This is a genomic window from Marinobacter sp. V032 (genome assembly GCF_052645435.1).
In genome coordinates this window covers 569,231-626,901 of sequence record NZ_JBQXYE010000001.1, presented here as the reverse complement: position 1 = coordinate 626,901, position 57,671 = coordinate 569,231, and the positions used below count along the sequence as shown (strand labels likewise).

The 57,671-nt window shown below is 55.9% G+C and carries 50 protein-coding genes and 1 tRNA gene (2 of these 51 running past the window's edge); 15 read left to right on the top strand and 36 right to left on the bottom strand.

From position 1 onward, the window contains the following. The 20 genes from ACUN9X_RS02905 to ACUN9X_RS02810 all read right to left on the bottom strand — a co-directional run. On the bottom strand, positions 1-450 hold the 5' portion of the coding sequence (locus tag ACUN9X_RS02905; protein ID WP_260039130.1) for a hypothetical protein. The gene continues 189 nt to the left of window position 1, outside the view; only the first 450 of its 639 coding nucleotides appear in the window; its start codon is at positions 448-450; its stop codon lies beyond the left edge, outside the window. Between the two features lie 42 nt (positions 451-492). After that, positions 493-2,325, bottom strand: coding sequence for a glutamine--fructose-6-phosphate transaminase (isomerizing) (gene glmS, locus ACUN9X_RS02900; protein ID WP_445472132.1), 1,833 nt, complete (start codon positions 2,323-2,325; stop codon positions 493-495). Positions 2,326-2,367: 42 nt separating this feature from the next. Beyond that, the gene (gene glmU / locus ACUN9X_RS02895; protein WP_445472131.1) at positions 2,368-3,735 is read right to left on the bottom strand and encodes a bifunctional UDP-N-acetylglucosamine diphosphorylase/glucosamine-1-phosphate N-acetyltransferase GlmU; all 1,368 of its coding nucleotides are present in this window, start codon (positions 3,733-3,735) and stop codon (positions 2,368-2,370) included. Positions 3,736-3,894: 159 nt separating this feature from the next. Further along, the gene (locus ACUN9X_RS02890) at positions 3,895-4,314 is read right to left on the bottom strand and encodes a F0F1 ATP synthase subunit epsilon (protein ID WP_260039133.1); all 420 of its coding nucleotides are present in this window, start codon (positions 4,312-4,314) and stop codon (positions 3,895-3,897) included. Positions 4,315-4,350: 36 nt separating this feature from the next. After that, complete coding sequence (gene atpD, locus ACUN9X_RS02885) at positions 4,351-5,742, bottom strand: F0F1 ATP synthase subunit beta (protein ID WP_260039134.1); 1,392 nt, start codon at positions 5,740-5,742, stop codon at positions 4,351-4,353. Between the two features lie 54 nt (positions 5,743-5,796). Continuing rightward, positions 5,797-6,660 (bottom strand): F0F1 ATP synthase subunit gamma, encoded by an 864-nt coding sequence (gene atpG / locus ACUN9X_RS02880; protein WP_445472130.1) that lies wholly within the window; start codon positions 6,658-6,660, stop codon positions 5,797-5,799. Between the two features lie 74 nt (positions 6,661-6,734). Further along, entirely contained in the window at positions 6,735-8,279 is a 1,545-nt protein-coding gene (gene atpA, locus ACUN9X_RS02875) for a F0F1 ATP synthase subunit alpha (RefSeq protein ID WP_260039136.1), read from the bottom strand. 28 nt (positions 8,280-8,307) lie between these two features. After that, positions 8,308-8,844, bottom strand: a complete 537-nt coding sequence (locus ACUN9X_RS02870; protein ID WP_260039137.1) for a F0F1 ATP synthase subunit delta — start codon at positions 8,842-8,844, stop codon at positions 8,308-8,310. A gap of 12 nt (positions 8,845-8,856) precedes the next feature. Further along, positions 8,857-9,327 (bottom strand): F0F1 ATP synthase subunit B, encoded by a 471-nt coding sequence (locus ACUN9X_RS02865; RefSeq protein WP_260039139.1) that lies wholly within the window; start codon positions 9,325-9,327, stop codon positions 8,857-8,859. Between the two features lie 68 nt (positions 9,328-9,395). Beyond that, positions 9,396-9,650 carry a F0F1 ATP synthase subunit C gene (gene atpE, locus ACUN9X_RS02860; protein ID WP_260039141.1) on the bottom strand — a complete coding sequence of 85 codons (255 nt, stop codon included), beginning with the start codon at positions 9,648-9,650 and terminating at the stop codon, positions 9,396-9,398. Between the two features lie 61 nt (positions 9,651-9,711). Further along, positions 9,712-10,584 (bottom strand): F0F1 ATP synthase subunit A, encoded by an 873-nt coding sequence (gene atpB, locus ACUN9X_RS02855; RefSeq protein ID WP_260039143.1) that lies wholly within the window; start codon positions 10,582-10,584, stop codon positions 9,712-9,714. A gap of 19 nt (positions 10,585-10,603) precedes the next feature. Next, positions 10,604-11,002, bottom strand: coding sequence for a F0F1 ATP synthase subunit I (locus ACUN9X_RS02850; RefSeq protein ID WP_260039145.1), 399 nt, complete (start codon positions 11,000-11,002; stop codon positions 10,604-10,606). A gap of 266 nt (positions 11,003-11,268) precedes the next feature. After that, complete coding sequence (locus ACUN9X_RS02845; protein WP_260039147.1) at positions 11,269-12,144, bottom strand: ParB/RepB/Spo0J family partition protein; 876 nt, start codon at positions 12,142-12,144, stop codon at positions 11,269-11,271. Positions 12,145-12,211: 67 nt separating this feature from the next. Then, positions 12,212-13,006 (bottom strand): ParA family protein, encoded by a 795-nt coding sequence (locus ACUN9X_RS02840; protein WP_260039148.1) that lies wholly within the window; start codon positions 13,004-13,006, stop codon positions 12,212-12,214. Between the two features lie 17 nt (positions 13,007-13,023). Next, positions 13,024-13,656 (bottom strand): 16S rRNA (guanine(527)-N(7))-methyltransferase RsmG, encoded by a 633-nt coding sequence (gene rsmG / locus ACUN9X_RS02835; RefSeq protein WP_260039150.1) that lies wholly within the window; start codon positions 13,654-13,656, stop codon positions 13,024-13,026. A gap of 5 nt (positions 13,657-13,661) precedes the next feature. Continuing rightward, positions 13,662-15,545: a tRNA uridine-5-carboxymethylaminomethyl(34) synthesis enzyme MnmG gene (mnmG, locus tag ACUN9X_RS02830; protein ID WP_260039152.1), complete on the bottom strand. Its 1,884-nt coding sequence runs from the start codon at positions 15,543-15,545 to the stop codon at positions 13,662-13,664. 315 nt (positions 15,546-15,860) lie between these two features. Next, positions 15,861-17,741, bottom strand: a complete 1,881-nt coding sequence (locus ACUN9X_RS02825) for an MFS transporter (RefSeq protein ID WP_445472129.1) — start codon at positions 17,739-17,741, stop codon at positions 15,861-15,863. A 122-nt stretch (positions 17,742-17,863) separates the two neighbouring features. Continuing rightward, positions 17,864-21,013 carry an efflux RND transporter permease subunit gene (locus ACUN9X_RS02820; RefSeq protein ID WP_260039156.1) on the bottom strand — a complete coding sequence of 1,050 codons (3,150 nt, stop codon included), beginning with the start codon at positions 21,011-21,013 and terminating at the stop codon, positions 17,864-17,866. A 3-nt stretch (positions 21,014-21,016) separates the two neighbouring features. Continuing rightward, positions 21,017-22,114 (bottom strand): efflux RND transporter periplasmic adaptor subunit, encoded by a 1,098-nt coding sequence (locus ACUN9X_RS02815; protein WP_445472128.1) that lies wholly within the window; start codon positions 22,112-22,114, stop codon positions 21,017-21,019. Positions 22,115-22,174: 60 nt separating this feature from the next. Beyond that, complete coding sequence (locus ACUN9X_RS02810) at positions 22,175-22,747, bottom strand: DUF3833 domain-containing protein (RefSeq protein WP_445472127.1); 573 nt, start codon at positions 22,745-22,747, stop codon at positions 22,175-22,177. Positions 22,748-23,109: 362 nt separating this feature from the next. Between ACUN9X_RS02810 and ACUN9X_RS02805 the strand changes: the two genes are divergently transcribed. The 3 genes from ACUN9X_RS02805 to ACUN9X_RS02795 all read left to right on the top strand — a co-directional run bounded on the left by ACUN9X_RS02805 (position 23,110) and on the right by ACUN9X_RS02795 (position 26,331). Further along, a complete protein-coding gene (locus ACUN9X_RS02805) occupies positions 23,110-24,930 on the top strand; it encodes an acyl-CoA dehydrogenase C-terminal domain-containing protein (protein ID WP_445472126.1) in 1,821 nt (606 codons plus the stop codon). 216 nt (positions 24,931-25,146) lie between these two features. Beyond that, positions 25,147-25,788 carry a hypothetical protein gene (locus ACUN9X_RS02800; protein ID WP_445472125.1) on the top strand — a complete coding sequence of 214 codons (642 nt, stop codon included), beginning with the start codon at positions 25,147-25,149 and terminating at the stop codon, positions 25,786-25,788. A 3-nt stretch (positions 25,789-25,791) separates the two neighbouring features. Then, a complete protein-coding gene (locus ACUN9X_RS02795) occupies positions 25,792-26,331 on the top strand; it encodes a hypothetical protein (RefSeq protein WP_445472124.1) in 540 nt (179 codons plus the stop codon). Between the two features lie 101 nt (positions 26,332-26,432). Here the strand turns inward: ACUN9X_RS02795 and ACUN9X_RS02790 are convergent, their stop codons facing one another. From ACUN9X_RS02790 to rpmH, 6 genes are all read right to left on the bottom strand, one after another. Beyond that, positions 26,433-27,179 carry a substrate-binding periplasmic protein gene (locus ACUN9X_RS02790; protein ID WP_445472123.1) on the bottom strand — a complete coding sequence of 249 codons (747 nt, stop codon included), beginning with the start codon at positions 27,177-27,179 and terminating at the stop codon, positions 26,433-26,435. A 319-nt stretch (positions 27,180-27,498) separates the two neighbouring features. Beyond that, positions 27,499-28,860: a tRNA uridine-5-carboxymethylaminomethyl(34) synthesis GTPase MnmE gene (mnmE, locus tag ACUN9X_RS02785; RefSeq protein ID WP_445472122.1), complete on the bottom strand. Its 1,362-nt coding sequence runs from the start codon at positions 28,858-28,860 to the stop codon at positions 27,499-27,501. Between the two features lie 132 nt (positions 28,861-28,992). Then, positions 28,993-30,720 (bottom strand): membrane protein insertase YidC, encoded by a 1,728-nt coding sequence (yidC, locus tag ACUN9X_RS02780; RefSeq protein ID WP_445472121.1) that lies wholly within the window; start codon positions 30,718-30,720, stop codon positions 28,993-28,995. 4 nt (positions 30,721-30,724) lie between these two features. Continuing rightward, entirely contained in the window at positions 30,725-31,021 is a 297-nt protein-coding gene (yidD, locus tag ACUN9X_RS02775; protein WP_445473170.1) for a membrane protein insertion efficiency factor YidD, read from the bottom strand. A gap of 21 nt (positions 31,022-31,042) precedes the next feature. Further along, on the bottom strand, positions 31,043-31,417 hold the full coding sequence (gene rnpA / locus ACUN9X_RS02770; RefSeq protein ID WP_260039174.1) for a ribonuclease P protein component: 375 nt from the start codon (positions 31,415-31,417) through the stop codon (positions 31,043-31,045). Between the two features lie 19 nt (positions 31,418-31,436). Next, positions 31,437-31,571, bottom strand: coding sequence for a 50S ribosomal protein L34 (rpmH, locus tag ACUN9X_RS02765; RefSeq protein WP_260039175.1), 135 nt, complete (start codon positions 31,569-31,571; stop codon positions 31,437-31,439). An 845-nt stretch (positions 31,572-32,416) separates the two neighbouring features. Here rpmH and dnaA point away from each other — a divergent pair. The 5 genes from dnaA (at position 32,417) to gyrB (ending at position 40,436) form a co-directional block, all read left to right on the top strand. Beyond that, complete coding sequence (gene dnaA, locus ACUN9X_RS02760; protein WP_260039177.1) at positions 32,417-33,877, top strand: chromosomal replication initiator protein DnaA; 1,461 nt, start codon at positions 32,417-32,419, stop codon at positions 33,875-33,877. A 164-nt stretch (positions 33,878-34,041) separates the two neighbouring features. Continuing rightward, positions 34,042-35,145 (top strand): DNA polymerase III subunit beta, encoded by a 1,104-nt coding sequence (gene dnaN, locus ACUN9X_RS02755; RefSeq protein ID WP_260039178.1) that lies wholly within the window; start codon positions 34,042-34,044, stop codon positions 35,143-35,145. A 257-nt stretch (positions 35,146-35,402) separates the two neighbouring features. After that, complete coding sequence (locus ACUN9X_RS02750; RefSeq protein ID WP_260039180.1) at positions 35,403-36,671, top strand: ABC1 kinase family protein; 1,269 nt, start codon at positions 35,403-35,405, stop codon at positions 36,669-36,671. 196 nt (positions 36,672-36,867) lie between these two features. Further along, positions 36,868-37,995, top strand: a complete 1,128-nt coding sequence (gene recF / locus ACUN9X_RS02745) for a DNA replication/repair protein RecF (protein ID WP_445472120.1) — start codon at positions 36,868-36,870, stop codon at positions 37,993-37,995. Positions 37,996-38,021: 26 nt separating this feature from the next. Continuing rightward, a complete protein-coding gene (gene gyrB, locus ACUN9X_RS02740; RefSeq protein ID WP_260039184.1) occupies positions 38,022-40,436 on the top strand; it encodes a DNA topoisomerase (ATP-hydrolyzing) subunit B in 2,415 nt (804 codons plus the stop codon). A gap of 192 nt (positions 40,437-40,628) precedes the next feature. On the opposite strand, the gene ACUN9X_RS02735 is transcribed toward gyrB, so the two are convergent. The 10 genes from ACUN9X_RS02735 to def form a co-directional block, all read right to left on the bottom strand. Continuing rightward, on the bottom strand, positions 40,629-41,405 hold the full coding sequence (locus tag ACUN9X_RS02735) for a VC0807 family protein (RefSeq protein WP_445472119.1): 777 nt from the start codon (positions 41,403-41,405) through the stop codon (positions 40,629-40,631). 154 nt (positions 41,406-41,559) lie between these two features. Beyond that, positions 41,560-41,636 (bottom strand) — tRNA-Pro (locus tag ACUN9X_RS02730). A 68-nt stretch (positions 41,637-41,704) separates the two neighbouring features. Further along, the gene (gene gmhB / locus ACUN9X_RS02725; RefSeq protein WP_445472118.1) at positions 41,705-42,283 is read right to left on the bottom strand and encodes a D-glycero-beta-D-manno-heptose 1,7-bisphosphate 7-phosphatase; all 579 of its coding nucleotides are present in this window, start codon (positions 42,281-42,283) and stop codon (positions 41,705-41,707) included. Between the two features lie 5 nt (positions 42,284-42,288). Continuing rightward, a complete protein-coding gene (gene glyS / locus ACUN9X_RS02720; protein ID WP_445472117.1) occupies positions 42,289-44,367 on the bottom strand; it encodes a glycine--tRNA ligase subunit beta in 2,079 nt (692 codons plus the stop codon). Between the two features lie 2 nt (positions 44,368-44,369). Next, entirely contained in the window at positions 44,370-45,374 is a 1,005-nt protein-coding gene (gene glyQ / locus ACUN9X_RS02715; protein WP_445473169.1) for a glycine--tRNA ligase subunit alpha, read from the bottom strand. Positions 45,375-45,578: 204 nt separating this feature from the next. After that, on the bottom strand, positions 45,579-47,027 hold the full coding sequence (locus tag ACUN9X_RS02710; RefSeq protein ID WP_445472116.1) for a TrkH family potassium uptake protein: 1,449 nt from the start codon (positions 47,025-47,027) through the stop codon (positions 45,579-45,581). Positions 47,028-47,049: 22 nt separating this feature from the next. Beyond that, positions 47,050-48,423, bottom strand: coding sequence for a Trk system potassium transporter TrkA (gene trkA / locus ACUN9X_RS02705; RefSeq protein WP_260039196.1), 1,374 nt, complete (start codon positions 48,421-48,423; stop codon positions 47,050-47,052). Beyond that, positions 48,420-49,748: a 16S rRNA (cytosine(967)-C(5))-methyltransferase RsmB gene (gene rsmB / locus ACUN9X_RS02700; RefSeq protein WP_445472115.1), complete on the bottom strand. Its 1,329-nt coding sequence runs from the start codon at positions 49,746-49,748 to the stop codon at positions 48,420-48,422. The genes trkA and rsmB overlap by 4 nt, the downstream gene beginning before the upstream one ends. Beyond that, on the bottom strand, positions 49,749-50,684 hold the full coding sequence (gene fmt / locus ACUN9X_RS02695; protein WP_445472114.1) for a methionyl-tRNA formyltransferase: 936 nt from the start codon (positions 50,682-50,684) through the stop codon (positions 49,749-49,751). 183 nt (positions 50,685-50,867) lie between these two features. Then, a complete protein-coding gene (gene def / locus ACUN9X_RS02690) occupies positions 50,868-51,371 on the bottom strand; it encodes a peptide deformylase (RefSeq protein ID WP_445472113.1) in 504 nt (167 codons plus the stop codon). Positions 51,372-51,697: 326 nt separating this feature from the next. Here def and ACUN9X_RS02685 point away from each other — a divergent pair, with 326 nt between their 5' ends. The 7 genes from ACUN9X_RS02685 to ACUN9X_RS02655 form a co-directional block, all read left to right on the top strand. Next, a complete protein-coding gene (locus tag ACUN9X_RS02685; RefSeq protein ID WP_445472112.1) occupies positions 51,698-52,720 on the top strand; it encodes a LysM peptidoglycan-binding domain-containing protein in 1,023 nt (340 codons plus the stop codon). Between the two features lie 117 nt (positions 52,721-52,837). Next, the gene (gene dprA, locus ACUN9X_RS02680) at positions 52,838-54,016 is read left to right on the top strand and encodes a DNA-processing protein DprA (RefSeq protein ID WP_260039206.1); all 1,179 of its coding nucleotides are present in this window, start codon (positions 52,838-52,840) and stop codon (positions 54,014-54,016) included. A 99-nt stretch (positions 54,017-54,115) separates the two neighbouring features. Next, positions 54,116-54,706: an L-threonylcarbamoyladenylate synthase gene (locus ACUN9X_RS02675; protein ID WP_260039208.1), complete on the top strand. Its 591-nt coding sequence runs from the start codon at positions 54,116-54,118 to the stop codon at positions 54,704-54,706. A 79-nt stretch (positions 54,707-54,785) separates the two neighbouring features. Next, positions 54,786-55,712, top strand: a complete 927-nt coding sequence (gene hemF, locus ACUN9X_RS02670; protein ID WP_445472111.1) for an oxygen-dependent coproporphyrinogen oxidase — start codon at positions 54,786-54,788, stop codon at positions 55,710-55,712. Continuing rightward, positions 55,709-56,539 carry a shikimate dehydrogenase gene (aroE, locus tag ACUN9X_RS02665; RefSeq protein WP_445472110.1) on the top strand — a complete coding sequence of 277 codons (831 nt, stop codon included), beginning with the start codon at positions 55,709-55,711 and terminating at the stop codon, positions 56,537-56,539. Before hemF ends, aroE begins: the two co-directional genes overlap by 4 nt. 95 nt (positions 56,540-56,634) lie before the next feature. Beyond that, positions 56,635-57,408 (top strand): motility protein A, encoded by a 774-nt coding sequence (locus ACUN9X_RS02660; RefSeq protein ID WP_260039214.1) that lies wholly within the window; start codon positions 56,635-56,637, stop codon positions 57,406-57,408. Positions 57,409-57,412: 4 nt separating this feature from the next. Further along, positions 57,413-57,671: the 5' portion of a flagellar motor protein MotB gene (locus ACUN9X_RS02655; protein WP_260039215.1), read on the top strand. The gene runs 590 nt beyond the window's last position; the window shows 259 of its 849 coding nt (coding positions 1-259); its start codon is at positions 57,413-57,415; its stop codon lies off the right edge, out of view.

Below are 57,671 nucleotides of genomic sequence, written 5' to 3'. Positions count from 1 at the left end.
CCAGGCCGCCGTTGCGGCTCCGATGGGCAGCACAACCACAACGATTTCCGCCGCTTCTACTACTGAACTCTTTGCCATGACCAGAAACACAAACGGGGAAAATGCCTGAACGGCAGCTTCCGCGGTGGGCGACACCTTCAGCTTGCCTAAAGGATCTTCTGCCCAACGTGGACGCTTATTGGCAATCAGCCGGCGTATAGATTTCTGGGTCCAGTGCAGGCCCATGGCCGTCAGCAGAAAGGCAGCCAATACCCTTAGCCAGAAAACGGGTAGCATCTGGTTCAACGGAAGAAGGGTGATGGCCAGAACAGCCACCAGTACATGACCGATCACAACCGCGGTCAGTGCTTCCCGGGGGTACCCGGCCCGCACAATGGCGTAGGCGATCACTGCGGTCTCAAAAAACTCAACCGCAGTGCCGGTAAATGCAGCAATAAATGGCGAGATCATGCACTTTCCCTGTGCGATATCAGACTTGCGCGTCAGTGCCCGTTATTCAACGGTGACACTCTTGGCGAGGTTCCTTGGCTGATCAACGTCCGTACCTTTGAGCACGGCCACGTGGTACGACAGCAACTGGAGCGGAATCGTATACACGATCGGCGCGGTAATCGGGTGCACCTCAGGAATCGCCATGACGTGAGTACCGTCTTCATTCGCCAGGCCTGCGGCACCGTCAGCAAATACAAACAGCTCACCGCCCCGGGCCCGGACTTCCTCGAGGTTTGATTTCAGCTTTTCGAGCAGGGTGTTGTTCGGCGCAATGGTGACTACCGGCATTTCGCTATCGACCAGCGCCAGTGGGCCATGCTTTAGCTCACCCGCCGGATAGGCCTCGGCGTGGATGTAGGAGATTTCCTTGAGCTTGAGCGCTCCTTCGAGCGCGACAGGGAACAAGGTACCGCGCCCCAGGAACAGGCTGTGGTTCTTGTCCATAAAGGCACGGCTCATGTCTGCAATCTTGCTATCGAGTGCCAGCACCTGCTCAACCTGGCCCGGGAGCTTGCGAAGCTCGCGTACGATTTCCGCCTCTTTTTCCTGATCAAGACCATTGTGGCGCGCCAGCGCGAGGGTGAAGATCAACAGTGCGGTCAGCTGGGTAGTAAAGGCCTTGGTGGACGCAACACCAATTTCGGGACCAGCCTGCGTCATGATCACCAGATCCGATTCCCGAACCAGAGAGCTGCCCGGCACATTGCAGATAGCCAGGGCGGCACGGAACCCGGCTTCTTTTGCCTGACGCAGTGCCGCCAGAGTATCGGCGGTTTCACCCGACTGGGAGATACTCAGGAACAGGGTGTCCTTCTGGATCACGTGTTTGCGATAGCGATATTCCGATGCCACCTCAACCGAGCAGGGCACGCCTGCCAGTTCCTCGATCCAGTATCGGGCGACCATACCGGCATGATAGCTGGTACCACAGGCGATGATCTGAACGTGACGGATGTCGGCCAGAAGATTCTCTGCGGCCGTTCCCAGTGCCTGTTCCAGCACCCGGCTGTCAGTCAGGCGGCCTTCCATTGTGGCCTGGATGACTTTGGGCTGCTCGTAGATTTCCTTGAGCATGTAATGACGGTACTCGCCCTTGTCTGCGGCATCCAGGCCGTACTCAAAGCGATTGACTGCGCGCTCCGCTTTGGCTCCGGTCTTGTCCCAGATCTGCACAGCATCCTTGCGGATTTCTGCAATGTCGCCTTCTTCAAGGAACATGAAACGGTCGGTTACCGGCAAAAGCGCGAGCTGGTCGGAAGCAATAAAGTGCTCACCAATGCCTACACCTACGACCAGTGGGCTGCCTTCCCGGCAAACGATCAGGCGGTCCGGCTCATCTGCACGCAGAACCGCCAGGGCGAATGCACCCCGTAGCTCGGTGATCGCGCTGCGAACAGCCGAAAGTATGTCGCCCTGGGTGCGATAATAGGATTCAACCAGATGTGCCACGACTTCGGTGTCAGTCTGGGAGGTAAAGACAAAGCCCTCACCCTTGAGGCGTTCCCGCAACTGCTGATAGTTTTCAATGATACCGTTGTGAACAATCGCCAGCCGATCGCCCGACATGTGGGGGTGTGCATTGATTTTCGATGGTTCACCGTGGGTCGCCCAACGCGTGTGCGCAATACCGGTGACGCCCTTATGCCCGGATTTGGCCAGGACATCGCCAAGGGCGCTGACCTTGCCCACTTCCCGTTCCCGCATAATATTGCCGTCATTACCGAAAATCGCCATACCGGCGGAGTCGTAACCCCGGTACTCGAGACGGCGAAGGCCTTCCAGCAGAATTTCCTGGACGTCCCTCTCAGATACTGCACCTACAATTCCACACATCGTGTTGTTCCTGTTAATCCGTAAGGCGTTGTCGACGCTGATTTACTGCTTGCGGGGTCGTTGCCAGTTTTGAATATTACGCTGCTTACCGCGGGCGACAGCCAGCTCTTCCGGTTCAACATCCCGGGTAATGGTAGAGCCGGCCCCTATGGTTGCGCCTTCAGCGATCGTCACCGGTGCGACCAGTGACGAATTGGATCCGACGAATACACCGTTGCCAATGCGCGTCTGGAACTTATTGACTCCATCATAGTTGCAGGTGATGGTCCCTGCACCCACATTCACATCGCGTCCCAGCTCAGCATCACCGACGTAGCTCAGGTGGTTAATTTTACTGCCTTCCCCGACAATTGCCTTTTTGGTTTCGACAAAATTACCAACCTTGGTATTACGCGCCAACTCGGTGCCTGGACGCAACCGCGCGAAAGGACCTATGTGGGCGCCTTCACCGACCTGCGCGCCATCGATTACCGAGTTGGCTTCGATAACGGCGTCATTGGCGATTGAGGCATTGCGTATCAGGCAGTTAGGGCCAATGGATACCCGATTTCCAAGCGTGACTTCACCCTCAAACACCACATTGATATCGATCGTGATGTCCTGCCCAATTGTCAGCGGCCCGCGCACATCGACCCGGGCAGGATCCGCCAAAGTCGCCCCTTCCGTCATTAGTCTGCGAGCTTCATTCAACTGATACCAGCGTTCAAGCTCCGCAAGTTGCTGGCGATTGTTGACGCCCTGCACTTCATATTCGGTTTCGGGATGGGCGACCTTCACTTCGATGCCACGCTCAACTGCCATCGAGATAACATCGGTCAGATAATACTCGCCCTGGGCATTACTGTTGGAAAGCTGGGGCAGCCAGTCTTTCAGATGCCGGGCAGAAACCGCAAGAATGCCGGTATTGACCTCGTTAACCGCCAACTGCTCCGCTGACGCGTCCTTCTGCTCGACGATCGCGAGCACCTTGTTTTCGGCATCCCGCAAGATACGGCCGTAGCCATCCGGATTATCCAGCCGCACCGTTAGCAGACCAATCGACTGATCACTGACCTGATCCGCAAGATGCGCCAATGTGTCCTGTCGGGTCAGCGGTACATCACCGTAAAGAATCAGCACCCGGGCATCATCCGGGAGCTGAGGCAATGCCTGGGCGACGGCGTGACCGGTACCCAGTTGCTCCGTTTGCAACGCCCACTGAATATAGTCCGCCGGCGTTACCTCACGCACCTGGTCCGCGCCATGACCGATAACGCCGTGAATGCCGGTGGCACCCAGCGAGCGAGCCGTACCAATCACATGATGGAGCATCGGCCGGCCGGCCACTTTGTGGAGCACTTTGGGGAGTGCGGATTTCATCCGCGAGCCTTGTCCGGCGGCGAGAATAACAACGTGCAGTGGTTGCGTCATAACAATCGGTTTTCCTTCGACGGTCCGTTGGTTGCAACAGTGCGGACACAATACCTTGTCCAATAGCCAAAAAAAAAGCCGCCCCCTGTCATAACGTTACCTAAACCGGTCGTTACTTCAGGATGCGGCCTTTTCAGAGCCTGATATACAGCAGTGGTCTTAGCGGTGGTTGCGAAGCTGCTGGATCGTTCTCAGCATCGCAGTCGCTTCAGCCAGTTCTACGGCAGCACGGCTGTACTCAAATTCACTGGTCTGATTCGCCAGTGCTTTCTCTGCTTCGCGCTGCGCTTCAAGCGCCGCTGCCTCGTCCACATCCTTGGCACGAACAGCAGTGTCCGCAAGCAGTGTCACCACTGTAGGCTGAACTTCCAGGTAACCACCGGAAACGTAGAGGATCTCCTCTTCGCCACCTTGCTTGATCACACGTACCGGACCCGGCTTGAGCTGAGTCAGCAGTGGTGTGTGACCAGGCGCAATACCCAGATCACCTTCCGAACCGGCCGCGATAAGCATCTCGACCCGCCCGGAAAAGATCTTTTGTTCAGCACTGACGACATCACAATGTAAAGTCATAGCCATCTTCTTAGCCTCTTTGATCGGTCAGGAAACAGGGCCTTACTTCTTCTTGGCCTTCATTTCCTTCGCTTTCTCGACGGCTTCCTCGATTGTGCCGACCATGTAGAACGCCTGCTCAGGCATATCATCATAGTCACCAGCCAGAATCCCTTTGAAGCTGCTGATAGTCTCTTTCAGAGAGACATACTTACCGGGTGCACCGGTGAAGACTTCAGCAACGTGGAACGGCTGCGACAGGAAACGCTCAATCTTACGGGCGCGGGCAACGGTCAGTTTGTCTTCTTCTGACAGTTCGTCCATACCCAGGATCGCGATGATGTCCTTGAGTTCCTTGAAGCGCTGCAGGTTGGTCTGAACGCCACGAGCTACTTCATAGTGCTCCTGGCCGATGACCAGTGGATCCAGCTGACGAGAGGTGGAATCCAGTGGATCGATCGCAGGGTAGATACCCTTGGACGCAATATCACGGCTCAGTACCACTGTCGCATCAAGGTGCGAGAAGGTGGTCGCAGGTGACGGGTCAGTCAAGTCATCCGCAGGAACGTAAACGGCCTGCACCGACGTGATCGAACCATCTTTGGTTGAGGTGATACGTTCCTGCAGCTGGCCCATCTCTTCTGCCAGAGTCGGCTGATAACCTACCGCAGAAGGCATACGACCCAGCAGTGCCGATACTTCGGTACCTGCCAGCGTATAACGGTAAATGTTATCAACGAACAGCAGAACGTCACGGCCTTCGTCACGGAACTTCTCGGCCATGGTCAGGCCGGTCAGTGCCACACGCAGACGGTTCCCCGGGGGCTCGTTCATCTGGCCGTAAACCATCGCGACCTTATCGAGAACGTTAGACTCCTTCATTTCGTAGTAGAAGTCGTTACCTTCACGGGTCCGCTCACCGACACCGGCGAATACCGAAAGACCGGAGTGCTCTTTGGCGATGTTGTTGATCAGCTCCATCATGTTGACGGTCTTACCAACACCCGCACCACCGAACAGACCGACCTTACCGCCCTTCGCAAACGGGCAGATCAGGTCGATAACCTTGATGCCTGTTTCCAGCAGATCAGCAGAAGCTGCCTGGTCAGCATAACCCGGTGCTTTACGGTGGATCGCCCAACGCTCTTCTTCACCGATTTCACCGGCTTCGTCGATAGGACGACCCAGAACATCCATGATCCGACCCAGGGTTTTGGTGCCAACCGGGACGGAAATAGGTGCGTTGGTGTTTTCTGCCTTCAGGCCACGCTTGAGGCCTTCGGTGCTACCCATGGCGATGGTACGAACGATACCGTCACCCAGCTGCTGCTGGACTTCCAGAGTCGTCTCGCCACCTTCAAGCAGCAGCGCGTCATATATTTTTGGCACTGAATCCCGTGGAAATTCCACGTCGATTACCGCGCCAATGATCTGAACGATGTGTCCGCTACTCATGCTCAGTTCCTCGTTATCTTAAAAGTCATAAAAACCAGTTGGATCGTGGGGTCATCAGACCGATGCTGCACCGCTCACGATTTCCGAGATCTCTTGGGTAATGGCGGCCTGACGGGCTTTGTTATACGCCAGCTGCAAATCACCAATGATGTCACCTGCGTTATCAGTCGCGCTCTTCATCGCAATCATTCGCGCGGCCTGTTCACAAGCCAGGTTCTCCATCACACCCTGATAAACCTGAGATTCGATAAAACGTGTCAAAAGACCATCGAGAATCGGGCGAGCGTCTGGCTCGTAAACGTAGTCCCACTGGTTCTTACTCACGTCTTCGTCTTCATCTGCGGGCAATGGCAGAAGCTGCTCAACCGTCGGGCTCTGAGTCATGGTGTTAACAAAAGAGTTACTCACCAGATACAGGCGATCGATCGTGCCTTCTTCGAACGCATCCAGCATCACTTTGACGTTGCCGATCAGTTGCTCGGCACTGGGTGAATCACCCAGATGCGTCAGCGCTGCAATCACGTTTCCGCCATAGTTACGGAAAAAGGATGCGCCTTTCTGTCCAATAGCGCAGAGATCGGTTTCGACCCCTTTTTCCTTCCATTGCCGCATATCCCTGATAAGCGCCTTGAACAGGTTAATGTTCAGGCCGCCACACAGGCCGCGATCCGTTGACACCACAATGTAGCCCACGCGCTTAACTTCACGCTCAACCATAAAGGGGTGCTGATACTGGGCATTTGCCTTGGCAATGTGCCCGATTACCTGACGCATCTTTTCAGCATACGGGCGTGTCGCCTGCATGCGTTCCTGAGCTTTGCGCATTTTGCTCGCCGCAACCATTTCCATGGCGCTGGTGATCTTCTGCGTGCTCTTGATGCTGGAAATCTGGTTACGTATTTCTTTTCCGACGGCCATAACTCACTGCCTTTTCAAGTTAGACACCCGAGCCTGAAACTAACGCGGCCCGCTGTTAAAAGCGGGCCCGTGCTTTACCAGGACTGAGTGGTCTTGAATTTCTCGATTGCAGCTTTCAGGCCCGCAGCGATGTCATCATTGAAATCGCCTTTCTCGTTGATCTTGGCCAGGAGCTCAGTTTGTTCGCTGCGCATCCAGCTCATCAGGGCTGCTTCAAAAGCAACAACCTTCTCAACATCAACGTCATCCAGGAAGCCTTCGTTGGCTGCGTACAGAACGGTGCCCATTTCAGCCACCGACATCGGGCTGTACTGGTTCTGCTTCATCAGTTCGGTAACACGCTGACCATGCTCAAGCTGCTTACGGGTTGCTTCATCCAGGTCAGATGCGAACTGGGCAAATGCCGCCAGTTCCCGGTACTGAGCCAGAGCCAGACGAATACCGCCACCCAGCTTCTTCATGATCTTGGTCTGCGCTGAACCGCCAACCCGCGAAACCGATACACCTGCGTTCATCGCCGGACGGATGCCGGAGTTGAACAGGTTGGTTTCCAGGAAGATCTGACCATCGGTAATGGAGATTACGTTGGTCGGAACGAAGGCGGACACGTCACCAGCCTGAGTTTCGATGATCGGCAGCGCGGTCAGAGAGCCTGTTTTGCCCTTCACTTCGCCGTTGGTCATCTGCTCTACGTACTCGGCGTTTACGCGGGATGCGCGCTCCAGCAGACGTGAGTGCAGGTAGAAAACGTCACCAGGATAAGCTTCACGTCCTGGCGGACGACGCAGCAGCAACGAGATCTGACGGTAAGCAACGGCCTGTTTACTCAGGTCGTCAAATACGATCAGGGCGTCTTCGCCACGGTCACGGAAGTATTCACCCATGGAAGTACCGGCATAAGGTGCCAGGAACTGCATGGCCGCAGGGTCAGCTGCGCCGGCTGCAACGACGATGGTGTGATCCATCGCGCCGTGCTCTTCAAGCTTGCGCACAACCGCTGCAATAGAAGACTGCTTCTGGCCAACAGCGACATAGATACACTTGATGCCGCTGTCTTTCTGGTTGATGATCGCATCGATCGCAACCGCCGTTTTACCGATCTGACGGTCACCGATAATCAGCTCACGCTGTCCACGGCCGATTGGCACCATGGTATCGATAGCCTTGAGACCTGTCTGAACAGGTTCATCGACCGACTGACGTGCGATAACGCCCGGTGCGACTTTCTCGATCGGTGCGGTCAGCTCATTGCCCAGCTCACCTTTGGCATCGATCGGGTTACCCAGCGCATCAACAACGCGGCCCAGTAGCTGCTCGCCAACGGGGACTTCCAGGATGCGACCGGTGCAACGCACCTTCTGGCCTTCGGCCAGGTCTTCGTAATCACCCAGAACAACCGCACCGACAGAATCACGCTCAAGGTTGAGCGCCATGCCGAAGATACCGTTGTCAAATTCAATCATCTCACCGTACATAACGTCGGCAAGACCGTGGACCAGCACGATACCGTCCGATACGGACAGGATGGTGCCTTCATTGCGTGCTTCAGAAGAGATATCGAGCTGTTCGATTCTCTTCTTGATGATGTCACTGATCTCGGATGGATTCAGTTGCTGCATGCCTTTATCCTCAAACCTTGTGCTGAAATCAGGAGCCCAGTGCTTCGGTCAGCTTGGCGATCTTTCCGCGTACAGAGGCGTCGATAACCGTATCGCCAGCGCGAATAACCACACCACCAATCAATGACTGGTCGACCTTCGTTGCAAGACTCACTTTGCGATCCAGTTTCCTAGACAGTGCCTCAGCCAGCGTCTTCTGCTGTGCTTCAGACAGCTCATACGGCGCACTCACCTCAACATCCACACTGCGCTCGATGTTCGCACGGTAGGTGTCGTAGAGGCTGGAAATCTCCGGCAACAGCGGCAAGCGCTGGTTTTCGGACAGGATAGAAATAAAATTCCTGAACGGCTCGGAAACTGAGTTGTCGTAAAGGTTGACCAGAAACTCTGCCTTGCGCTCTTCGGTCAGGCTGGGGTTCCCCAGCAGACCGCGCATGTCACTGTCAGCCGTTGCCTGTGCTGCAAAGGTTAGCGTGTCAGCCCACTCAGCCAGTTGATTCTGGTCCTGAGCGGTCTGAAAAGCCGCTTTGGCATAGGGTCGGGCCAGCGTTGTCAGTTCTGCCATGATGAACCTCTTTTAGAGTTCTGCTGCCAGCTTATCCAGCATCTCGCTGTGCTTGTTGGCATCGACAGAGCTTTCCAGGATCTTCTCGGCGCCCGCAATTGCGATAGCAGCAATTTCTGCACGCAACGCTTCCCGGGCCTGATTACGCTCCTGCTCAATTTCGGCTTTGGCCTGCTCAATCAGCTTCTGGCCTTCCTTGCGGGCGTCATCTTTCGATGCTTCCACAATCTGGGCCGCCCGCTTGTTAGCCTGCTCAATCAAAGCAGCGCCTTCCTGCTTGGCTTCACGCAGCTCCTGAGCCGCTTTGTCTTGCGCGAGCTCCAGGTCACGTGCTGCCCGATCAGAGGCCGCAAGACCGTCAGCGATCTTCTTTTGTCTCTCCTGCAGGGCCGCCGTAATAGGAGGCCAAACATACTTCATGCAGAAGACGACAAAGATAAAGAACGCGATGGCTTGACCGATTAGCGTCAAATTAATGTTCACGTCTTCACCTCGCCTGTCGTTAAAAAACGTTCAAATCCGGTTCGCCCCGTAAAAACGAGGCGAGCCAATTAACCGACTTGAGCGAGGAACGGGTTAGCGAAGGTGAAGAACAGTGCGATACCAACACCGATCATGGTGACGGCGTCCAACAGGCCTGCAACGATGAACATTTTGACCTGCAGCATCGGTGTCATTTCTGGCTGACGAGCAGCACCTTCAAGGAACTTGCCACCCAGGATACCGAAGCCAATGGCGGTACCCAGGGCACCCAGACCAATCAGCAGCGCAACGGCAATCGCGGTCATTCCAACTACAGTTTCCATGATAACTCCCAGTTTTCAGTTAGTAGGTTTTCAAGTTTTGGGTTTTCGGTTTAGTTAAAGCTTAATGGTTATCTTCGTGCGCCATACTCAGGTACACGATGGTCAGCATCATAAAGATGAAGGCCTGCAGCGTGATAACCAGAATGTGGAAAATCGCCCAGGGCACAGACAGCGTCCATTGTGCCCACAGGGGAAGCAGTGCAATCAGGATAAACAACAATTCACCGGCGTAAAGGTTACCGAACAGACGTAGCGCAAGTGAAACAGGTTTGGCCAGCAGACTCACACCTTCCAGCAGGAAGTTGACTGGCACCAACAGGATCTTGAGGAAAATATTATCCGAAGAGAAAGGATGCATGGTCAGCTCACTCATGAAGCCGCCAACACCTTTTATCTTGATGCTGTAGAAGATAATCAAAAGGAAGACAGACAGTGACATACCCAGCGTCACGTTCACATCGGTGGTCGGTACCACTTTCATGTACTCAACACCGGCAGCGTGGAACAGCCACGGCAGGAAGTCGACAGGAACCAGATCCATCAGGTTCATCAGGAAAATCCAGCAGAAGATGGTCAATGCCAGCGGCGCGATGACCTTGTTGCGACCGTGGAAAGTCTCTTTAACACTGGTGTCCACGAACTCAACCATGACCTCTACGAAGTTCTGCAGGCCGCCCGGGGTGCCGCTGGTCGCTTTCTTGGCGGCCATCCGGAACAGCCCCAGGAAAATAACGCCCAACAACACAGACCAGCCCAGCGAGTCCACGTGAACAGCCCAGAAGCCCATATCGGACGCTTCTGCCGCATTTTTCGCGATTGTCCAGGTGCTGTCGTTCAGCACAGAGCCGTCAGCGCGCTCGTACCCCGCCGGCAAGTTGCCATAGGTCAAGTTCTGAAGGTGGTGCCGGATGTATTCTGATGCAGTGCCTGCCATAGTGCTCTCTCAGGTCCTGTTAGCGTCGCTGCGGTCGGCCACTTGCAAGAAGTGGCGTCAGCCAGTTGATCACTAGCATGATCGCAAATGTTAGAAAAAGTGCTGCCACATCAAGTGGCTGAATCCATTTAAAGGCCATCGTAAAAAAGACGGCACTCAGGATGAGCTTTCCGGCCTCACCCTGATAAAAAGAGCTGACAATCTGTTTCGCGGAGCGCGCGCCAGCGTGGCGAAAGGCTTTTCTCGCGAAATACGCGTTGGGAAGCACAAAAATAAAGCCCCCCACCAGTGCTGAGTATGCGGCAACATTTCCTCTGACCCAAAAGGCCAGAGCAATCAGGACGACCATGAAGGTCTGAAAAACAAGCCACCTCAGGACGGGCGGACGATGGATACCCTGTGTCTTAACATTCGCCATCTTTGTCCCAGCATCAACGGTGGCAGGAACCCGACCTGATTGACGGTCCGCCTGCACATAAGCGCCGCAGATTATATGTTTTCGAGTGTAATGAATCAACCAAACAGGGCAGAGAGCACGCCGGATTGCCCCGATTTGGCGCGCGCAGTGCACAGGCTAGTTATCCCATGAGAAACATGACACTAGATGTAGTGTCTTTAACCAGAAAGCGTCGCCTTTAGTGACATAAGCTAGCGTTGCAATTGGGCGTGATGACAGCGGCCAAATTACTTTATATGGCCCAAAATCCCATCGAGCTCATCAAGCGAGCTGTATTCTATAACCAGTTTTCCCTTACCCCGGTTGCCATGGTCGATCTTGACACTGGCGCCCAGTCGGTCCGCAAGATCATCCTGAAGGCGGCGAATATTCGGATCCACCTCGCTCTTGCGCGATTTCTGCTCGGGGTTTTCCTGTTGAATACGGCGCACCAGGGCTTCGGTCTGACGCACGCTCAGTGATTTGGCGACGACCTGCCGGGCGATCTGCATTTGCTGCTCAGGCGGCAAGGTCAGCATGGCGCGACCATGCCCCATCTCCAGGTCGCCATGTTCGAGCATCACCCGCACATCCTCAACCAGTCCGATCAGTCTCAACAGGTTGGTAATGGTAGTGCGTGATTTGCCCACAGCTTCGGCAACCTGTGCCTGAGTCAGTCCGAATTCATCCTGCAGGCGCTGGAGAGCAAATGCTTCTTCGATGGGATTAAGGTTTTCGCGCTGAATATTCTCGATCAGCGCCATGGCAATCGCGGCTTCGTCAGGCACATCCCGGATAATGGCCGGAATCCGGTCGAGTTCCGCGAGCTGCGTGGCGCGCCAGCGACGTTCGCCGGCAATCAGTTCATAGCTGCCTTCTGCCAGAGGACGGACCACAACTGGCTGCATCACACCCTGTTGACGAATCGAATCGGCAAGCTCCTGCAGGGCGGTCTGATCCATGTCACGCCGGGGCTGGTAACGACTCCGCTGGATCAGGTCGACAGGGATTTCCCGCAGCTGGCCGTCGTGCTCGTTAACTTCGCCACGATCCATGTTGACCTTGGAGCCCGCCAGTAACGCGCCCAGACCACGCTCACCTAATCCTCGTTTTTTCGCCGCCATGGTGTCTGTCATTCTTTTATAAGTGTTTTCGAAGAAATGTTATGGCCGTAGCCCGGGAAATAAACCGTCAGACCGCAACCGGTCGAGCCGGACGCTGCTGACCGTTGCGCCGGACCATTTCACCGGCCAGCGCCAGATAGGCAATGGCACCTTTTGACGCACGGTCATACTTGAGCGCCGGCAATCCGTAGCTGGGCGCTTCCGCCAGCCTGACATTGCGGGGGATCACCGCCTTGTAGACCTTATCACCAAAATACTCGTTGAGCTGCGAGGACACGTCGAGGGTCAGACTGTTGCGCGGATCGTACATGGTGCGCAGGATGCCTTCGAGCACAAGCTCGGGGTTCACCGTCTCCTGGATCTGTTCGACCGTGTTCATCAGGGCTGCCAGTCCTTCCAGAGCGTAGTATTCGCACTGCATCGGAATCAGCACGCTATCGGAAGCTGACAGGGCGTTGACGGTCAACAGGTTCAACGACGGAGGGCAATCCACCAGAATATAGTCGTAGCGGTCACGCACACTGTTAAGCGACAGTCGCAGACGGTGTTCGCGACCGATCTCGTTCATCAGCTCGACTTCCGCAGCTGTCAGATCACCATTGGCAGGCAAAATATCGAAACCGGAGGCTTCAGCCGGAATAATGACATCCGCTGCTGTCTGGCGCTTGGTCAACACATCATAGCCGGACAAGGTGAGCGCATTCTTGTCGATGCCACTGCCCATGGTCGCGTTGCCCTGGGGGTCCATATCCACCAGTAGCACCCGGCGCTTTGTCGCACTCAGGGAGGCAGCCAGATTCACGCAGGTGGTGGTTTTACCCACTCCGCCTTTCTGGTTGGTCACCGCGATGACTCGCGCCATGGTTTACCTCCTGTGTGTTAAACGCGATCAATGATAAGCAAGTGACGGGCACCTTCACAACCGGGCACCGACAACCGGATATCGTCCTTTACCTGCCATTGAGCGGGTAACCGGGCAACCTCCTCTTCCGGAAACTGGCCTTTCATCGCCAGAAAATGGCCCGTTGGAGCGAGTAGATCGCCGCACCAGTTGACCAGATTTTCCAGTGCCGTGAAAGCACGACTGGTAATCTGATCAAACGGCTGTGCCGGCACGAAATCCTCCGCCCGGGCATGGATAACCTCAACGTTGAACAGCTTCAATTCCAGCACGCACTGCTTGAGGAAACGGGTTTTTTTGCTGTTGCCATCCAGTAGTGTGAACTGACGATCAGGACAGACGATGGCCAGCGGGATACCGGGAAGACCACCCCCCGCGCCTACATCAAGTATGCGGTCCGCCTGAATATGCGGGAGTACAGACAGGCTGTCCAGCAATTGCCGCGATACCATTTCGGCAGGGTCGCGCACAGCCGTCAGATTGTAGGCCTTGTTCCATTTTTGCAGAAGTGCGAGGAACGCCAGCAACCGGGACCGAGTTGCCGCGTCAAACGACAATCCCAGTTCAGTCAGTCCGGACGCCAACTGGTCCGGCCATTTTGGGTCTGTCATAAGTCTTACGCCGACTGCTTGCGCAACAGGTCCCGTTTCTTGAGATGCACCAGCAACTGAGAAATCGCAGCGGGTGTAACACCCTGAATCCGTGATGCCTGGGCCACGGTTTCGGGCCGCACCTCGCCAAGCTTCTGCTTGATCTCGTTCGACAGGCCACCGATGGACTGGTAGTCGATATCAATCGGCAGGGGCAGGTTTTCGTTGCGACGCAAGCGATCAATTTCCGCTTCCTGGCGTGAAATATAACCCTCGTATTTCACCTCGATTTCCACCTGTCCGGCAACGACTTCTTCCGCATGCTCACCGCTAATCTCAGCGACGTGCGCATAATTGATTTCCGGACGGCGTAGCAGATCGGCCAGCGTGTGCTCGCGGTGAAGCGGCTTCTGGAGATACTGATCAGCGATTTCAGCCTGGGGCGTTTTCGGGTGCACATGGGTATTGTCGAGACGGCTGCGCTCAGCCTGAATCGCATCCCGCTTGGCATTGAAGTGCTGCCAACGTGCCTCGTCAACCAGTCCCAGTTTCTGGCCCACATCGGTCAGACGCAGATCGGCGTTATCTTCACGCAGGATCAGGCGGTACTCCGCCCGGCTGGTAAACATGCGATAGGGCTCGGACGTGCCCATGGTGATCAGGTCATCTACCAGCACGCCCAGGTAGGCTTCATCACGACGCGGATACCAGGCGTCTCTTTCCTGCGCCCGCAGTGCGGCATTGACACCCGCCAGCAGCCCCTGGGCACCTGCTTCCTCGTAACCCGTGGTGCCATTGATCTGGCCGGCAAAATACAGACCACCAATAAACTTGGTTTCCAGCGTATGCCGCAGATCCTGAGGATTCAGGTAGTCGTATTCGATGGCATAGCCCGGACGGGTAATGTGGGCATTTTCAAAACCGGGAATCGAGCGCACGGCTTTGAGCTGAATATCAAACGGCAGACTGGTCGAAATGCCGTTGGGGTATAGCTCGTTGGTGGTGAGCCCTTCCGGCTCGACGAAAATCTGGTGCGAATCCTTGTCGGCAAAGCGATTGACCTTGTCTTCAATCGACGGGCAATAGCGCGGGCCAACGCCTTCGATTTCACCGGCAAACATCGGCGAACGATCGAAACCGCTACGGATGATGTCGTGGGTTTCTTCAGTGGTACGCGTGATATAACAGCACACTTGCTCGGGATGCTGCTCACGGGAGCCCATGAATGACATCACGGGCGTCGGGCTATCACCCCACTGCTCCTGCATCACCGAGAAATCCACGGTACGACGGTCGATGCGCGGCGGCGTGCCGGTTTTCAGACGACCGACGTTGAACGGCAGCTCGCGTAATCGCTGCGCCAGCTTGATCGCCGGGGGATCACCGGCGCGACCACCGGAATGATTCTGCAAACCGATGTGGATAACGCCACCCAGAAAAGTCCCGGTGGTGAGCACTACGGTTTCGGCATTGAACTGAATGCCGGTCTGAGTGACAACACCCCGCACCTGATCGTTCTCGACAATCAGATCATCAGCGGCTTGCTGGAAGATGGTGAGGTTTGGCTGATTTTCCAGAATCTCGCGGATTGCAGCTTTGTACAGCACCCGGTCAGCCTGCGCGCGCGTCGCACGAACCGCAGGCCCCTTGCGTGAATTCAGGGTGCGGAACTGGATACCCGCCAGATCAGTGGCCAACGCCATAGCGCCACCCAGCGCGTCAATTTCCTTGACCAGATGGCTCTTGCCAATGCCACCAATGGCAGGGTTGCAGGACATCTGGCCCAGGGTTTCAATATTGTGCGTCAGCAGCAGCGTGCGGGAACCCATGCGCGCCGCCGCCAGGGCAGCCTCGGTACCGGCATGGCCGCCGCCGATTACGATTACGTCGAAACGATCAGGGAATTCCACTCTACACCTCTGGGACACAAAGAAAACGGGCGCAAAGTATACCGTTTATATCAGTGAAATGCAGTGGCGATGGATATTTTTTAACCAGCGACAGGCAGCGATCTGAATTCGATGAGCCGGATATAGAAAAAAGCTGCAATGTCAGTTGCTTGTAGCGGTATCCTGAGAAAAGTTTTCAATAAAGTTATCCACATCACTGATCACTTCAAAATGGACTTTTTATTTACGTAACCTTTTGATTTTTAATAAAACATAAAAACATATTCAAGGGATACCCCAAGGTTATCCCTGAACTTATCCACATTTTAAACCGTTTCAGAATCGCAGCGCGCTCAACCGCCGAACTTCACCTTCCAGACCCTTTGCTGTGACCCGTTCAGGTGGCCAGGGCGCGCTGGCCGCCAATGTGATCCGGGACCAGAACCGATGCGGAAGATGGGTGCCCGCAGGCCCGCCCTTGTGACTAAAGACGCTGCCCCAGAGCCCGCGAAGTGCCATCGGCACGACCGGCACCGGTGTCTGGGCCACCAGCGTCTCGATACCAGAGCGGAATTCATCGATCTCGCCGTCTGTCGTGAGTTTGCCTTCCGGAAAAATACACACCAGATGCCCCGCTGCCAGCTCGTCGGCAATACTGGCCATCGCTGCTGCGTACACTTCCGGTTTTTTGCTGCGGGGCGCAATGGGAATGGTCTGCGCCAACCGAAACAGCCATCCCAGCTGCTTTGAATTGAATATACGATCGTCCATTACAAACCGCACCGGACGCCGGATAGCGCCGCCAATCACCGGCGCATCCATATAGGACACGTGATTGCACACCAGCAGAGCCGGTCCCTCTTCCGGTATCAGCTCCAGCCCTTCATGGTGGACGCGGTAAAGGGTGTGAGACAGACACCAGATGATGAACCGCAGCGCGAACTCCGGCACCTGATGATAGATAAACGCAACCACCACCAGATTGGCAATCGACAGCACCAGAATGAATTCCGGAATCGATAAACCAAAAGGCCCCAGCAACAACATGCCGACCAGTGCGCTTGCCACCATAAACAAAGCATTGATCACATTCAGGCCTGCAATCACCCGGGCCCGCTTGCGTGGCACGGTTTCCTGTTGCACGAAGGCATAAAGCGGCACGATGAACAGCCCACCAAACAGGCCAACGCCGAACAGATCGATAAGAATGCGCAGTCCCGCCGGATCTGACAGCATGAACCACCAGTCGGAAGCAGCTGGCGATGATGGCACGCTGAAGTACAGATCAATACCGAACAGACTCAGGCCCAGCGACCCCAGCGGTACGATACCCAGTTCCACCCGATGGCCCGACAGCCGCTCACATAACATTGAGCCCAGCGCGATACCGACAATGAACGTGGCCAGCAGGACGGTCACAACGGACTCGTCGCCCAGCAGATCCATTCGGGCGAAGTTGGGAAACTGGGTGAGATAAGCGGCGCCGAGAAACCAGAACCAGGAGATCGCCATGATCGCCAAAAACACAGCATGGTTTTCCCGGGTCAGGATGATCAGGTTCCGGGTTTCCCGGATAGGCGACAGGCGCACCACCAGATCTGGTGCTTCGGCTTGCACATGGGGAATGGCACGGGCCGACAGATAGCCCAACACCGCCATGACCACCACCCCTGCAGCGGCGACCTGTGCTGCGTTTTCCAGCCCCATTGCCAACCCGGCCGCCAGTGTACCCAGCAAAATGGCGACGAAGGTTCCCGTTTCAACCAGTGCGTTACCGCCAATCAACTCATCCTGCACCAGCACCTGAGGCAGGATTGCGTATTTCACCGGGCCGAAAAATGTCGACTGAACGCCCATCAGGAAGAGCAGCACAAACAACGCCTCGTACCAGCCATACCAAAGTGCCGGAGCCGCCATCAGCATTATCACCACTTCCGCCAGCTTGATACGGCGGATGATCATCGACTTCTCACACTTGTCGGCAAGCTGCCCGGCAACACCGGAAAACAACACGAAGGGAAGAATAAACAGGCCGGCGGCCAGGTTGACCGCCATATTGACCGGCAAGCCCATAACCCCTGCCGTTGCGGAATAGGCCATCAGCAACAGCAGCACATTCTTGTACAGATTATCGTTGAATGCGCCTAAAAACTGGGTCAGAAAAAACGGAAGAAAACGACGCTTCTGAAGCAGTCGGAACTGACTGTCCTGAGACATGGAATAGTGTCCTTACCCGCAAGATTCTAGATTCCTTGAAGTGGCGGGATTTTCCGTTAACCCGGTGCGACAGGCAAGTGTGTCGCACCGGGAGACCAGCGCACTGCTCCTGACCGCGCTGATTATTCTTTCCGAAATGGGCTTCCTGTTTCGGTGGTTGCGTCCATGCCAACACCACGCTGCTGATCCAATTGCTGGCCTAATTCCCGTTCTACGGCGTTGGCCGATTTGGCGAATCGCGCGATCAGGTTGTAGAGCACGGGGATAATAAACAGCGTCAGGGTGGAGGCGAAAATCAGACCGCCCAGCACTACCACGCCGATAGCCGCACGGCTCTCGGCGCCAGCGCCGGTTGCGATCACCAGCGGAACGGCACCAAAAATGGTGGAGATTGTGGTCATCAGTACTGGCCGGAAACGCAGGATGGCGCCTTCAACAATGGCGTCATGCACGCTGTAGCCTTCATCCCGCAGCTGGTTAGCAAACTCGACGATCAGGATCCCGTTCTTTGCCATCAGGCCAAGCAGCATGATCATCCCGATCTGGCTGTAGATGTTGATGCTGATCCCTGTCATCGCCAGTGCCAACAAGGCCCCGGTGATCGCCAACGGCACTGATAGCATGATAATCAGCGGGTGAATCCAGCTTTCAAACTGCGCCGCCAGCACCAGGAACACGATAACGAACGCCAGCGCAAAGGTGACGTAGATGGCGTTGGAGGATTCCTGGAACTCCCGACTCAGGCCCTTGTAGCTGATCCGCGCTTCCGGCGGCAAGTTATCCACAGCCAGAGTATTGAGGTAATCCAGTGCTGATCCCAGATCATAACCCGGCGCCAGCGAGCCACTGATAATCACGGCCGGCAGCCGGTCTATCCGGCGTAAATCCGGGTTGGCGCCGATTTCTTTGGTGTCCACCAAAGCGCCGAGCGGAATCAGATCACCGCCGTCCCGCGGCCGCAGGAAAATATTGCTGAGATCACTGGGAGTCGCCCGATCTGCATCGGCAGCTTGCAGAATGACATCGTATTCGCGGCCACGGTCGATGTAGGTTGTCACCTGACGGGAGGCGAGCATGGTCTGCAGGGTCAGCCCGATGTCTTCGACCGTCACGTCCAGGTCTGCGGCGCGTTCACGATCCAGCGTAACCTGCAACTCCGGACGGGTCAGCTCGAAGTCGGTGTCCAGATTCTGCAGGTTCGGGTTGTCTTTGGCGCGCTCCAGGATTTCCTCGCTCCACGCCTGTACGGTTTCATAGTCAGGACCGCCGATCACAAATTCGATAGGCTGATTAAAGCCTCGCTGCCCCAGCCCTGGCGGGTTCACTGCAACAGCCCGGACACCCGGCACGTCGGCAAGCAAAGGGAAGAGTTTTGCAGTGAGATCCTGCTGCTTCATCTCCCGCTCATCCCAGTTTTTCAGCCCCAGAATCAGGAACCCCCGGTCAGCTTCGTCACGGAAGCCCACAATCGACAGCTGCCGGTCCACTACGCCAGAGTCCAGATAAGGCTTGAGCTGCTGTTCGATCTGCCGCACATGATGGTCGGTGTATTCCACCGTGGCACCGCGGGGTGCCGTGGCCGGCATGATGATAATGCCCCGGTCTTCGGTGGGCGCAAGCTCCTGCGGCAGGCTGGGGAAAATGACCGCTGCAAGCAGAATACCGGCCAAACCGATCCCGAGTAGCAGGCCTGGCTGACGCAACGAGAACCGCAGCATGCGCTCGTAGCCCCGGTTAAGGCTATTGAACCCGCGCTCGGTAGCCGCCCATAACCGATGGCCTTCGGCCGATACCGGGCTGTGGTGCAGCCATTTGGAACACAGCATGGGGGCCAGCGTGAGCGCCACAATACTGGATACAATCACCGCGCTGGCAAGGGTAAATCCGAATTCGCTGAAAAGGCGGCCTATGTTGCCCCCCATAAATGAAATGGGTACAAAGACCGCCACCAGCGTCAGGGTGGTGGCAATCACAGCAAACGCGACCTGACGGGCCCCATGATAGGCCGCCAGCAGCGGCGGCTCACCGTTGTCGATCCGACGCTGGATGTTCTCCAGCATCACGATCGCATCATCCACTACCAGACCGATGGCCAGGATAATCGCCAGCAGCGTCAGTACGTTGATGGAGAACCCCATAATGCCCAGCCCGACGAACGAGCCTATCACCGATACCGGGATGGTCACCGCCGGAATCAGGGTAGCCCGCCAGGAGCGCAGGAATACGAAAATCACCAGAATCACCAACGAGATGGCAATTGCCAGGGTGATCATCACTTCCTTGATGGACGCCCGAATGAAGATAGACTCGTCGTAGTTCTGGCGAATCGACACTTCCGGCGGCAAGGTCTCGCGGATCTGCTCCATCTCCGCCTGCACCCGGTCAGAGACCGCAACCGTGTTGGCCTTGGACTGACGGATAATGCCCATTCCGATTGCCGTGCGGCCATTCGCCCGCAACCGGCTGGTATCGGACTCGACCCCCATCACTACGTTGGCCACTTCCCCCAGCCGCAGCAGGTTGTTGCCGTCCCGACGCACCACCAGGTTGCGGAATTCCTCCACATTGGACAGCCGACCTTCGGCCCGCACCGTAAAGTCCCTTGATGTGGACTCAATTGACCCTGCCGGTAGTTCCACGTTGTTGGACCGCAGGGCACTTTCCACCTCTGCAACAGTAATGTCCCGGGCTGCCAGCTTTTCGCGGTCCAGCCAGACCCTTATCGCATAGCGGCGCTCGCCGCCTATCTGCACGTCAGCCACCCCATCCAGGACAGACAGCCGATCAGCCAGCACCCTTTCGGCGAAGTCACTGAGTTGGGCGCTGTCCCAGGTGTCGCTCTGCAGCGTCACCCACATCATCGGGCGGGCATCGGAATTGGCTTTGCTGACAACCGGGGGATCCGCTTCTTCGGGAAGCTGGTTCAATATGCGGGAAACCGCGTCCCGCACATCATTCGCGGCCACATCAATATCCCGGGAAGTATCGAATTCGATTGAGGTGCGTGATTCGCCCTGTTCGGTACTGGATTCGATTGACCGAATCCCCTCAACGCCACTGATAGCGCCTTCAATCACCTGGGTAATCTGGGTATCCACCACTTCCGCAGCGGCACCGGTATAGTCAGTCGAGATCGACACTTCGGGAGGGTCGATATCCGGATACTCCCTTACCGGCAGGCCCCGCAGAGCGGCGATGCCGAATACCAGAATCAGCAAACTGATAACCGTGGCAAAAACGGGGCGCTTGATTGAAATATCGGAAAGAATCACCCGTTAGCCCTCCTGGCTTTGTTGCCAGTCGTCGCCAAGCAGGGAATCGTCGCTGTCCAGAACGGTCACCGGGTCCCCGCTACTGAGCCGGTCCTGACCGGTCACAATAACCGCATCATCCCGGGTCAGGCCTTCAATCACCTCAACCTGACCAGGCTCTCGGGTGCCCAGTTTCAGCAGTTGCCGGCGCGCCTGTCCGTCCACCGCCACAAACACATACTGGCTATCTCCGCGGGTTAACACGGCCTGCTCCGGAATGACCAGGGCATCCCGGGTATCAAGCGTCAGCGACACGGCCATGAACAGGCCCGGACGCAAACGGCCATCTTCGTTTTTGATGACTGCTTTGACCGGCAAGGTGCGGCTCAGGGAATTCAGGCGCGCTCCCATCTCCGATAGCTGGCCTTCAAAGCGCTGATTCGGAAAGGCTGACGTCAGGCCGCTGAGTGGTTGACCCAGCTTGACCTGCCCCAGATAGCGTTCGGGGATCGAGAAAGTCAGCTCCATCGGGTTCACGCTGTCCAGGGTGGCAACACTGTCACCCACGTTGAGATAGGCCCCGGTACTGACCTGGCGAAGACCGACCACTCCGGCGAAGGGTGCTTCGATGCGATGATTGGCAAGGCGGATTTCTGCTGCAGACTTGAGGGCTTCCGCTACCTGCATAGTGGTGCGCAGTTCATCGACCTGGGATTCGGAGATACTGTTTCGGGAAACCAGCCGGGAAGCGCGGTCATACTGGGTTTTGGCATCCTTCAACTGAGCCTCGGCAACCCGAAGATCTGCCCGGGCCTGGCGATCATCCAGCTGCACCAGTAACTGACCTTTCTTGACGGGCTGGCCTTCGGTGAAGTTCAACTTGACGATACGCCCATTTACCTCGGCCGTGATCATCACTTCCTCACGCCCCTGCAAGGTGCCAACAGATTCGACCACATCGTGCACACTGGTCATCCGTGGATGCACCACATTGACCTTCCCGGCGGGCCGCACCCTCTGCTGCTGCGCTGTTGCCTCGGCCTGTTGCTGCCACCACAGCGCAGCCGCCCCGCCGCCTGCCACGACCAGCACCAAAAAGCCTATCAGGAGCTGCTTGCCCATTACCCTTTCCACCCTGAAGCGACCGGATATGTCTGCAATCCGGTTGTATGTCAGCGCCCGCTACCGGGCCGTTGTGTCACGCTGGATAACCAGTACCAGCTCACCTACCGTGACACCCCATTTACTCATCTCGGTCTGGTTGATCACCGTGTCTGCAGTCGTTGCGAACATCCAGTCATCCATCCGCACATCCAGAGTGTCGTCACCATAAGGGATGCGCAGTACATAATTCATATGAATCGCGTTACCACGCCATTCCATGAAGCCGGGTTCCACCACGTCACCGGCAGTAGCCTTCAGGCCGTTGCCTTCAGGTGTCAGGGTCCAGGTGCGGGTCTGAACTTCACCGTCGTCAAAGCGGAACTCTTCATCCAGAGTGCCCACACCATCGGCATCCCAGCGGCCGGTAAGATCCGCCTCGAAGGTGCGAATCACCTCACCGCTGTAATCCCTGACGATCCCCTGTGCGGTCAGTTTGCCGTCAAAAAAGGCTTGTGGCGTCAGCTGCGGGCCTTTGTCCTGATAGTCTGAAAGCGTCGGCCCGGCGCAGCCTACTAATAATACGCCTATCGAAATTACCCCGATAAGGGTCTGTAAACCAGTCTGAAATCGCTGAAACAAACGTCTTTGCATGATTTTTACACTCGTGGTTCGAAGGGTTAAACATCAGGAAACAGCCAAAGGCCGGAAAAGTAACCGGGCCCACTGTGAACTACGCCCCTTCACAGCAGGCGGACCAGCGCCGGCGTTTCATTCCAGCCAGTAGCAATTAAGCCTGTCTTTACAAACCCGCCAACCGAAATGGCATAACAGGCTGCCAACGCCTGCCCGGCAGCGCACCGTCATTTGAGCCAATTGGCTTCTTCGACAGACCCCCAGGCGGTTTTCGTCAATGGCAGCTCCCTCGCTTTGCCGTAAAACATAACCCAACGCCAATGCCTGAATAGCGACATGCTGATCAGGCCGGGCCAAACAGAATGAATCGAGGTTCCCGTATGCCAACGTACAAGGCGCCCCTGCGCGACATGACATTTCTGCTTAATGAGGTGTTCGACTATCCCAGCCACTATGCATCGCTGGCATCCGGTGAGAACGCAACACCAGACATTGTGGATGCCATCCTGACTGAGTGCGGCAAGTTCTGCGAAGAAGTCCTGAGCCCGCTCTATCAAACCGGTGACGAAGAAGGCTGCAAACTGGAAGACGGAAAGGTCACCACACCGAAGGGCTTCAAGGCAGCCTACGATCAATATGTGATGGGCGGCTGGCAAGGCCTTTCTGCGCCGGAAGAAGTCGGGGGTCAGGGACTGCCCGCGTCCATGGGGCTGCTGAAACAGGAAATGATGGGCACCGCCAACTGGTCGTTCAGTATGTATCCAGGCCTGTCATTGGGTGCCATGAATACCATTCAGTTGCATGGCGACGACCAGCAGAAACAAACCTATCTGGTACCGCTGACTGAAGGCCGCTGGGCCGGCACCATGTGCCTGACCGAGCCCCAGTGCGGTACCGATCTGGGCCAGGTTAAAACCAAAGCAGAGCCTCAGGGCGATGGCAGCTACAAGATCAGCGGCACCAAGATTTTTATCTCGTCCGGTGATCATGACCTGACTGAAAATATTGTGCACATTGTACTGGCACGTCTGCCGGATGCACCCAAAGGCACCCGCGGCATTTCACTGTTCATTGTGCCCAAGATCAAGGTCAATGACGACGGCAGTCTGGGTGAGGCCAATGGCGTCAGCTGTGGCAGCCTGGAAAAGAAAATGGGCATCAAGGCATCTGCTACCTGCGTGATGAACTTTGATGATGCCACCGGCTATCTGATCGGACCTGAAAATGAAGGCCTGAACTGCATGTTTACCTTCATGAACACCGCCCGTATCGGGACCGCCATCCAGGGCGTCGGTCCGGCTGAATTGTCGTACCAGTGGGCACTTGAATATGCCAAGGACCGCCGCTCCATGCGGGCCCTGTCCGGCAAAAAGGACGCCGATCACGTCGCAGACAGCCTGATCCATCACGCCGATGTACGCCGCATGCTGCTGACCCAGAAAGCCATTGCAGAAGGTGGCCGGGCGATGCTCTATGACGCCGCTCGACTGGCGGATCACATGGTCGAAGGGCATCTATCCGGCGACGAGAAGAAAGCCAATGCTTACGACGACAAACTGGGCTTCCTGACGCCGATCCTCAAGGGGTTCCTGACCGAGCTGGGCTTTGAAGCCGCCAACCACGGCATGCAGGTTTTTGGTGGTCATGGCTACATCCGCGAACACGGTATGGAACAAATCGTACGGGACACCAAAATCGCAACGCTTTATGAAGGCACCACCGGTATTCAGGCACTCGACCTGCTGGGCCGAAAAGTGATGCTGGCAACTCAGGGCGGGGCGGTACGGGACTTCACCCTGCGTATTTCCAATTTTGCCCGCAAACACCTGGCCAACAAACAGGTACGCCCCCTGGTATGGGAGCTGCTGAAGCTGGCTGCGCAATGGAATGTGCTGACCCTGCGCCTGATGCTGGCCGCTCGCAAAGATCGCGACGTCATCAGCGCGGCGGCTCATGACTTCCTGATGTTCAGTGGCTACGTGACCATGGCGTACATGTGGGCACGCATGGCGGTTGTCGCCTCAGACAAACTGGAAAATGGCGGTCAGGAATCAGAGGCTTTCTACAAGGCCAAGCTGGCAACCGCGGAATTCTATTACGAGCGCCTGTTGCCCCGGGCCCAGTCCCACGCCACCAGCATGCTGTCACCCACGCGCAATCTGATGCAGCTGGATGCAGACGACATGGCCTTCACCGGCTAGCGCTTTCCCTATTGACCGTTCTCCAGGGTTCCCGGCTTCGGCCGGGTTTTTTATGGATAGGGCCTGCACCGCCAACCGTTAGTGCTGCTATTTCAGGAATGTGACTTGCCCCTGCACCGTACACCCGCTAAATAATGCCATAATCAAAGCATTCAGCGGCGCGGGTGCATTACCTGTTCCGGGGTTATCCACAACACCTGACTGTAAGGACACTTCATGAAAAGCGCTTACCGGTACCTGATATCACTCGTCATCGTGGCCACCGCATTGATAGCCACCGGTTGTATGACATCCAGTTCCACAGAAGTCACCGATCGCCAATCGTCAGTTTCCGGCGATAAACAATATGAATCCTTGCTGGTTCTGGCCGTAACGGCCAACCGGGCCTACCGTGATGCGACTGAAAAGGCGCTGGCCGACAGCCTGATCGACCGGGGTTTCCGGGTGTTTCGACTGCCCGGCGATTCGGCCGAACTGCCATGGGATGACAAAGCCGCGATGAAAGCGCTGGTAAGCAAGCAGGCCAAAGCCGGCAAGACCGACGGAGTGCTGGTTGTCACGCTGGTGCGGCGGGAAGATGAGAAAAACTATGTGCCCACTCAGGTGGTCCAGCGCCCTGTCAGTGTTGGCATCGGGACCCAGGTCAACAACTACATGCAAACCACCGTTGAGCCTGGCTACTACAATGAGAAAAAAGTCTTCGTTCTGAAAACCACACTTTATGATGTCGAGACAGAACAGGCGGTCTGGGAACTCTATTCCAATACGGTTAACCCGGCATCACTCAGCGCCGGAGCCCATGACTTTGCTGCTGCGGTCGCCGAAGTACTTTCTGATGACGTCAAACACGGCGAATAATCCATGAAATCTATGCATCTCCCCATTGCCAACTGCGTCCTCGGTCTGACACTAAGCGGTTGCAGCGCCCTGCAAACCGCTGAACCCGGGACTGACGACAGCTGCGGAGCCCTTCAGCAAACAATCGAGAGTTACGATACCGGCTTTGAGAATCTGCGAGGCAAAGCCAGTAACTTCAATGCACTGACGCTCTACCGCGCAAAGCAGGAAATCGTGAAAGGACGCTGCGAAATATGGGCCTGGGCGAACACGGACTCAGCTTATGTGTGCTCGCTCAAAGCGCCCGATGACGAAGTGGCGAGGAAGCGCTTTGATACGGTATCGGCGCAGGTAAGCGAATGTCTGGGACCAGACTGGCAATCGGAGACCTTCGAACGTGACCGGAGCGGTGATGATGCCGGATACGGTATCCGCTTCACTCAGCCCGGGCGGGATGTGGTGGTGTCGGTGCACACGGTGGTGATTACCAAAGGGCCAAGCACCAAACGTTCCAACGACCTCTATATTGGCAGTCCCGGCCGGCTGGCGAACAGCGCACAGTGAGTAATTAAAGCGGTCGGTTTTCTGTCTTGCCTCTGTGCCGGATCCGCGCGCTGCTGATCCGGCACAGAGGAACACCGTTAAAATACCACCGGTGACAGACTTTACAGGCCGTACTTGTCTTCAATTGCCTCGTACATGCCAGACGCCTTTACCTTCTCCAGTGCCTTGTTGAGTTCATCAATCACTGGCTGAGGTGTTTCCGGGTTCATCGCCAGATAAAGTTCTGTCTGGTTAAACGAGTAAACCGGAACAAGGCCTTCCACATCCTGCTGGGAGGCAAAATAGGGGCCTGCCAGACGATCGGCGATCCACAATTCAATCTGTCCCAGCTCCAGACGCTTGGGATTCAGATCATCACTGTCGATCTGGGATACCGTATAGCCACGCTTGACCAGATACTCGGTCATCACGTCACCCCGATAGCCCCCAATCTTCTTATTTTTGGCGTCCTCCAGCTCATCCATCTTGAAGGTGGTGTCTTTGGGCCCGAAAATTGTCCACAGGTTGGTCGTCAAAGGACCGACCCACTTGAACTGGGGCGCGCGGTCTTCAGTGTAGGTGGTGCAGAAAATCCCGTGATTGGGTTTGTCCAGTACCCGCTTGTAGCCGTAATCCCAGTTCCGCAGCTTGATCGCATAGTCGAGCTTGGTGTGGGACATGATGGCTTTCACCATCTCGGTACACAGGCCATCAATCTGATCACCATTGTGCTCGAACGCCCGGCCGGACGCACTCATGTTATAGGGAGGGAAGTTCTCGGTGTAAAAATAGAGCTTGTCTGCCGCCTGGCTGCCAACGGGCATTGCCAGAGAAAGGGCCAGCAAGCAAAGAGCTGTCACTTTGCGCATTGTTAGATCATCTCCATGCGGTCTTTGTTTGTCGCGGATCACACCGATCCGGATTTATAAGCCGTCAGAAAGTCTACCCTAATGCAAAGCCTTGATACGCCTGATTCGCTGTTCCTTTTTGTAAAGCTGGCTTCTGTAAGCTTTTGAATAAAAAGTGAATTCGCGTTCACTTTTACATTCTGTCATCTCGAATGTCGGGTTCGGGCCCGGGTTCGATCTATTTCGGAGTACCGGACCCAACAAAGAGCCCTGCATCCGGGATCCCGCCATACACAGTACCAGCCCGGAAGATAACTCGCAGGCCCATGAATTAACCCTGTTATTTCCCGATGCAGAAACTGCTGAAAATCCTGCCCAACAGGTCATCCGGCGTCATGGCACCGGTTATCTCGCCCAGTGAATCCTGCGCCATGCGCAGATCCTCGGCCAGCAGTTCGCCAGCACCGAAGCCTTCGAGCTGAGCTTTGCCCTGGATCAATGATTCCCGCGCCTTTTCCAGGGCATCCAGATGCCGTCTTCGGGCCAGAAATCCCCCTTCCGTGGTACTTGCGAAGCCAATGCATTGCTTGAGGTGATCACGCAATATATCCAGCCCGCTGGCAGACTTGGCGGCCAGTCGGATAACCGGCGCAATCGCGTTATCCACAAGCCCGACGGCTTCGCCGGACAAATCCACCTTGTTGCGGATAACCGTCACCGGTGCCGATTCAGGTAGCCGGTCGATAAAGTCAGGCCAGATGGCGTGAGGCTCGGTTTCCCGGGTCGTACTGGCGTCGACCATTAACAAAATTCGGTCGGCCTGCTCAATCTCGTTCCAGGCCCGGGCAATACCAATTTGCTCGACTTCATCGGGACTGTCTCGCAGACCGGCAGTATCAATCACATGCAATGGCATACCATCAATGTGGATCTGCTCCCGCAGAACATCGCGGGTTGTTCCTTCAATTGCCGTGACAATAGCCGCCTCGCGACCCGCCAGGGCGTTAAGCAAACTCGACTTTCCAGCGTTGGGTCGCCCGGCGATGACGACTCGCATGCCATCACGCAGAATCGAGCCCTGCTGGGCTTCAGCCAGAATGATATCGAGATCGGACATGATGATGTCGAGATCGCCTGCGACTTTGCCATCAGCCAGGAAGTCGATTTCCTCTTCAGGAAAATCTATCGCCGCTTCGACATAGATACGCAGATGAGTCAGCGCGCCAACGAGTGCATCGATGCGGGTGGAAAAAGCCCCCTGCAGGGAGCGAAGGGCACACCGTGCAGCCTGTTCCGAACTACTCTCGATCAGGTCAGCAATGGCTTCGGCCTGGGTGAGGTCCATTTTATCGTTCAGGAATGCGCGTTCTGAAAACTCGCCTGGACGCGCCAGCCGTGCGCCCTGATTGCAGACTTCCCGTAACAGCAAATCAAGAATGACCGTGCCGCCGTGGCCTTGTAGCTCAAACACATCTTCGCCGGTAAATGAATGCGGGTTGGGAAAGTAAAGCCCCAAGCCTTCATCAATGATATCGCCGTTTCCGGCCGTAAAGGGACCATAGTGCGCATAGCGTGGGCGCGGCTCAAATCCGAGTAGCTGTTTGGCAATCGGAAAGGCAAGGGGGCCGGAAATACGGATGATACCCACACCGGCACGTCCGGGCGCGGTCGCAATGGCGGCGATTGTATCGTTGGTCTTCATGGCGCAATCATTCCCGTGTGTTCGATAGTCATAACAGGTCGTGTCTGGTTTTCTTGCAGACCAGCAGAATGGATATAATCCCGGCCCACAACGAAACAGGGCTCCCTGAGGAGCCCTTGAATCATTTACCGGTCAGGATTTCTTGGCGTCAACATCCGCCTGAATCTTGCGGGTAATGTACCACTGCTGGGAGATCGACAGGATGTTGTTGACCAGCCAGTACAGTACCAGACCTGCCGGGAACCAGAGGAAGAAGACCGTGAAGATCAGCGGCATCATCTTCATCACCTTGGCCTGCATCGGATCCGGAGGTGTCGGGTTAAGACTCATCTGGATGAACATACTCGCGCCCATCAGAATCGGCAGAATGAAGTAGGGATCCATAACCGACAAATCGTGAATCCACAGGAAGAAGGGGGCATGCCGCAACTGCACGCTCTCGAACAGAACCCAGTAAAGGGCAATGAACACCGGCATCTGCACAAGAATTGGCAGGCAGCCACCCAGCGGATTGATCTTCTCCCGCTTGTAGAGCGCCATCATTTCCTGCGACATACGCTGACGATCGTCACCGTACGACTCTTTTAGTCGGGCAAGCTGAGGTGCAACCGCACGCATGCGGGCCATCGAACGGTAACTGGTGGCCGAAAGTTTGAAGAACAGCGCCTTGACCGTCATGGTCAACAGGATAATCGCGACACCCCAGTTACCCACAAGGCTGTGGAACCAGTTGAGCACGATAAACAGCGGTGTGGCGATAAAGAACAGGAAACCAAAGTCGACAGTACGATCCAGGTTAGGGGCCACCGCTTCGAGGCGATCAATAATCTTGGGACCCACATAAGCCCGCGCGCCTACTTCCGCCTGCTGGCCGGGCTCAACGGTTGTTGCGCCTTCGACAAATCCCATCACATTCAGGTTGTTGCGCTGAGTGCTCTGATAAACATGGGATGAACCATCATCGGGAATCCAGGCACTCAGGAAATAGTGCTGCAGAAATGCAATCCAGCCGCCTTCGGCTTTGGTACTGATCGGATTTTCCTTCAGATCATCAAAGCTGAATTTTTCGTAGGTATCGTCTTTGGTGCTCAGCACCATACCGAGGAATGCCTTTATCCCCAGGCTTTGCTGGGCTGTGGGGTCGCCGCTGTTATCACGCACGATCTTGCCGGCAAAATTGCCTTTCCAGACGGCATCCGACTGGTTATCAATCAAGTAACGGACGTCAATTTCGTAGCTGTCACGCTCAAGGGTATAGCGTTTGGTGACCTTGATACCCTTGTCACTGGTAAAGACCAGATCTGCTGTCAACTTATCCGCGCCTTCGGCGAGCTCGAAGCTGGTGGCCTGTGCCTGATAGGTGGGCGCAGGTCCATTACCGGATGCGTCAAAACCATCGCGGCCAATTAATCCGCTTTCAAGAACATAGGTGCGGATATTGTTGTTCTGAAGCAGCTTGAGAGGGGCAGGATTATCCAGGTTTTCCTTGTAATCCAGCAGCGAGGCTTCAGTGATATTACCGCCGGCAAGACTGATCTTCAGCTTCAACACGTCGGTTGTCAGCGTGACTTGCTGACCACCGTTTTTCCCGGTATCAGTCGTCACAGTACCGCTCTCTACCGCGGTATCGCCGTGATCTTCCGGTGTAGAGAACTCAGAACCAGCCGCTGAACCGGATGTTGTCGGGTCAGTCTTTCCACCCTGGGTCAGTGAGGGGGTGTCACTGCCAGCTTCATTCTGTTGTGCCGTTTGGGCAACGGGTTGGGAAGGTGTCTGATGGTAGTCTTCGTTCCAGGCGAGCACCATCATGTAACTGACGATGGCCAGGCCTATCCAGAGGATTGTTCTTTGAATATCCATAGGTTCAACGTGTCGGCTGATTAGAATGTTTGGAACAGTGTGGGTGAATCCCGCCTTTTGCTGACGCTTCGGACGGCTGCTGATCGCAGTGTCCGGGTACGGGGTCGTAACCACCGACACACCAGGGGTGACAGCGTAACAGGCGTTTTATAGCGAGATAACCGCCGCGAAGGATACCATGCCCCTGAATTGCTTCCAGTGCATAAGAAGAACAAGTGGGGTGGTAACGGCAATGGCTGGCCATCAAAGGACTGATAGCGTACCGGTAGAACCGGATGGGGAGAAGCACGAGCTGTCGCATCATGTGATCCGGTACCCCTGGTTAGCCGGACGCCGCATCCGCTTTCCGTGCTTTGCGTCGCAAGCGCTGCCACAAATCCTCGAGAATACCGTTGACGCTGGCGTTCTCCAGGTCAGCTAGACCCTGTCTGCCCATCACAATGATATCCATTGGAGGCAGATCGGACTGTAGGCGAAAGGTTTCCCGTACAGCACGCTTGATCCGGTTGCGTTGTACAGCAAGCCTGAGATTTTTCTTTGAAAATATTAATCCGACTCTGGCATGGCCCCGGTCATTAGGTGCCGCAAGAATCAGAAAATGCCGGTGTGGAACCCGCACAGAAACATGATCGAAAACCCCGCTGTAATCGCGGGGTTTTAATAATCGTGCCTGCTTTGGAAACGTCAGCACCGGCATTCAGACCTATCAGGCTTGATCAAGCTGACAGGCGTACACGACCTTTGGCACGACGGCGGGAAATGATCTTGCGGCCGTTAGCAGTTGCCATGCGGGCACGGAAGCCGTGAACGCGCTTACGCTTCAGTACGCTGGGTTGAAACGTTCTTTTCATGATATCGATCTCACACTCGGGTGTATTGAAAACAAATTCTGTCAGTTGTTCACCGTTGCGAGCTGTACTTGCCGGTCGAATACGAACGGCCCGGCGGGCTCTCAACTAGTCAAAAAATGAACAGTCAAAATAGGAGCCGGATTCTAGACAAATCCTGACCCGAATTCAATCGTTACCTGCACGAGTACGCGGATTTACTCAGCAAGTGGTTTTTCAGCGGCTGGGCTGCCGACCGGGGAAAGATCTGACCATGGCAAAAAGTGAGCTGAATCCCTAACAGCAATAATACTCTTTTAAGTTTTTAAAGAATGTATAAATGCTTACTACTGTTACTGTTAGAGAGCCTGTTTTCTGTGTGTAAGGTTAAATTTATCATCTAAACCAGTTGGTTATGGAAATGACAACTGCGGTGACAAACCCCGTTGAGCTCTGGGGATAACTGATCGACGGATTGGGGATAAACCAGCACTCCTTGAATGAGATGAGTTATGCATCGATTCGCACTCAGCTTGTTCACAGGCAGACAGGGGGTGTTTACACAAGGAGCTGTGGAAAACTTTCTTTATCTGAATTTCTGTACACAAGGCTGTAGTTAAGTCAGTAATTGAATGATTTTTATATATAAAGTTATACACACCCTGTTTATGGAATGGTTCCGAGGGCTTTTTTTGAGTTCTGTGAGGGCGTAGAATAACCGGCTATTCGGTCGTTGGGTTCGATCCGGAGAGGGTGTCATTGCTCTATCCGGGTTTAAAAGCGCGTGTGCTTGGAATTGACAACAATAACCGCAAATTCCCATTTCCTATCCTCGTCAAGGATTGCTTACGCATTGGAGGCAGGCTGTCGTGCCGCAAACAATCTGGCATCAGTGTCTAGAAGTACTCCGGGACGAATTTCCGGCTCAGCAGTTCAATACCTGGTTGCGCCCTCTGCAATCCGAACATCAGGACGATCAGCTGATGCTGTTTGCACCCAACCGTTTTGTTATGGATTGGGTAAACGAAAAGTATCTGCGACGTATAGAGGAAGTGCTGAAGGATCTTCAGGGCGGACAGGCTCCCCGCATTAATATGCGCGTCGGTTCAGCAACTGCGGCCCGGGATATGGTGCAGCGTTCTCAGACAGCAAACGTCGAGTCAGGCCGTCAGGACGATACCGGGCCTGTCAGTGAGGAAGAGAAGGGCGTTGCCGCAACGGTTGTCGATCGTCAGCCCCGACGTGAGGTGTTATCGTCTGCTGCGGCCTCCAGGCGTCGTAATGTCCAAGTTGAAGGTGACATCAAACATCAGAGCTTTCTCAATGAGAGCTTCACCTTTGACACCTTTGTTGAAGGCAAATCGAACCAACTGGCTCGAGCGGCGTCCATGCAGGTAGCTGAGAACCCGGGTGGAGCCTATAACCCCTTGTTCCTTTATGGCGGTGTGGGTCTGGGTAAAACTCACCTGATGCATGCTGTGGGCAACGAGATCGTTCGCCGCAACCCTCGCGCCAAGGTGGCCTATCTTCGTTCAGAGCGTTTCGTTGCGGATATGGTCAAAGCGCTGCAGTTGAACGCCATCAACGAATTCAAACGTTATTACCGCTCTGTTGATGCACTGTTAATAGATGATATCCAGTTCTTTGCCCGCAAAGAGCGTTCCCAGGAAGAGTTTTTCCATACCTTCAATGCATTGCTTGAGGGCGGCCAGCAGGTCATTGTCACGTGTGACCGGTTTCCGAAAGAGATTTCGGATATGGAAGAGAGACTGAAATCCCGTTTTGGTTGGGGCCTTACAGTCATGGTAGAGCCGCCTGAACTCGAGACCAGGGTAGCCATCCTGATGAAGAAGGCCGAGCAGACCAATGTGAGGCTCAGTAGCGAAGCGGCTTTCTTTATTGCTCAAAAAATACGTTCGAATGTGAGAGAGCTAGAAGGCGCGCTACGTTTGGTGATAGCGAATGCTCACTTCACGGGACAGGAAATCACCCCTCCGTTTATACGTGAAAGCCTGAAGGATCTGTTGGCGTTGCATGAAAAGCAGGTCAGCATCGACAACATTCAACGCACCGTGGCAGAGTATTACAAGATCAAGGTGGCGGATCTTCACTCCAAGCGCAGAACCCGGTCAGTGACCCGGCCCCGGCAAATGGCCATGTCGCTGGCGAAGGAATTGACCAACCACAGCCTGCCTGAAATTGGCGATGCGTTTGGTGGTAGGGATCATACGACGGTGTTGCACGCCTGCAAGAAAATAGTTGAATTGCAGGGTACGGATACGAATATCCGAGAAGATTATCAGAACTTCATGCGACTACTGACAACCTGATCGGAGCGCATAAAAGCAGGTATACGATAGCGGTGATACCGGTTATCCGCCTCCTGTGAATAAAAATCAGAGATCGGTCGTTCGCTCATCATTTTAAACGATGGCCTACGGCAGCAGGTTTGCGTAACAAAACACTTAACATTCACTAGCAGATTCCGAGTGCCATGAAACTGACCATCAGCCGAGAATCCCTACTGACACCCCTCCAGGCTATTGCGGGCGTTGTCGAACGCAAACAGACCATGCCTGTGCTGTCCAACGTGCTATTGGTGGCCGAGGACAACACGCTCACCCTGACCGGCACCAATATGGAAGTGGAACTGGTGGGACGGATCGTGCCGGTGCATGTTGATCAACCGGGGCGTATCACCGTACCGGCCCGCAAACTGTCTGATATTTGTCGGGCTTTGGGTGACGAAGCGCCAATCGAGCTCAACCTCGAAGGCGACCGGTTGCACCTGCGTTGCGGCGCCAGTCACTTTACCCTGTCGACTCTGCCAGCTGAGCACTTTCCGAATGTTGAGGATGATGGCGAGAGTTTCAGGCTTGAGGTGACGCAAGCTGATCTTCGCAACATGCTGGATGCAACTGCGTTTGCTATGGCGCAGCAGGACGTCCGCTATTACCTGAATGGTTTGCTGCTGGAAGTAGATGCAGAGCATCTGCGTGTGGTGGCAACGGATGGTCACCGGTTGGCCATGTCCAACACAAAGTTGGCCACCGGTATCAGTGATCCGCGCCAGGTGATTGTGCCTCGCAAGGGTGTTCTCGAACTTGCACGCTTGCTGGATGATGTTCAGACACCCGTCACACTGGTATTTGGTGATAACCACCTGCGGGCGACTGTTGGTGCCTACACGTTTACTTCCAAGCTGATCGAAGGCAAGTTCCCGGACTACAACCGGGTCATCCCACGCGGGGGTGACAAGGTGATGCTGGCTGATCGGTCGACGTTGAAAAATACGCTTCAGCGCGCGGGTATTCTGTCGCACGAGAATATTCGGGGTGTCAGGCTGAACCTGGCGTCGGGAGAACTGCAGATCTTCGCCAACAACCCGGATCAGGAACAGGCGGAAGACGCACTGGCTGTGGATTACCAGGGCGAAGCATTGCAGATCGGGTTTAACGTGGGTTACCTGGTCGATGTGCTCAATGCGCTCGACGAAGAGCAGGTCAAAATCACACTCTCCAACCCCAACAGCAGTGCATTGATTGAGGCCCAAAATGACGACAGCGTGTTGTACGTCGTCATGCCGATGAGACTGTAAGCTATCAATAGCGTTCACAGCGAGCCCTGGCTCAGTCTATCCGCTGTGGATAAGTGATCAGAGAGTGATTCGATGCCTGGTGATATTGCCGGGCATTTGTTTACTGTAATGTATCAATTGATGCGGCGATGTGTGGTTGTGCTGCCGTGTATTTATCGAAACCGTGTTTGTCAGGGCCGGCCCGTACTGCGGATTTAAGGGCTCGTGATAGTTGCCGATCCTGCTTGCGCCCGAATGGATATCGAGAGGTTAGGACAATGGCAATGGTGGTAAATGGCGTCAAAGGCGCGCTGAGAATCGGACAGACACTTTCAGTACTGGGCCGTACCGGCGTTAACTGGTTGAGGGGTGATCGACCACCCGCTCCCCGGTTACTGCGTCAAACGTTTGAAAACCTTGGTGCAACCTACATCAAGCTGGGTCAGTTCATTGCCAGCTCCCCCACTTTTTTTCCTGCCAGCTATGTTGAGGAATTTCAGCATTGCCTCGATCGCACGCCAGCCTTGCCTTTTGGCGTAATGAAACGGATTCTTCGCGAAGAACTCACATTACCGCTCGAGAGTATCTACGCGGAAATCGATCCGGTACCGCTTGCTTCGGCCTCTATTGCGCAGGTACATGCAGCGCGTCTGGTGACCGGCGAAGATGTGGTCATCAAGATTCAGAAGCCCGGGGTTGAGAATATTCTGCTGACGGATCTCAATTTCCTTTATGCATCGTCACGGATTCTGGAAACGCTCGCGCCCAAACTGTCATGGACTTCCCTGTCGGGCATCGTTGAGGAAATCCAGCGTACGATGATGGAGGAATGTGATTTTATTCAGGAAGCCAACAACCTGAAGGTGTTCCGGCAGTTCCTGCTTGATACCCATAACGAGGATGCAGCGGTGCCTCAGGTTTACGAGGCTTGCAGCACGCGGCGAGTGCTCACGATGGAGCGCTTCCACGGCGTGCCGCTAACAGATCTTGAAAGCATTCGGGCTGTTTCCAACGATCCCGAGCGCACCTTAATAACCGCGATGAATACCTGGTTTTCCAGTCTTACGCAGTGCGAGTTCTTTCATGCAGATGTGCATGCGGGCAACCTGATGGTGTTGCGTGATGGTCGGGTCGGGTTTATCGATTTTGGCATTGTGGGTCGTATTGCGCCGGATACCTGGCAAGCTGTGTCTGATTTTATTTCGACGGTGATGGTCGGTAATTTTGAAGGTATGGCGGATGCCATGGTGCGGATTGGCGTTACGGACGCGGCAATTGATACTGGTCAGTTGGCAAATGACCTTCGTCGTCTGTATCAGCAAATGGATAGAATGACGCCGGACACACCTTACATCGGTGAAGAGACAGAGGACGAAGTGAACAGTATCCTGATGGATATGGTGAAAATCGGTGAGCAACATGGCCTGCACTTCCCTCGCGAATTTGCGCTCCTGATCAAGCAGTTCCTCTACTTTGATCGCTACGTTCATATCCTTGCGCCAGAAATGGATGTCTTTATGGATGAGCGCCTTAACATGCTGCATTAAAAATGAGGGCGTGTTTGAGATAACAGCGTATGAAAATGGGAGCCTATCGGGCTCCTTTTTTCTTGATGACAGAATGCTGATGACGCCCTGTCGCAAGCGCGCCCCTCGAGCTATATCGAATACAGCCCTGCCCTCAGCACCGGCTTACCTGTAGACTATCCATTCTTACTCATTCCATTCCGGATTTTATTCCTGCATGGCGCTCGTCCGACTCCAAACCCAGAACTTTCGAAACCTTGCCCCCACTGAACTGGTTTTTTCTCCATCAGTGAACCTCGTCTATGGTCAGAATGGCAGCGGCAAGAGCAGCGTACTCGAGGCCATTGGCTATCTCGGGCTCGGGCGATCTTTTCGAGTGAATCGTCATGAAGCAGTAGTCCGCCATGGTGCGGATGAGCTGACAGTTTTTGGTGAGATTTCAGAAAATGCCCCGCCGAATAATGACTCAAAACCGGCGCAGGATGAACGACACCGGATTGGCATAGCACGACACCTGGTCAACAAGGAGACCCGCCTGAGGGTAGACGGTGAGAAAGTGCGCAGCTTGTCGTCAGTGGCTCGCCATCTCGCGGTATCGGTGATTGATCCGGGAACTTTCGACATCATTTCCGGTGGGCCCGGCAAACGTCGTCAGTTTCTCGATTGGTCAGTGTTCCACGTGGAACATGGTTTTTCCGTCCTTTGGCAGCAGTTTCAGCGGTGCGTTTCCCAGCGGAATAAAATTCTCAGAAATGGTAGAATAGACGAGGCGTTACTAAGCATCTGGGATCGCCAATATGTTGCACTGGCAGAACAGATTAACGACGCGAGAAAAGGTGTTTTTGATCGCTTTCACCCGTTACTCGAGTCGTTATTAGCTGAAGTTGATGTGCCATGGACTGAGGGGTTGCGGTTTGAATTGTTCCCCGGCTGGGATCGAAAGCTGTCGCTGAGCGATGTGCTGTTGGCCCACAGGGAACAAGAATCAAAAATGGGGCATACCCTTTATGGGCCCAATCGCTGCGATATCCGTGTCAAATTTCAAGGCCGGCCTGTTGCTGAGACCTTTTCTCGTGGTCAGCAGAAAACTCTGGTGATCTTGATGAAGATTGCCCAGGGCCAATTGCTGGCGGACAGTGGCAAGCAGTGCACATTTTTACTGGATGACATTAATGCCGAACTTGATGATCAGCATCGTCGCATGCTGGCAGGCAAGTTACGTGATTTAGGCAGTCAGGTGTTTATCACCTCGATTGAGCCGCCCCGCCCCGACTTGTTGTGGCGGGATCCCATGCCCGATTTCAAAATGTTCCACGTGGAACATGGCGAGTTTACGGAAGAATAAGATCTCTGCGCTTTAGGAGCGTCCGAATGACAACGTCGACCTATAATTCCTCCAGCATCAAGGTTCTCAAGGGGCTGGATGCAGTTCGCAAGCGTCCCGGTATGTATATCGGTGACACCGACGATGGCACCGGCCTACACCACATGGTCTTCGAAGTAGTGGATAACTCCATTGACGAAGCCTTGGCTGGATTCTGTTCTGAGATAAAAATTATTATCCACCCTGATGAGTCCATCAGCGTTAAGGATAACGGGCGTGGGATCCCGGTTGATATCCACGAGGAAGAAGGGGTTTCGGCAGCACAGGTCATTATGACGGTACTGCACGCCGGCGGTAAGTTTGACGACAACACCTACAAGGTTTCCGGTGGTTTGCACGGTGTCGGTGTTTCTGTTGTTAACGCATTGTCTTCTCAGCTGCGTCTGACGATCCGTCGGGACAACGTGGTTTGGGAGCAGACTTACCACGAAGGTGTGCCTGATGAGCCTCTTGCCGCCAAGGGTGAGACTGATAGCAGTGGTACTGAAGTCCATTTCATCCCCTCTCCTGATACCTTTACCAATATCGTTTTCCACTACGATATTCTGGCGAAGCGTTTGCGAGAGTTGGCGTTCCTGAACAGCGGTGTCCGCATTCGCCTGCTTGACGAGCGCACCGGTCGGGAAGAAATTTTCGAGTATGAAGGTGGCCTTCGCGCATTCGTCGAGTACCTCAATACCAACAAGACGCCGATTAACCGGGTGTTCCATTTTTCCAAAGAGCGGGACGACGGGACGACAGTTGAAGTTGCGATGCAGTGGAACGATGCCTTCCAGGAGAATCTCTACTGCTTCACCAATAACATCCCCCAGCGGGATGGCGGAACGCACCTGGCGGGCTTCAGAGCGGCGCTGACGCGGTCGCTCAACAACTACATCGAGTCAGAAGGTCTGGGTAAAAAATCCAAGGTGACAACCTCTGGTGACGATGCTCGCGAAGGTCTGACTGCGATTGTCAGCGTGAAGGTGCCGGATCCCAAGTTCTCCTCGCAAACCAAGGACAAACTGGTCTCCTCCGAAGTTAAAACGGCGGTAGAACAGGAGATGTATCAGGTCTTCTCCGACTTCCTCAATGAGCAGCCGAATGAAGCGAAGATGATCGTCAACAAGATGCTGGAAGCGGCGCGGGCGCGGGAGGCAGCTCGCAAAGCACGGGAAATGACACGGCGCAAAGGTGCGCTGGATATCGCCGGCCTGCCCGGTAAGTTGGCGGATTGCCAGGAAAAAGACCCGGCCCTTTCTGAACTCTATATTGTGGAGGGTGATTCTGCCGGTGGCAGCGCCAAGCAAGGACGTGATCGTAAGACCCAGGCCATCCTGCCGCTTAAAGGCAAGATCCTGAACGTCGAGAAGGCGCGCTTCGACAAGATGTTGTCGTCCGCCGAGGTAGGCACGCTGATTACGGCACTGGGTTGTGGTATCGGTCGGCAGGAATTTGATCCCGATAAACTGCGTTATCATTCGATCATCATCATGACGGATGCGGACGTCGACGGCTCACACATTCGCACCCTGCTGCTCACCTTCCTGTTCCGTCAGATGCAGGAAATCATCGAGCGCGGCCATGTCTTCATTGCGATGCCGCCGTTGTACAAGGTCAAGCGTGGCAAGCAGGAGCAGTATCTGAAGGATGAGAAGGCAAAAGAAGCCTACCTCACCCAAACCGCTCTGGAAGGCGCCCAGTTCTATGTCAATCCATCAGCGCCGCCTATTGCCGATTCCGCTCTGGAATCCCTGGTGAAGGAGTATCAGGGCGTGCTGGCGATGATTGAGCGTCTTTCACGGGCCTATCCCGCGAAAGTACTGGAACAGATGCTGGATAACGCCACACTGACTGCCGCTGACCTGACCGATAAAGAGGCTGTGAGCAAGTGGGCAACGCGGTTGGGTGAAGGTCTTGATCTGGATGTCCGCACAGGCACCAAATATGTGTTCTCGGTGCATCAGGATCAGGAACGGTCACTGTATTTGCCGAAGGTGGATATCTACGTTCACGGCATTCCTACCACGCATATCTTCAACCGTGATTTCTTTGAATCCGGCGCATATCTGTCCATCGCCCGCTTGGGTGAAAAACTGGACGGGTTGATCGAAGAAGGCGCCTACGTGCAGCGCGGCGAGCGCAAGCAGGCGGCGTTGAGCTTTGAAGGTGGACTGGCGTGGCTAATGAAAGAGGCCCAGCGTGGCCTTACCATTCAGCGTTATAAGGGGCTGGGTGAAATGAACCCGGATCAGCTGTGGGAAACCACCATGGATCCGGAAACACGCCGGATGATGAAGGTGACGATCGAAGATGGCATTGCAGCCGACCAGATCTTCACTACGCTGATGGGAGACGATGTGGAACCGCGTCGTAACTTTATCCAGACCAATGCCCTGCAGGTCACCAACCTGGATATCTGATTGTCGGCTCATTGGTAAACGGGCTGCGAAGCCGAGTGACTAAGTGACACTTGCCAACTTTGCAGCCTGTGGGATAAATCAGAAAGCCCACAAACAAAAAAGCCCGATCCGGAAAGAAACGGATCGGGCTTTTTTATGCTGGACTGGAGGTAACCGTCTGCAATGAGCCGGGTTTTAGCCCCGGTTATTACTTTACTCAGACGAGCGCTGCTGATCGTTGTTAGAGGAATTGGATTCCTTTTTATCTTCCCCGTCATCATCCGCAGCAAGTGCGGGTGATAGCACTTCTTCGAGCTTGAAGCCTGTCAGACTACGAATTGCGCGCCATAGGTAATAGAAGATAGCGATCATCATCACCATTGAAGGGATTGCGATCATGGGATAGCTCACCAGTGTCATTTGACCCAGTTCTTCATTGAACGCAACCGTGCCTGATGGGCTGGTCACTATCCATTTGGCGATCACGTAATTCATGATTGACGAAAACAGGAAAGTGCCGGCGAAGAAATAGCTGGCCTTCATCAGCCGCGCCTCGAACACACCTTCATTGCCCTTTTCCACCAGTGCATTGTGGATCTTGTCCACATCCAGAATGCTGCGGTTGTAGAGCAGCGTGCGGACCAGCGGGTAGCGCGTGCGGGTCGATACCAGCACAGCAATGCCAATCAGCAGAGGGATGGCGGCTTCCTTGATGGCCAGCCACTGGGCGTCGAGCTCAAGCAGGCCAATGCCGCCGGTCAGCAGGATACTGACCAGGCCGAGGACTGCGATAAAGTTCTTTTTTCCAAAGCGGAAAAATTCATAAAGGCCCCACCCTAGCGGGAAGGCGAGACCGATCAGCAGCGCGAGTACAGAACCAAGGTATTCGTCGCCACTCAGCTTCATCAGAATGACGGAGGGAATGATAATACTGATTAACAGGTCAACCCAGGGACGCTGCTGGTGTTGCGGTTTGCTGGTCTGATTCATGAAATACCAAGCCCGGAATATGAATGACGGGGAAAACAGTGATGCCCAGTATATACGAGAATTCTGGTGGAAACCTGCTGCGGGTGCCGGAGGTCAAAAGACAGGATAAAACAGGAAAGGGTATTAGTTAAGATATTGAATAATAAGGAAATAATGGTCGGCGTGGCAGGATTCGAACCTGCGACCCCTTCGTCCCGAACGAAGTGCGCTACCAAGCTGCGCCACACGCCGATTTGCGCGATATTATACGCATGATAAAACGGATTTCCAGCCTCCCCATTGCTTGTTTAAACAGGGTTTTAGGGCCGGGAATGTTCAATCACACTGGAAATTCCGGAGCCTACAAGTTGCGTCACGAGACTGGCCAGATTATCCCATATCGTAACGTTCGCCATGGTGTGGGTTGAGAGAAAGCGCTCAGTCTCAAGCCCGTTACCGGTTCTCACCAGAGCAATAGCCTTACAGCCCGCTGTCTGGCCGGCCTGAAGGTCTTTCAGGCTGTCTCCCACCATAATGGCGGTGTCCAGGGTATCGAGCCCCAGGGCATCCTGTATCTGCATCAGAAGGCCGGCTCTGGGCTTGCGGCAGTCGCAGCCTGTATCCGGCAAGTGGGGACAGTAACTAATGTGAACGATACGACCGCCTGCATCGTTCACAAGACGCTGCATTTTGTCATGCATCGCCTGCAGCGCAGACTCGTCATAGAAGCCTCTGGCAATGCCGGACTGGTTAGTGGCAATGGCCACCTGATACCCGGCTTTTGTGAGTCGGGCGATTGCCTCTATGCTCGACGGAATAGCATGCCATTCGTCCGCCGAGCATATGTAATCGCCATGATAGTGATTGATCACACCATCACGGTCGAGGATGACGAGCATGGTGCTCAGCCGGCTGGCAGCAGAGAAATATCCGCTACCTGAAGGAACAGGTTCCTGAGCCGGTTCAGCAGAGCCAGGCGGTTATCGCGGACCTGCTCGTCCTCTGCCATGACCATAACATCCTCAAAGAACCGGTCCACTGGCTCCCGAAGATCCGCCAGTGCGGCCAATGCCGGGGCATAATCACCCTTGTCAAAGAGCGGCATGACCTGGGCTTCAAGACCGGTAACAGCAGCTGCCAGCGCTTTCTCGGCGTCGTCCTGCAGCAGGCTGTTATCGATATTCTCGCTCAGCGTGTCACCGCCCTGTTTGACCAGGATATTGGAAACTCGCTTGTTGGCCGCGGCCAGCGCCTGGGCTGCGGGCATCTGACGGAAGGCTTCCACTGCACGGATGCGTTGTTCGAAATCCAGCGGGCGGGTCGGGCGACGGGCCTGTACCGCGAGATAGACTTCAGCGCTAATGCCCTGCTCTTCGTAGTGCGCCCTGAAACGCTCAAGCAGGTAATCCACGACGGGTGTGACCGTGTCGTCTGCCGAGAGGTTGGTAAAGCCTTCAGAGGCCCATTCGCAGCAGGTCTGAAGATCCAGCGGCAGTTCGCGACCGACAATAATACGCAGCACGCCAAGTGCAGCCCGGCGCAATGCAAACGGATCACGGGTGCCTGATGGCGGCTGGTTAATACCGAACAAGCCAACCAATGAATCAAGCCGATCCGCCAGTGCAACCGCACAGCTGGTGAGGCCGGTTGGCAGGTTGTCGCCGGCAAAGCGCGGCAGGTACTGTTCATTCAGGGCTTTGGCCACTTCTTCCGGCTCGCCGTCGTTACGGGCATAGTATTCGCCCATCACACCCTGCAGGTCAGTGAATTCGAGCACCATTTCGGTGACCAGATCAGTCTTGGCCAACATCGCCGCGCGTTCTGCGTGGTTGGCATCGGACCCAATCGCATCCGCAATCCGGCGGGCCAGAGCTGCAACCCGGACAGATTTGTCATAAATGCTGCCAAGTTTGTCCTGGAAGACGATTGGCTTGAGCTTCTCTATCCGGCTCTCAAGCGTGTGCTTGCGATCGGTGTCATAGAAGAACGCAGCGTCGGACAGGCGCGGACGGATCACCTTTTCGTTGCCGGAGATAACCTGCGACGGGTCTTTGCTTTCGATATTGGCAACGGTAATGAACAGCGGCAGCATGACGCCATTTTTATCCACAACGTGGAAATACTTCTGGTGCTCTTTCATCGACGAGATCAGCGCTTCTGATGGCACGTCGAGGAAGCGAGATTCGAATTTGCCAAGCAGAGGTACCGGCCATTCGTTCAGAGCGGTGACTTCATCAAGCAGATCATCATCAATGACTGCTTCGCCCTGGCCTTGGGTACGGGCAATCTCGGTTACACCGTCGCGAATACGGGTACGACGTTCTTCAAAATCAGCCAGTACGTGACCGTCTTCGCGCAACACGACTTCATAAGCATCAGGCGTGGCAATGATCAGAGACTTGGGGCAGTGGAAACGATGGCCGCGCGTCTGGTTGCCGGTGGGAATACCCATGATGCGGGTATCGATGATTTTGTTGCCGTACAGCAGCACAATCCAGTGTACCGGGCGCACGAAGTCGACCTTGTGGGCGCCCCAGCGCATCCGCTTGGGGATCGGCAACGCCGCCAGTGACTGCTCGATCAGTTGCGGCAGCAGTTCAACAGTCGCCTGCCCCTTTTCAACCGTGCGGTACACCACCCAGGCGCCCTTGTCTGTTTCCAGCGTGTCGAGCTGGTCAGGCGTAACACCCAGCGAGGTGGCAAAGCCGGTCAGTGCACGGGTCGGGTTGCCGGCATCATCGAATGCCGCGTTGACGGCCGGACCGCGGCGTTCAACAGCCTTGTCCGGCTGGGCGTCGGTAAGCCCGTGAACACGAATCGCAAGGCGGCGCGGCGCAGCAAACGATTCCACTTTTCCGTATTCAATACCGGCGTCGTCCAGGCCTTTGCAAAATCCTGCGGTAAAGGCATCAGAAAGCTTTTTCAGGGCCTTGGGCGGTAGCTCTTCAGTACCGATTTCTACGAGAAAATCCTGTTGTGCCATGATCATGCTTTTCCTTTTTTCACCGCAGTTTTCGCCGCTGCTTTTGCGGCCTTCTCATTCTCTGCGTCGATGGCCGCTTCGGCTGCTGCTGTGACTTCTTCACGCAATGCCGCCGGCGCCATCGGGAAGCCCCGCGCCAATCGGCTGTCGAAATAGGCCTTGGCGACAGCACGGGCCAGAGTGCGCACGCGCAGAATAAAACGCTGCCGTTCGGTAACCGAAATAGCGTGACGGGCGTCCAGCAAGTTAAAGGTATGAGACGCTTTCAACACCTGCTCGTAGGCCGGCAATGCCAGGCCGGCTTCGATCAGACGCTGGCTTTCGCGTTCATGGACATCGAAGCTGTGGAACAGGAAGGTGGTGTCGGCGTGCTCGAAGTTATAGGTCGACATCTCCACTTCGTTCTGGTGAAACACGTCGCCATAGGTGACGTCGCCATCCGGGCCGTGAGTCCAGATCAGGTCGTAAACACTGTCGACGCCCTGCAGGTACATCGCGATGCGCTCAAGACCGTAGGTCAGCTCGCCTGTAACCGGATAGCATTCAATACCACCGACCTGTTGGAAATAGGTGAACTGAGTGACTTCCATTCCGTTCAGCCAGATTTCCCAACCCAGCCCCCAGGCGCCAAGTGTGGGCGATTCCCAGTTGTCTTCGACAAAACGGATGTCATGCACCAGTGGATCCAGACCCAGGGCGCGCAGAGACTCGAGATAGAGCTCCTGGATATTGTCCGGCGAAGGCTTGAGAACTACCTGGAACTGGTAGTAATGCTGCAGACGGTTGGGGTTTTCACCGTAACGACCATCGGTCGGGCGACGGCTGGGCTGCACGTAGGCGGCGTTCCAGGTCTCGGGACCAATCGCGCGCAGGAAGGTGGACGGGTGAAAAGTCCCCGCGCCCACTTCCATATCCAGCGGTTGCTGCACAACACAGCCACGCTCGGCCCAGAATTGTTGCAGGGTCAGTATCAGTCCCTGGAATGTTTTGGTGTCCGTCTTTGCCATCTCAGTCACGACGATTGCCTGTTAATCAGTGTGTGGCGCCGCTGTCCGATATCTGGGAAAGCAGCTAACAAGTTCCGGCAGCAAGTGGCCGGGGATTGCCTGCCAGCGGTTATACGGCTGGCGAGCGGCGCTCGGAAAAACGGCATTATACGCTTCTCCGTCAGCTATTTCGAAGTCCGGTGCACGGAATAGACAATGGTTTAATCAGCGACGCCAGAAGGCAGGGGTCAGCAACAGCAGAAGCGTAAATACTTCGAGCCGCCCCAGCAGCATTGAAAAGCACAGAACCCACTTGGCGACGTCGTTGATGGTGCCGTAATGGTAAGTCACCTCACCCAACCCGGGACCCAGGTTATTGATGGTGGCACCGACCGCCGTCCATGCCGTGATCTGGTCGAGCCCTGTGGCTTGCAGTACCACCAGCATCAATAAAAACATGAACATATAGACCGAGAAAAAGCCCCAGACTGCCTGCAGTACGCGGTCCGAGACAGGCCGGTTGCCCAGCTTGACCGGCATCACCGCATTGGGGTGCAACAGTCTTTTCATCTCCCGCAGACCCTGGCGGAAAATCAGCAGAATACGGACCACCTTGATACCACCGCCGGTTGACGCTGCGCAGCCGCCCATAAACGACATAACGAACAGCATGAACGGCAACATGAGGGGCCAGACTGAAAAGTCGGTTGTGGCAAAACCCGTTGTGGTGGCCAGTGACACTACCTGGAACAGGCCATCTGTCACTGCGGCAAAAGGCTCCAGCGTGCCCGTCAGAATCAGCACCACAATGGTGATCAGGCTGACGGCTGCCAGTGCGCCCATGTAGAACTTGAACTCGGAGTCGGCCCAGTAAAGCAGGGGGTTGCGTTGCCGCCAGGCCATAAAGTGGAGCGCAAAATTTGCACCACTGAGGATCATGAACACCACCGCGATTAACTCGATAGCCGAGTTGTCGAAGTAGCCGATGCTGGCGTCATGGGTTGAGAAGCCGCCGATGGCGACGGTCGAGAAACTGTGGCCGATGGCATCAAACCAGTTCATTCCGGCCGCCCAGTACGCCAGGGCACAGGCGATGGTCAGCGACACATAGATGTACCAGAGGGCTTTGGCCGTCTCGGCTATTCGGGGTGTAAGCTTGTTGTCTTTCACCGGACCGGGGACTTCCGCACGATAGAGCTGCATCCCCCCGATACCCAACATTGGCAGGATGGCTACTGCCAGTACGATGATCCCCATGCCGCCCAGCCACTGCAGTTGCTGGCGATACCAGAGTATGGATTCCGGCAGGCCGTCGATATGCGTGATAACGGTTGCGCCGGTGGTGGTCAGGCCCGAAACCGCCTCAAACAGCGAGTCGACATAGGTGATCGGTGCGTTGTCACTGAGATAGAACGGAATGGAGCCGGCAACGCTGAGCACGACCCAGAACAGGGTCGTGATCAGGAAGCCGTCCCGCACCCGCAGATCGCCGGTAACCTTGCGGAACGGTGCCCATACCATCAGGCCGCCAACAAACACCAGCCCCATCGCATCTGCAAAACGCAGCCATTGGCCATCGTCATAGAGCAGCGCAATCCCCATGGGCGGCAGCATGGTAAAGCTGAACAGCATCATCAGGATGCCGAGGATTTTCAGTATGACGGACAGTCGCATCAGTAAATCCGTTGGATCCGGGTCAGAAGAAGGTCAGGCCGACCTGGAACAGCCGCTCAACATCGCGGATGCGGGATTTATCTACCAGGAACAGGATAACGTGATCGTCCGGCTGAACGCGCAGGTGGTCATGGGCAATGAGCACCTCGTTGTGCCGGACGATGGCGCCGATAGTGGTGCCCTCCGGCAGGGTGATCTCGTCAAGTCGCTTGCCTACTACTTTGGACGACCGGTGATCGCCGTGAGCAATGGCTTCGATGGCCTCGGCTGCACCCCGACGCAAGGCGTGCACATTGACGACATCGCCGCGACGGACGTGAGTCAGCAGGCTGCCAATGGTGGTTTGCTGGGGCGAGATCGCGACATCGATTTCGCCACCCTGAATCAGATCCACGTAATCCGGGTTGTTGATCAGGGTAAGAACTTTGCGAACGCCCAGCCGCTTGGCCAGCAATGACGCCATGATATTGGCTTCATCATCATTAGTGACGGCACAGAACACATCCGTGCTTTCGATGTTCTCTTCCAGCAACAGATCCTTGTTGGCTGCGTTGCCCTGCAGCACGATGGTTTTGCGCAGGTTTTCCGACAGCATCACGCAGCGCTCGCGGTTCCGCTCGATCAGTTTGACGTGATAGCGGTTCTCGAGGTTGTGGGCCAGTCGCTGGCCGATGTTGCCGCCACCGCAGATGAAGATGCGCTTGTAGGGTTTTTCCAGCGGCTGCAATTCACTCATGACCGAGCGGATATGATCGGTGCCGGCGATGAAGAAGACCTCGTCGCCATCTTCAATCACTGTATCGCCCTGGGGAATGATGGGCCGGTCCTTGCGGAAAATAGCAGCGACCCGGGTATCAATTTTGGGCATGTGGGTGCGCAGGAACGACAGCTCGTGGCCCACAAGTGGCCCGCCCTTGGTGGCCCGAATTGCGACCAGTCGGGCCAGACCCTTGGAAAACTCCAGTACCTGCAGCGCACCGGGATATTCGATCAGGCGGGTGATATGACGGGTGACAACCTGCTCCGGACTGATCAGCACGTCGATCGGAAAGCCATCGCCGGTAAACAGTTCCTTGCGAGACAGGTAGGCGTTGGCCCGCACCCGGCTGATCTTGGTTGGTGTCTTGAACAGTGAATAGGCCACCTGACAGGCCACCATGTTGGTCTCGTCACTGTTGGTGACGGCAATCAGCATGTCGGCGTCTTCGGCGCCGGCCTGGCGCAATACGCTGGGATAGGAGCCCCGGCCCTGAACCGTGCGGATATCGAGACGGTCCTGCAACTCGCGCAATCGTGAACTGTCACTGTCGATAACGGTGATATCGTTTGCTTCATTGGCCAGGTTTTCGGCGAGCGTGCCACCGACCTGGCCTGCACCCAGGATGATGATTTTCATGTTGATTCCGCCTGCTTCGCTGATTGATCGTCCGCCCGGACCAGACAGGCATAGAAAAAGCCGTCATGGGAACCGGTCTCCGGGAAGAGTTGACGCCCCGCTTCGGTATCCAGCCCCCAGTCGAGCGCTGGCATCGCCAATGTGGCATCGTCCTGATGTCGCAGGAATCGCTGGATTATACGGTGATTCTCCTGCGGGAACACCGAACAGGTGGCATAGACCAGCCGTCCACCAGGCTTGAGTGTCTGCCAGAGTTTTTCCAGTAACCCGAGCTGGATGCCGGCCAGTGCAGGTACATCTTCTTCACGGCGAAGCAGTTTGATGTCCGGATGACGCCGGATCACGCCGCTGGCGCTGCAGGGAACGTCGAGCAGAATGCGGTCGAATGGTGTGCCGTCCCACCAGGATGCGGTATCGGCGGCATCTGCGGCGACGACTCGGGCGTTCAGATCGAGCCGCTCGAGGTTTTCCTCGACGCGCACCAGCCTTTCTGCAGACTGATCGAGCGCGACCACTTCGGCCAGCCCCGCCTCATGTTCGAGAATCGCACAGGTCTTGCCGCCGGGTGCAGCGCAGGCATCCAGCACCCGTTGACCGGGTTGCAGGTCAAGCAGTTGGGTGCAGAGCTGTGCGGCTTCGTCCTGCACGCTGACCACGCCGTCAGCAAAATAGGGGAGAAGGTCGACGGCGCAGGGTTGAGCCAGCTGGATGCCCATCGTGGCAAAGGCGGTAGGTGCTGCCTCAATACCCACCTCTGCCAACTGATCCAGATAGGCCTGGCGGGACATCCGGCGGGCATTGACCCGCAGGGTCATCGGCGCCTGGGCATTGTTGGCATCAAGAATGGCCTGCCAGCGCTCGGGCCAGTTATGGCGCAGCTTCTCAACCTGCCATTCGGGATGGCTGTATTGAACCGCCTGTGTTGGTGGTTCCGGTTCACCCTCGCGCAATGCGGCCCGCAGGACGGCATTAACCAATCCAGCCAGGTGCGGTTTGCCGAGAGACCGGCAGGCCTCCACCGTTTCATTGAGAATCGCGTAGTTCGCCTGATTGCTGTGACGAAGCTGGAACAGTGCCACCAGTATGAGCGGCACAACCACCCTGTCGCCCTTCTTCAAAGGTTTGCGAAGACGAATAGTCAGTTCGGCATTGAGTCGGTGATACCAGCGGCAGGTGCCGTAGCAGAATGCCTGCAGCTGGCCACGCTCGTTGTCGCTAATCTGGGCCATGCCGCCGGGCAGCGCCTGCGACAGTGATTGCCCCTCTTCGACGGCTTTGACCACCTGCGCGGCGACAGCCCGGAGCGGAAGACGTTGACTGGCCATCTAGTGCAGCACCTCGCCGGCCATCAGCACGTCGCGGCCACCGTTGATCAGATCGGATATGGTTTGGGCGCGACTGCCGGGAAGCTGAACCCGGGTCAGTTGCAAAACGCCGTCGCCACAGGCGATGGTGACGCCGTCGCGGCTTCGACTGAGCACTGTGCCGTGGGGCGCGTCACTGACTTCGTTAACAGGCGCGGCATCATGAATCCGGATGCGCTGGTCGCCAGCGTCTGTATAGGTACCGGGCCATGGATTAAAGGCGCGAATCTGACGGTCAATGGCAGAGGCCGGTTGAGACCAGTCGATGTGGCCATCCTGCTTGTTCAGTTTGTGTGCGTAACAGGCTTGAGCGTCATCCTGTATCTCTGGCTCAAGGGACTGGCGGGCGAGCAGCGTGAGGGCATCGTTGATCGCCTTGCCGCCCAATACCGCCAATCGGTCATGCAAACTGCCGCCCGTATCCCGGTCGGTGATTTCAGTGACAGATTTCAACAGCATCGCGCCGGTATCCAGTCCTTTATCCATTTGCATGATGGTAATGCCTGACTCGCTGTCGCCGGCAGCAATCGCACGTTGGATTGGCGCCGCACCGCGCCAGCGAGGCAGCAATGATGCATGGATATTGAGACAGCCGTGTGTCGGTATCGACAACACGGCTTGTGGCAGGATCAGCCCGTATGCGGCCACAATCATGACATCCGCTTCAAAGTTGGCGAGTTCGGCCTGGGCTTCGGCAGATTTCAGGGATTCGGGCTGGCAGACTGGCAGGCCGGCGTTCAGGGCTGTTTGCTTCACCGGGCTGGGCGTCAGTTTGCGGCCACGGCCTGAAGGTCTATCGGGCTGGGTATATACGGCAACCACTTGATGACCTGCATCCAGTAGGGCCTGTAAAGCGACTGCGGCGAACTCCGGTGTTCCGGCGAAAACAATGCGCAAGCAGCGCCTCCTTAATTGAACTGTGCAAAACGGTTTTAGGCCAGACCAGAGGCAAGGACTGGTCAACTGTTCAGGCTGATACGAAAAGACCGGGCCTGGTGCCCGGTCTCACGATTTGCATTGTAAACCACATTGAGGATGAATACTGTTCAGGCCATCGGCGCCATGCGGTAGCGCATTTCGTCAGGCGCGGATCTTGTGCTGCTTTTCCAGCTTTTTACGGATCCGGGTCCGCTTCAATGGACTCAGATAGTCTACGAACAGCTTGCCGTTCAGATGATCCATTTCGTGCTGGATGCATACCGCAAGCAGGTCTCTGGCTTCTACCTCAAATGGCTCGCCGTTGCGGTCAAGCGCTTTGATCAGCACGTGATCGATACGACTAACTTCCTCATAAAATCCGGGAACCGAGAGGCAGCCTTCCTGCATGTCCTGGAGATCGCCTTCAAGCACCTCGATGACCGGGTTGATAAACACCCGCTGATCACTTTTGTCGTCGGAGTGATCCATAACAATGATCTGCTCATGGACGTTCACCTGGGTTGCAGCCAGGCCAATGCCGGCTGCGTCGTACATGGTGTCGAACATGTCATCGATCAGTTTTCGGGTGTCATCCGTGACCTCTGCGACCGGCTTGGCGATCGTGCGTAAACGAGGATCAGGGAATTCCAGAATTTCGAGTATCATAAGTGCCTGTTTATTCGTTAAACCGCGTGTGATAACCAAAATGCGACGGTGTAGACCGCATCTTGTTCGACATATCCACTATGATCGTGACTTTGTCCTGAGTTTCAAGGTGGCTACATCTATTGTGTTGATAGTCTATTATCTATCAACTTTGCGGTTGATTACAAACTGACCAGCGCCACGCGCTGTGTTTCAGATAGTTGCAGACTGTGGCCAGAATTTACTGGAAGAACAAAAGATAACATCACAAACAGCATCACTTCTTCTATAGTAGGAGAACGTGAACAAGAATCATCAGTTTTAGGCAAGCGATCAAGGATCAGACAATGAGGAAACTGCTGTACGCTCTGACGGCTATCATGCTGCTGGGAGTGCCCTGGGCACACGCAGCCGGCCCTGAATTTCGGTCGGATCATCCCGAGCGCTACACGGTTGTTAAAGGAGACACTCTGTGGGATATCTCATCCCGTTTCCTGAACAACCCGTGGTACTGGCCGGAAATCTGGCACGTCAACCCGCAAGTGAGTAATCCGCATCTGATTTATCCCGGTGACCAACTGGCGCTGGTGTACATCGATGGAAAACAACGCGTGACCAAGGTATCCGGTGGTAATGGCGTGACCAAGTTGTCGCCATCAGTGCGGTCGACGCCAATCGATACGCCGGTGCCCGCGATTCCGCTGGACGCCATCAGCAGTTTCCTGACTGATACCCGCATCGTTGATCCGGCCGTGCTGGAAGCCGCACCCTATGTGCTTGAAGGCGAAGATGCCCGGATCGTGACCGGTGCCGGTGATCGCATCTATGCTCGCGGTGAAGCTACCCACGACACCATGGGTGTGTTCCGTCGCAGTGTCACCTACATCGACCCCGACACCCAGGAGTTCCTCGGGCTGGAAGCCAAGGCAATTGGCGCGGGCGAAGTGCTGGATACCAGTGGTGATGTGCTGACACTTGAACTGAAACGCAGCAAAGAGGAAGTCCGTATTGGTGACCGCTTGCTGCCAACGGAAGATCGCAAGATCACGTCTCAGTTCTCCCCCAGCGCACCGAACAGCGACATTGATGGCAAAATGATTGCCGTCGATGGCGGTGTTACCCAGATCGGCCAGTACAATGTTGTGGTCATCAACCGCGGTGCCCGTGAAGGCATTGAAGCCGGCAACGTGCTGGCGGTATTCAAGGCGGGCAGTCAGGCCCGTGACCCGTACACCAAGGAAGTGATTCAGTTGCCAGCGGAACGCGCAGGCCTGCTGATGGTGTTCCAGGTCTACGAAAAAGTCAGTTACGGTCTGGTATTGAAGGCAACTCGCACGCTGTCAGTGGGCGATCAAGTCAAAAATCCCTGATCAACTGGGTTAGAATTAAAAACGGGAGCCGGTTCAGCCGCCTCCCGTTTTTTTATGCCAACGATATGGCAGATCAGCCCATCAGGATGATGGGGCTTACTCTCAGGGACGATTTTGATGACCTACTCTTTGCCGCTGGCCTCTGCTGCCGGCGATCACTTCTTTGAACATCCTCAGGCACCCTGGCTGGTACTGGCGCATCTGCCGGGGCTGGGCGCCGTGCGCTGGCAGGCCATTCTCGATGCGTTTGCCGAACCACTGGCACTCCTTGATATGCCGCCGGCAGCATTGAAACAGCTCCTGACGCCCCAGGGGCGCCAGCTGATCGACGCCTGGCAGCAGCGGCACCATGAAAATGACCACCTGCAGAGCGCTCAACGGGCACTGGCCGACTCGAGCAGACTGGGTATTGATATCGTCAGTTGGGGCGACCCCGATTACCCGGCGCTATTGCGTGAGATTCACGGGCCCCCGCCGGTGCTGTATCTGCAGGGCCAGCGTGCGCTGCTGAGCCAGCCGCAACTGGCCATAGTCGGCAGCCGGAACGCGACCCGGGCAGGACTGGATCACGCCCGTCAGTTTGCCCGGGCTTTGGCTGAACGGCACTTTGTGGTGACCAGCGGCCTGGCATTGGGGGTCGATGGTGCCGCCCATCAGGGTGCGCTGGAGGGTAACGGGTCGACACTGGCCGTGCTTGGCACCGGTGTCGACGTAGCCTATCCGGCGTCGCACCAGTCGCTGGCCAGGGCGGTGATCGGACAGGGAGCGCTGGTGTCCGAGTTTCCGCCGGGGACTCCACCCCGGGCTGGCCACTTCCCCCGCCGGAACCGGATTATCAGCGGTATGTGCCAGGGCACGCTGGTGGTAGAAGCCGGGGTGAAAAGCGGTTCGCTGATTACCGCGCGACTGGCACTTGAGCAGGGGCGTGAGGTGTTCGCGATTCCCGGTTCTATTCACAATCCGCTGGCACGAGGCTGCCATCAGTTGATTCGTCAGGGCGCCAAGCTGGTGGAGTCGGTGCAGGATATCGAGGAAGAGCTGACCGCCTGGTGGATGCAGCCATCAGTGCCGGCCCAGGATCGGGAAGCGGCTGCGGCGCCGCCGGTGCCCGAGCATCTCGGAGAGATCGAAACCCGGGTGCTGACGGCGCTCGGCTACGAACCCTGCTCCACCGATGAGCTCTGTGACCAGACCGGGCTGGCGGCCGATCAGTTGATGCAATCAATGTTGATGCTGGAAATGGAAGGCCTGGTCAATACAGTACCGGGCGGATTCCAGCGGGCTGTCGGCGGATGACACGGGCCGTCTGTTCAGTGAAGCCCACAGGCGCCATAATGGCAGCTCTTTGTGCTTTACAACCCGACAACATCCCGACTACGGACGCTAATTCGCATCATGACGCAGTTGACTGATTCAGGCTCCCGTTACGCCCCGCCCTGGTGGCACATCGAACGCGCAACCCGGACGCTAAACAGTGGTGGCACCATTGCCTACCCGACCGAAGCTGTCTGGGGCCTGGGCTGTGATCCCTGGGATGAGGAGGCGGTGGAGCGGATTCTGGAGCTCAAGCGCCGTCCGGTGCACAAGGGACTGATTCTGGTGGCAAGCTCGGCTGAACAGGTCATGCCCTTGCTGGATCCCCTCGACAGCATTATGCAGGATCGCGCGCTCAGCTACTGGCCGGGACCGGTCACCTGCCTGATTCCCGACCCCCTGAAGCAAACGCCGGAGTGGATTCGAGGCCGGCATAGTGCGGTCGCGGTGCGGGTCAGTGATCATCCATTGGTGCGTCGTTTGTGCGAGTCTTTCGGTGGCCCGCTGGTATCAACGTCCTGCAATCCTGCCGGTCGCACTTCCGCCCGGACGCCCTGGCAGGTGCGTGGCTACTTTGGCGATGAGCTGGATTACATTCTGCCGGGGGATCTGGGGCGGGAGCGCCGACCCAGCCGAATTATCGATCTGGAAAGCGGTCGCCAACTGCGCTAAAGCGGACGAGGCTGTGCGGATCAATTCAACGGGTCGCTTTCCATGACCCGTAACATCGATAGATAAAGAAGGAGTCATCATGAACGGGCCCGACAGTGCCGCAGTAAAGAAGTACTTACTATCGCTGCAATCCTCCATATGCGAGCGTCTGGCGGCGATTGATGGCACGGAATCCTTTCGTACCGATAGCTGGGACCGGCCCGCAGGTGGCGGCGGTGTCAGCCGTGTGATTGAAAACGGTCGGGTTTTCGAAAAGGGCGGCGTAAACTTCTCTCACGTAACCGGCGATCAGATGCCTCCGTCGGCAACCGCGCACCGGCCAGATCTGGCAGGCGCGCCATGGGAGGCCATGGGCGTATCACTGGTTCTGCATCCGCTGAATCCTTATGTGCCGACCTCACATGCCAATGTCCGGTTCTTTATCGCCACGCCGGCTAATGCAGAGCCAGTCTGGTGGTTTGGTGGCGGTTATGACCTGACGCCCTATTACGGCTTCAAGGAAGACTGCGTCGGTTGGCACAAGGTGGCCGAGCAGGCTTGTGCGCCATTCGGCGATGATGTCTATCCTCGCTACAAGCGCTGGTGTGACGAGTATTTCCACATCCGCCACCGTCAGGAGCCCCGGGGTGTTGGCGGGCTGTTCTATGACGATCTCAACACAGGCAACTTCCAGCAGGATTTCGCATTCATGCAGTCGGTGGGTGACAGCTTTGTCGAAGCCTATGCGCCTATTGTTGAACGCCGGCTTGATACACCCTATGGCGAGCGCGAGCGGGACTTCCAGCTGTACCGTCGCGGCCGTTATGTGGAATTCAATCTGGTGTATGACCGGGGCACCCTGTTCGGGCTGCAATCCGGCGGGCGCACCGAATCGATCCTGATGTCGATGCCGCCGATGGCGCGCTGGGACTATGACCGCCAAGCCGAGCCGGGAAGTCCTGAAGCGGAACTGACGGATTACTTCCTGCAGGACCGGGACTGGCTGGCAGAGGAAGCGCCGGAATGAGTGATGATCTGTACGCCGTCATCGGCCATCCGATAAGTCATAGCAAATCCCCCAGGATTCACAGCCTGTTTGCCGCCCAGACCGGTGAACCGGTGGAATATACCGCCATTCAGGCGCCGCTGGACGATTTCGAAGGCACGGTTCAGCGTTTTTTTGAACGCGGTGGCAAGGGGCTGAACGTGACGGTGCCGTTCAAGGAACAGGCCTGGAAACTGGCCGACCAGCTGACCCCCGCCGCCGAGTCTGCGGGCGCCGTGAATACGCTGTTTCGCGATGCCGACGGCAAGCTCTGGGGCGAAAATACGGATGGCACCGGCCTTGTGCGGGACCTCACGGTCAATCACGACGTGACCATAAATGGCCGCCGGGTACTGGTGCTCGGTGCCGGCGGTGCGGTGCGGGGTATTCTCGCACCCTTGTTGGCTGCGCAACCGGCTGAAGTGGTGATTGCCAACCGCACCGCCAGCAAGGCTGAAGCCCTGGCCGCCGGATTTGATGCGGGTATTCCGGTGACCGGTTGCGGTTTTGCTGACGTTCACGGCGTATTTGCGCTGATCATCAACGGCACCAGCGCCAGTCTGCAGGGCGATTTGCCGCCGCTGGATCCTGCCATTGTTGACCCTGCGACCGTTGGCTACGACATGATGTACGGTGCCGAGGTTACCCCGTTCAATGGTTGGGTGCTGGACCAGAGCGCCGCCCGGGCGATCGACGGGCTGGGCATGCTGGTGGAGCAGGCGGCCGAGTCCTTTTACTGCTGGCGCGGTGTTCGCCCGCAGACGGCGACGGTGATGGCCGCGTTGAGAGATGGCACCTCTGATACCTGAAGTGACGCTTTGTTACCCTGATATTGCGGTCGATTTCAGGCAGATAGGCTATTCTTTCCGGAGTGTGAGCTTCTGAAACCATAATAAGGCCTTCCATGGATATCCTGACACTTGTCGGATTGATCGCGGGCGTGGCAATTGTAACCGCGGCGATGCTGGCGGATGCCACGATCTCGACCTTTCTCAACCTGCCCGGCCTGGCCATTGTGCTGGGTGGAACAATGGCCGTCACGCTAATCAAATTCCGATTGCGTTCAGTGACCAGCTCCCTGCGGCTGGCGTTATCAACGGTGTTCCGTGAACAAACGGACAAGCCAGTGGCGTTAATCCAGGAAGTGAACAGCCTCGCCAAACTGGTGCGCAAGGAAGGCATTCTCGGTCTCGAATCCCACCAGACCGATAATGAATTCCTCAGCAAAAGCATCAACCTGTGCGTTGATGGTCATCCCCCCGAGTTCATCGAAGAAGCCCTGCTGGAAGATATGCAGCAACGAATGGATCGCTACGACGTTGCCGAGCGGATGTTTCGCGGCATAGGCGACGCGGCGCCGGCCATTGGCATGCTGGGCACACTGGTTGGGCTGGTGCAGATGCTCAACTCGCTGGACGATCCTTCCTCCATCGGCCCGGCCATGGCGATCGCCCTTCTGACCACCCTCTACGGTGCGTTTATTGCCCAGCTCATTGCCCTGCCGCTGGCGGACAAGCTGCAGCTCAAGGCAGAAGACGAGCAGCGCAACATGGCGCTGATCGTCACCAGCATCCAGAACATCATGAAGGGTCAGAATCCGCGAGTGATCACCGAGTTGTTGTCTGCCTATATCCCACCGGAGCAGCGCAAGGGTCTGATTCGGGAGCGGGAGACCTGAGGCTATGGCGGCACTGCAGAGTTTGCGACGTTCCAAAAAAAAACAGCCGGCAGGTGCGCCGAACTGGATCGTCACCTTTGCTGACCTGGCTACCCTGCTGCTGACCTTCTTTATCCTGTTATTGTCCTACTCCAAACTGGATGTCGAGAAATACAAGTCGATGGCGGCCTCAATGGCGGGTGCCTTTGGCTCCAGCACCATTGCAGCCGATGCGGTGGGCGGCTCCCCGCTTACTTTGATCGAGAGTGAAACGCCGCCACCTG

Coding starts and splice junctions, on each gene's coding strand:
- ACUN9X_RS02890 (WP_260039133.1), bottom strand. CDS start 4,314: ATGGCTATGACTTTACATTGTGATGTCGTCAGTGCTGAACAAAAGATC.
- ACUN9X_RS02710 (WP_445472116.1), bottom strand. CDS start 47,027: ATGCGACTGTCCGTCATACTGAAAATCCTCGGCATCCTGATGATGCTG.
- ACUN9X_RS02805 (WP_445472126.1), top strand. CDS start 23,110: ATGCCAACGTACAAGGCGCCCCTGCGCGACATGACATTTCTGCTTAAT.
- glmU (WP_445472131.1), bottom strand. CDS start 3,735: ATGACGCAACCACTGCACGTTGTTATTCTCGCCGCCGGACAAGGCTCG.
- rpmH (WP_260039175.1), bottom strand. CDS start 31,571: ATGAAAAGAACGTTTCAACCCAGCGTACTGAAGCGTAAGCGCGTTCAC.
- ACUN9X_RS02810 (WP_445472127.1), bottom strand. CDS start 22,747: ATGCAAAGACGTTTGTTTCAGCGATTTCAGACTGGTTTACAGACCCTT.
- hemF (WP_445472111.1), top strand. CDS start 54,786: ATGAACGGGCCCGACAGTGCCGCAGTAAAGAAGTACTTACTATCGCTG.
- ACUN9X_RS02845 (WP_260039147.1), bottom strand. CDS start 12,144: ATGGCGGCGAAAAAACGAGGATTAGGTGAGCGTGGTCTGGGCGCGTTA.
- rnpA (WP_260039174.1), bottom strand. CDS start 31,417: ATGCCGGTGCTGACGTTTCCAAAGCAGGCACGATTATTAAAACCCCGC.
- ACUN9X_RS02850 (WP_260039145.1), bottom strand. CDS start 11,002: ATGGCGAATGTTAAGACACAGGGTATCCATCGTCCGCCCGTCCTGAGG.
- ACUN9X_RS02795 (WP_445472124.1), top strand. CDS start 25,792: ATGAAATCTATGCATCTCCCCATTGCCAACTGCGTCCTCGGTCTGACA.
- ACUN9X_RS02790 (WP_445472123.1), bottom strand. CDS start 27,179: ATGCGCAAAGTGACAGCTCTTTGCTTGCTGGCCCTTTCTCTGGCAATG.
- ACUN9X_RS02815 (WP_445472128.1), bottom strand. CDS start 22,114: ATGGGCAAGCAGCTCCTGATAGGCTTTTTGGTGCTGGTCGTGGCAGGC.
- ACUN9X_RS02825 (WP_445472129.1), bottom strand. CDS start 17,741: ATGTCTCAGGACAGTCAGTTCCGACTGCTTCAGAAGCGTCGTTTTCTT.
- ACUN9X_RS02660 (WP_260039214.1), top strand. CDS start 56,635: ATGGATATCCTGACACTTGTCGGATTGATCGCGGGCGTGGCAATTGTA.
- atpA (WP_260039136.1), bottom strand. CDS start 8,279: ATGCAGCAACTGAATCCATCCGAGATCAGTGACATCATCAAGAAGAGA.
- atpB (WP_260039143.1), bottom strand. CDS start 10,584: ATGGCAGGCACTGCATCAGAATACATCCGGCACCACCTTCAGAACTTG.
- ACUN9X_RS02870 (WP_260039137.1), bottom strand. CDS start 8,844: ATGGCAGAACTGACAACGCTGGCCCGACCCTATGCCAAAGCGGCTTTT.
- yidC (WP_445472121.1), bottom strand. CDS start 30,720: ATGGATATTCAAAGAACAATCCTCTGGATAGGCCTGGCCATCGTCAGT.
- mnmE (WP_445472122.1), bottom strand. CDS start 28,860: ATGAAGACCAACGATACAATCGCCGCCATTGCGACCGCGCCCGGACGT.
- trkA (WP_260039196.1), bottom strand. CDS start 48,423: ATGAAAATCATCATCCTGGGTGCAGGCCAGGTCGGTGGCACGCTCGCC.
- def (WP_445472113.1), bottom strand. CDS start 51,371: ATGATACTCGAAATTCTGGAATTCCCTGATCCTCGTTTACGCACGATC.
- ACUN9X_RS02840 (WP_260039148.1), bottom strand. CDS start 13,006: ATGGCGCGAGTCATCGCGGTGACCAACCAGAAAGGCGGAGTGGGTAAA.
- atpD (WP_260039134.1), bottom strand. CDS start 5,742: ATGAGTAGCGGACACATCGTTCAGATCATTGGCGCGGTAATCGACGTG.
- dprA (WP_260039206.1), top strand. CDS start 52,838: ATGACCTACTCTTTGCCGCTGGCCTCTGCTGCCGGCGATCACTTCTTT.
- gyrB (WP_260039184.1), top strand. CDS start 38,022: ATGACAACGTCGACCTATAATTCCTCCAGCATCAAGGTTCTCAAGGGG.
- atpG (WP_445472130.1), bottom strand. CDS start 6,660: ATGGCCGTCGGAAAAGAAATACGTAACCAGATTTCCAGCATCAAGAGC.
- recF (WP_445472120.1), top strand. CDS start 36,868: ATGGCGCTCGTCCGACTCCAAACCCAGAACTTTCGAAACCTTGCCCCC.
- rsmB (WP_445472115.1), bottom strand. CDS start 49,748: ATGGCCAGTCAACGTCTTCCGCTCCGGGCTGTCGCCGCGCAGGTGGTC.
- ACUN9X_RS02685 (WP_445472112.1), top strand. CDS start 51,698: ATGAGGAAACTGCTGTACGCTCTGACGGCTATCATGCTGCTGGGAGTG.
- yidD (WP_445473170.1), bottom strand. CDS start 31,021: ATGCGACAGCTCGTGCTTCTCCCCATCCGGTTCTACCGGTACGCTATC.
- ACUN9X_RS02675 (WP_260039208.1), top strand. CDS start 54,116: ATGACGCAGTTGACTGATTCAGGCTCCCGTTACGCCCCGCCCTGGTGG.
- dnaN (WP_260039178.1), top strand. CDS start 34,042: ATGAAACTGACCATCAGCCGAGAATCCCTACTGACACCCCTCCAGGCT.
- glyQ (WP_445473169.1), bottom strand. CDS start 45,374: ATGGCAAAGACGGACACCAAAACATTCCAGGGACTGATACTGACCCTG.
- ACUN9X_RS02800 (WP_445472125.1), top strand. CDS start 25,147: ATGAAAAGCGCTTACCGGTACCTGATATCACTCGTCATCGTGGCCACC.
- aroE (WP_445472110.1), top strand. CDS start 55,709: ATGAGTGATGATCTGTACGCCGTCATCGGCCATCCGATAAGTCATAGC.
- ACUN9X_RS02750 (WP_260039180.1), top strand. CDS start 35,403: ATGGCAATGGTGGTAAATGGCGTCAAAGGCGCGCTGAGAATCGGACAG.
- atpE (WP_260039141.1), bottom strand. CDS start 9,650: ATGGAAACTGTAGTTGGAATGACCGCGATTGCCGTTGCGCTGCTGATT.
- ACUN9X_RS02735 (WP_445472119.1), bottom strand. CDS start 41,405: ATGAATCAGACCAGCAAACCGCAACACCAGCAGCGTCCCTGGGTTGAC.
- glyS (WP_445472117.1), bottom strand. CDS start 44,367: ATGGCACAACAGGATTTTCTCGTAGAAATCGGTACTGAAGAGCTACCG.
- rsmG (WP_260039150.1), bottom strand. CDS start 13,656: ATGACAGACCCAAAATGGCCGGACCAGTTGGCGTCCGGACTGACTGAA.
- glmS (WP_445472132.1), bottom strand. CDS start 2,325: ATGTGTGGAATTGTAGGTGCAGTATCTGAGAGGGACGTCCAGGAAATT.
- gmhB (WP_445472118.1), bottom strand. CDS start 42,283: ATGCTCGTCATCCTCGACCGTGATGGTGTGATCAATCACTATCATGGC.